This is a genomic window from Streptomyces sp. NPDC001714, assembly GCF_042892755.1.
In the GTDB taxonomy this organism is placed as follows: domain Bacteria; phylum Actinomycetota; class Actinomycetes; order Streptomycetales; family Streptomycetaceae; genus Streptomyces.
This window is the reverse complement of sequence record NZ_JBIAUL010000019.1, coordinates 149,766-205,526: the sequence shown is the minus strand read 5'-3', so window position 1 is coordinate 205,526 and position 55,761 is coordinate 149,766. Positions and strand designations below refer to the sequence as shown.

Annotated in this window: 52 protein-coding genes and 5 tRNA genes (1 of these 57 cut by a window edge); 28 read left to right on the top strand and 29 right to left on the bottom strand. The window is 70.9% G+C overall.

Going from position 1 to position 55,761, the window contains the following annotated elements:
- Positions 1–62 carry the final stretch of a tetratricopeptide repeat protein gene (locus ACFY0P_RS39710; protein WP_388924944.1) on the top strand. Its footprint begins 2,848 nt before the window's first position, so the window shows 62 of its 2,910 coding nt (coding positions 2,849–2,910); its start codon lies off the left edge, out of view; the stop codon is at positions 60–62.
- Positions 63–86: 24 nt separating this feature from the next.
- Here ACFY0P_RS39710 and ACFY0P_RS39705 read toward each other — a convergent pair whose 3' ends face one another.
- The gene (locus ACFY0P_RS39705; protein WP_388924914.1) at positions 87–1,763 is read right to left on the bottom strand and encodes a DAK2 domain-containing protein; all 1,677 of its coding nucleotides are present in this window, start codon (positions 1,761–1,763) and stop codon (positions 87–89) included.
- 258 nt (positions 1,764–2,021) lie between these two features.
- Between ACFY0P_RS39705 and rpmB the strand changes: the two genes are divergently transcribed.
- The 3 genes from rpmB (at position 2,022) to ACFY0P_RS39690 (ending at position 6,652) form a co-directional block, all read left to right on the top strand.
- On the top strand, positions 2,022–2,207 hold the full coding sequence (gene rpmB / locus ACFY0P_RS39700) for a 50S ribosomal protein L28 (protein ID WP_003993230.1): 186 nt from the start codon (positions 2,022–2,024) through the stop codon (positions 2,205–2,207).
- A 160-nt stretch (positions 2,208–2,367) separates the two neighbouring features.
- On the top strand, positions 2,368–5,358 hold the full coding sequence (locus ACFY0P_RS39695; protein ID WP_388924911.1) for an ATP-binding protein: 2,991 nt from the start codon (positions 2,368–2,370) through the stop codon (positions 5,356–5,358).
- 34 nt (positions 5,359–5,392) lie between these two features.
- Positions 5,393–6,652 carry an FAD-dependent monooxygenase gene (locus tag ACFY0P_RS39690; protein ID WP_388924908.1) on the top strand — a complete coding sequence of 420 codons (1,260 nt, stop codon included), beginning with the start codon at positions 5,393–5,395 and terminating at the stop codon, positions 6,650–6,652.
- On the opposite strand, the gene thiD is transcribed toward ACFY0P_RS39690, so the two are convergent.
- Together thiD and ACFY0P_RS39680 are read right to left on the bottom strand one after the other, a co-directional pair.
- Positions 6,615–7,430, bottom strand: a complete 816-nt coding sequence (gene thiD / locus ACFY0P_RS39685) for a bifunctional hydroxymethylpyrimidine kinase/phosphomethylpyrimidine kinase (protein WP_388924905.1) — start codon at positions 7,428–7,430, stop codon at positions 6,615–6,617. The genes ACFY0P_RS39690 and thiD overlap by 38 nt on opposite strands.
- A complete protein-coding gene (locus tag ACFY0P_RS39680) occupies positions 7,427–8,392 on the bottom strand; it encodes a thiamine-phosphate kinase (protein WP_093498874.1) in 966 nt (321 codons plus the stop codon). Before ACFY0P_RS39680 ends, thiD begins: the two co-directional genes overlap by 4 nt.
- Positions 8,393–8,598: 206 nt before the next feature.
- Between ACFY0P_RS39680 and ACFY0P_RS39675 the strand changes: the two genes are divergently transcribed.
- Positions 8,599–8,832, top strand: coding sequence for an Lrp/AsnC family transcriptional regulator (locus ACFY0P_RS39675; RefSeq protein ID WP_388924902.1), 234 nt, complete (start codon positions 8,599–8,601; stop codon positions 8,830–8,832).
- A 20-nt stretch (positions 8,833–8,852) separates the two neighbouring features.
- Complete coding sequence (locus tag ACFY0P_RS39670; RefSeq protein ID WP_388924899.1) at positions 8,853–9,341, top strand: DUF3515 domain-containing protein; 489 nt, start codon at positions 8,853–8,855, stop codon at positions 9,339–9,341.
- 230 nt (positions 9,342–9,571) lie between these two features.
- Here ACFY0P_RS39670 and ACFY0P_RS39665 read toward each other — a convergent pair whose 3' ends face one another.
- From ACFY0P_RS39665 to ACFY0P_RS39655, 3 genes are read right to left on the bottom strand one after another with little or no spacing between them, the layout of a single operon-like run.
- Positions 9,572–10,729, bottom strand: coding sequence for a D-alanine--D-alanine ligase family protein (locus ACFY0P_RS39665; protein ID WP_388924896.1), 1,158 nt, complete (start codon positions 10,727–10,729; stop codon positions 9,572–9,574).
- A 59-nt stretch (positions 10,730–10,788) separates the two neighbouring features.
- Positions 10,789–11,799: an NAD(P)H-dependent glycerol-3-phosphate dehydrogenase gene (locus ACFY0P_RS39660; RefSeq protein ID WP_388924893.1), complete on the bottom strand. Its 1,011-nt coding sequence runs from the start codon at positions 11,797–11,799 to the stop codon at positions 10,789–10,791.
- On the bottom strand, positions 11,796–12,560 hold the full coding sequence (locus ACFY0P_RS39655; RefSeq protein WP_388924890.1) for a lysophospholipid acyltransferase family protein: 765 nt from the start codon (positions 12,558–12,560) through the stop codon (positions 11,796–11,798). The genes ACFY0P_RS39660 and ACFY0P_RS39655 overlap by 4 nt, the downstream gene beginning before the upstream one ends.
- A 155-nt stretch (positions 12,561–12,715) precedes the next feature.
- On the opposite strand from ACFY0P_RS39655, the gene cofC reads away from it, so the two are divergent.
- The gene (gene cofC / locus ACFY0P_RS39650; protein ID WP_388924887.1) at positions 12,716–13,354 is read left to right on the top strand and encodes a 2-phospho-L-lactate guanylyltransferase; all 639 of its coding nucleotides are present in this window, start codon (positions 12,716–12,718) and stop codon (positions 13,352–13,354) included.
- Between the two features lie 9 nt (positions 13,355–13,363).
- Positions 13,364–13,567: a hypothetical protein gene (locus ACFY0P_RS39645; RefSeq protein ID WP_388924884.1), complete on the top strand. Its 204-nt coding sequence runs from the start codon at positions 13,364–13,366 to the stop codon at positions 13,565–13,567.
- Between the two features lie 198 nt (positions 13,568–13,765).
- Here ACFY0P_RS39645 and ACFY0P_RS39640 read toward each other — a convergent pair whose 3' ends face one another.
- The 4 genes from ACFY0P_RS39640 to leuC all read right to left on the bottom strand — a co-directional run bounded on the left by ACFY0P_RS39640 (position 13,766) and on the right by leuC (position 17,074).
- On the bottom strand, positions 13,766–14,392 hold the full coding sequence (locus ACFY0P_RS39640; protein WP_388924881.1) for an HU family DNA-binding protein: 627 nt from the start codon (positions 14,390–14,392) through the stop codon (positions 13,766–13,768).
- 140 nt (positions 14,393–14,532) lie between these two features.
- Complete coding sequence (locus tag ACFY0P_RS39635; RefSeq protein ID WP_351707116.1) at positions 14,533–14,763, bottom strand: hypothetical protein; 231 nt, start codon at positions 14,761–14,763, stop codon at positions 14,533–14,535.
- Positions 14,764–15,049: 286 nt separating this feature from the next.
- On the bottom strand, positions 15,050–15,643 hold the full coding sequence (leuD, locus tag ACFY0P_RS39630; RefSeq protein WP_388924878.1) for a 3-isopropylmalate dehydratase small subunit: 594 nt from the start codon (positions 15,641–15,643) through the stop codon (positions 15,050–15,052).
- Between the two features lie 6 nt (positions 15,644–15,649).
- On the bottom strand, positions 15,650–17,074 hold the full coding sequence (gene leuC / locus ACFY0P_RS39625) for a 3-isopropylmalate dehydratase large subunit (protein WP_388924875.1): 1,425 nt from the start codon (positions 17,072–17,074) through the stop codon (positions 15,650–15,652).
- A 205-nt stretch (positions 17,075–17,279) separates the two neighbouring features.
- On the opposite strand from leuC, the gene ndgR reads away from it, so the two are divergent.
- Positions 17,280–17,996 (top strand): IclR family transcriptional regulator NdgR, encoded by a 717-nt coding sequence (ndgR, locus tag ACFY0P_RS39620; RefSeq protein ID WP_003993203.1) that lies wholly within the window; start codon positions 17,280–17,282, stop codon positions 17,994–17,996.
- Between the two features lie 131 nt (positions 17,997–18,127).
- Here the strand turns inward: ndgR and ACFY0P_RS39615 are convergent, their stop codons facing one another.
- Positions 18,128–18,640: a DUF4188 domain-containing protein gene (locus ACFY0P_RS39615; protein ID WP_388924872.1), complete on the bottom strand. Its 513-nt coding sequence runs from the start codon at positions 18,638–18,640 to the stop codon at positions 18,128–18,130.
- A gap of 92 nt (positions 18,641–18,732) precedes the next feature.
- Here ACFY0P_RS39615 and ACFY0P_RS39610 point away from each other — a divergent pair, with 92 nt between their 5' ends.
- Positions 18,733–19,377 (top strand): MerR family transcriptional regulator, encoded by a 645-nt coding sequence (locus tag ACFY0P_RS39610; RefSeq protein WP_388924869.1) that lies wholly within the window; start codon positions 18,733–18,735, stop codon positions 19,375–19,377.
- A gap of 56 nt (positions 19,378–19,433) precedes the next feature.
- Here ACFY0P_RS39610 and ACFY0P_RS39605 read toward each other — a convergent pair.
- The 6 genes from ACFY0P_RS39605 to ACFY0P_RS39580 form a co-directional block, all read right to left on the bottom strand.
- Positions 19,434–19,506, bottom strand: a tRNA-Glu gene (locus tag ACFY0P_RS39605).
- Positions 19,507–19,549: 43 nt separating this feature from the next.
- Positions 19,550–19,621, bottom strand: a tRNA-Gln gene (locus ACFY0P_RS39600).
- 21 nt (positions 19,622–19,642) lie between these two features.
- A tRNA-Glu gene (locus tag ACFY0P_RS39595) sits at positions 19,643–19,715 on the bottom strand.
- Between the two features lie 28 nt (positions 19,716–19,743).
- Positions 19,744–19,816: transfer RNA gene (locus ACFY0P_RS39590), tRNA-Glu, on the bottom strand.
- Positions 19,817–19,837: 21 nt separating this feature from the next.
- Positions 19,838–19,909 (bottom strand) — tRNA-Gln (locus ACFY0P_RS39585).
- Between the two features lie 91 nt (positions 19,910–20,000).
- Positions 20,001–20,741 carry an HAD family hydrolase gene (locus ACFY0P_RS39580; RefSeq protein ID WP_388924866.1) on the bottom strand — a complete coding sequence of 247 codons (741 nt, stop codon included), beginning with the start codon at positions 20,739–20,741 and terminating at the stop codon, positions 20,001–20,003.
- Between the two features lie 25 nt (positions 20,742–20,766).
- Between ACFY0P_RS39580 and ACFY0P_RS39575 the strand changes: the two genes are divergently transcribed.
- A complete protein-coding gene (locus ACFY0P_RS39575; RefSeq protein WP_093498888.1) occupies positions 20,767–21,051 on the top strand; it encodes a type II toxin-antitoxin system RelE/ParE family toxin in 285 nt (94 codons plus the stop codon).
- Between the two features lie 63 nt (positions 21,052–21,114).
- Here the strand turns inward: ACFY0P_RS39575 and gltX are convergent, their stop codons facing one another.
- The 3 genes from gltX to ACFY0P_RS39560 all read right to left on the bottom strand — a co-directional run bounded on the left by gltX (position 21,115) and on the right by ACFY0P_RS39560 (position 23,720).
- Positions 21,115–22,629, bottom strand: a complete 1,515-nt coding sequence (gltX, locus tag ACFY0P_RS39570) for a glutamate--tRNA ligase (protein ID WP_388924864.1) — start codon at positions 22,627–22,629, stop codon at positions 21,115–21,117.
- Positions 22,622–23,407 (bottom strand): fumarylacetoacetate hydrolase family protein, encoded by a 786-nt coding sequence (locus tag ACFY0P_RS39565; RefSeq protein WP_388924861.1) that lies wholly within the window; start codon positions 23,405–23,407, stop codon positions 22,622–22,624. The genes gltX and ACFY0P_RS39565 overlap by 8 nt, the downstream gene beginning before the upstream one ends.
- A 124-nt stretch (positions 23,408–23,531) precedes the next feature.
- Entirely contained in the window at positions 23,532–23,720 is a 189-nt protein-coding gene (locus ACFY0P_RS39560; RefSeq protein WP_351959709.1) for a hypothetical protein, read from the bottom strand.
- A 567-nt stretch (positions 23,721–24,287) separates the two neighbouring features.
- On the opposite strand from ACFY0P_RS39560, the gene ACFY0P_RS39555 reads away from it, so the two are divergent.
- The 8 genes from ACFY0P_RS39555 to ACFY0P_RS39520 all read left to right on the top strand — a co-directional run bounded on the left by ACFY0P_RS39555 (position 24,288) and on the right by ACFY0P_RS39520 (position 34,974).
- Positions 24,288–28,172: a nitrate- and nitrite sensing domain-containing protein gene (locus ACFY0P_RS39555; protein WP_388924858.1), complete on the top strand. Its 3,885-nt coding sequence runs from the start codon at positions 24,288–24,290 to the stop codon at positions 28,170–28,172.
- A 9-nt stretch (positions 28,173–28,181) separates the two neighbouring features.
- Positions 28,182–28,595, top strand: a complete 414-nt coding sequence (locus ACFY0P_RS39550; protein WP_030382516.1) for a roadblock/LC7 domain-containing protein — start codon at positions 28,182–28,184, stop codon at positions 28,593–28,595.
- Between the two features lie 110 nt (positions 28,596–28,705).
- Complete coding sequence (locus ACFY0P_RS39545) at positions 28,706–29,104, top strand: DUF742 domain-containing protein (RefSeq protein ID WP_019058642.1); 399 nt, start codon at positions 28,706–28,708, stop codon at positions 29,102–29,104.
- The gene (locus tag ACFY0P_RS39540) at positions 29,085–29,660 is read left to right on the top strand and encodes an ATP/GTP-binding protein (RefSeq protein ID WP_046729249.1); all 576 of its coding nucleotides are present in this window, start codon (positions 29,085–29,087) and stop codon (positions 29,658–29,660) included. Before ACFY0P_RS39545 ends, ACFY0P_RS39540 begins: the two co-directional genes overlap by 20 nt.
- A gap of 392 nt (positions 29,661–30,052) precedes the next feature.
- A complete protein-coding gene (locus ACFY0P_RS39535) occupies positions 30,053–33,322 on the top strand; it encodes a nitrate- and nitrite sensing domain-containing protein (protein ID WP_388924855.1) in 3,270 nt (1,089 codons plus the stop codon).
- Positions 33,323–33,332: 10 nt separating this feature from the next.
- On the top strand, positions 33,333–33,746 hold the full coding sequence (locus ACFY0P_RS39530; RefSeq protein WP_004983065.1) for a roadblock/LC7 domain-containing protein: 414 nt from the start codon (positions 33,333–33,335) through the stop codon (positions 33,744–33,746).
- 96 nt (positions 33,747–33,842) lie between these two features.
- Positions 33,843–34,412 carry a DUF742 domain-containing protein gene (locus tag ACFY0P_RS39525; RefSeq protein WP_388924852.1) on the top strand — a complete coding sequence of 190 codons (570 nt, stop codon included), beginning with the start codon at positions 33,843–33,845 and terminating at the stop codon, positions 34,410–34,412.
- A complete protein-coding gene (locus tag ACFY0P_RS39520) occupies positions 34,393–34,974 on the top strand; it encodes an ATP/GTP-binding protein (RefSeq protein WP_046729246.1) in 582 nt (193 codons plus the stop codon). Before ACFY0P_RS39525 ends, ACFY0P_RS39520 begins: the two co-directional genes overlap by 20 nt.
- 127 nt (positions 34,975–35,101) lie before the next feature.
- Here the strand turns inward: ACFY0P_RS39520 and ACFY0P_RS39515 are convergent, their stop codons facing one another.
- On the bottom strand, positions 35,102–37,249 hold the full coding sequence (locus ACFY0P_RS39515; protein ID WP_388924849.1) for a serine/threonine-protein kinase: 2,148 nt from the start codon (positions 37,247–37,249) through the stop codon (positions 35,102–35,104).
- Between the two features lie 92 nt (positions 37,250–37,341).
- A complete protein-coding gene (locus tag ACFY0P_RS39510) occupies positions 37,342–38,664 on the bottom strand; it encodes a hypothetical protein (protein WP_388924846.1) in 1,323 nt (440 codons plus the stop codon).
- A 214-nt stretch (positions 38,665–38,878) separates the two neighbouring features.
- Between ACFY0P_RS39510 and ACFY0P_RS39505 the strand changes: the two genes are divergently transcribed.
- Entirely contained in the window at positions 38,879–39,964 is a 1,086-nt protein-coding gene (locus ACFY0P_RS39505; RefSeq protein WP_388924843.1) for an NlpC/P60 family protein, read from the top strand.
- Positions 39,965–39,981: 17 nt separating this feature from the next.
- A complete protein-coding gene (locus ACFY0P_RS39500; RefSeq protein ID WP_388924841.1) occupies positions 39,982–40,722 on the top strand; it encodes a hypothetical protein in 741 nt (246 codons plus the stop codon).
- Between the two features lie 96 nt (positions 40,723–40,818).
- Here ACFY0P_RS39500 and ACFY0P_RS39495 read toward each other — a convergent pair whose 3' ends face one another.
- Both ACFY0P_RS39495 and ACFY0P_RS39490 read right to left on the bottom strand, forming a co-directional pair.
- Positions 40,819–41,016, bottom strand: coding sequence for an acyl-CoA carboxylase subunit epsilon (locus ACFY0P_RS39495; protein ID WP_388924838.1), 198 nt, complete (start codon positions 41,014–41,016; stop codon positions 40,819–40,821).
- 35 nt (positions 41,017–41,051) lie between these two features.
- Positions 41,052–42,647, bottom strand: coding sequence for an acyl-CoA carboxylase subunit beta (locus tag ACFY0P_RS39490; RefSeq protein ID WP_351497722.1), 1,596 nt, complete (start codon positions 42,645–42,647; stop codon positions 41,052–41,054).
- Positions 42,648–43,100: 453 nt separating this feature from the next.
- Between ACFY0P_RS39490 and ACFY0P_RS39485 the strand changes: the two genes are divergently transcribed.
- On the top strand, positions 43,101–43,697 hold the full coding sequence (locus ACFY0P_RS39485) for a YceI family protein (protein WP_388924835.1): 597 nt from the start codon (positions 43,101–43,103) through the stop codon (positions 43,695–43,697).
- A 158-nt stretch (positions 43,698–43,855) separates the two neighbouring features.
- Positions 43,856–44,548, top strand: a complete 693-nt coding sequence (locus ACFY0P_RS39480; RefSeq protein ID WP_388924832.1) for a VOC family protein — start codon at positions 43,856–43,858, stop codon at positions 44,546–44,548.
- Positions 44,549–44,631: 83 nt separating this feature from the next.
- Here the strand turns inward: ACFY0P_RS39480 and ACFY0P_RS39475 are convergent, their stop codons facing one another.
- Both ACFY0P_RS39475 and ACFY0P_RS39470 read right to left on the bottom strand, forming a co-directional pair.
- Entirely contained in the window at positions 44,632–45,093 is a 462-nt protein-coding gene (locus ACFY0P_RS39475; protein ID WP_388924829.1) for a DUF899 family protein, read from the bottom strand.
- Between the two features lie 93 nt (positions 45,094–45,186).
- A complete protein-coding gene (locus ACFY0P_RS39470; RefSeq protein ID WP_388924826.1) occupies positions 45,187–45,594 on the bottom strand; it encodes an ATP-binding protein in 408 nt (135 codons plus the stop codon).
- 112 nt (positions 45,595–45,706) lie between these two features.
- On the opposite strand from ACFY0P_RS39470, the gene ACFY0P_RS39465 reads away from it, so the two are divergent.
- From ACFY0P_RS39465 to ACFY0P_RS39455, 3 genes are all read left to right on the top strand, one after another.
- On the top strand, positions 45,707–46,528 hold the full coding sequence (locus tag ACFY0P_RS39465) for a helix-turn-helix domain-containing protein (RefSeq protein WP_388924823.1): 822 nt from the start codon (positions 45,707–45,709) through the stop codon (positions 46,526–46,528).
- Positions 46,525–46,770 (top strand): DUF397 domain-containing protein, encoded by a 246-nt coding sequence (locus ACFY0P_RS39460; RefSeq protein ID WP_388924820.1) that lies wholly within the window; start codon positions 46,525–46,527, stop codon positions 46,768–46,770. Before ACFY0P_RS39465 ends, ACFY0P_RS39460 begins: the two co-directional genes overlap by 4 nt.
- Before the next feature lie 418 nt (positions 46,771–47,188).
- Entirely contained in the window at positions 47,189–47,647 is a 459-nt protein-coding gene (locus tag ACFY0P_RS39455; protein ID WP_388924817.1) for a MarR family winged helix-turn-helix transcriptional regulator, read from the top strand.
- Here ACFY0P_RS39455 and ACFY0P_RS39450 read toward each other — a convergent pair.
- Positions 47,644–48,699, bottom strand: a complete 1,056-nt coding sequence (locus tag ACFY0P_RS39450; protein ID WP_388924814.1) for an FUSC family protein — start codon at positions 48,697–48,699, stop codon at positions 47,644–47,646. The two genes, ACFY0P_RS39455 and ACFY0P_RS39450, sit on opposite strands and share 4 nt — an antisense overlap.
- Positions 48,700–48,761: 62 nt before the next feature.
- Here ACFY0P_RS39450 and ACFY0P_RS39445 point away from each other — a divergent pair, with 62 nt between their 5' ends.
- Positions 48,762–49,184 carry a MarR family winged helix-turn-helix transcriptional regulator gene (locus tag ACFY0P_RS39445; protein WP_388924811.1) on the top strand — a complete coding sequence of 141 codons (423 nt, stop codon included), beginning with the start codon at positions 48,762–48,764 and terminating at the stop codon, positions 49,182–49,184.
- Between the two features lies 1 nt (position 49,185).
- On the opposite strand, the gene ACFY0P_RS39440 is transcribed toward ACFY0P_RS39445, so the two are convergent.
- Together ACFY0P_RS39440 and ACFY0P_RS39435 are read right to left on the bottom strand one after the other, a co-directional pair.
- Positions 49,186–50,559 (bottom strand): hypothetical protein, encoded by a 1,374-nt coding sequence (locus ACFY0P_RS39440; RefSeq protein ID WP_388924808.1) that lies wholly within the window; start codon positions 50,557–50,559, stop codon positions 49,186–49,188.
- Positions 50,560–50,601: 42 nt separating this feature from the next.
- Positions 50,602–53,613, bottom strand: coding sequence for a glycoside hydrolase family 3 N-terminal domain-containing protein (locus ACFY0P_RS39435; RefSeq protein WP_388924805.1), 3,012 nt, complete (start codon positions 53,611–53,613; stop codon positions 50,602–50,604).
- Positions 53,614–53,740: 127 nt separating this feature from the next.
- On the opposite strand from ACFY0P_RS39435, the gene ACFY0P_RS39430 reads away from it, so the two are divergent.
- Entirely contained in the window at positions 53,741–55,606 is a 1,866-nt protein-coding gene (locus ACFY0P_RS39430) for a lectin (protein WP_388924802.1), read from the top strand.
- Positions 55,607–55,761 lie beyond the last annotated feature (155 nt).

The following is a 55,761-nucleotide window of genomic DNA, read 5'->3' as shown; positions in this document are numbered from 1 at the left end:
ACGAGACGGTCCGGGCCCGGCGGGCGGAGGCCCGGCAGCTGCTGGAGCCCACGGAGGAGTGAGACAGGGGTGGCGAAGGGGGCCGCTCACTCGACGCCGATGAGGAGCGGAGCCCCCTGCCGGCCGCCCCGGTAGACCACCGTGTCGACGGCGAGGTACGCCTCGCGCACGCGTGCCTCCAGGCGGTCGGCGACGCCGTCGGGCGCCTCGTCGCCGAGGACGAGGGTGACCAGTTCGCCGCCGGCCTGGAGCATGCGGTCCAGGACGGTCTCGGCGGTGGCCGTCACGTCCGAGCCGATCACCGCCACGTCGCCGTCTATCAGGCCCAGCACGTCCCCGGCCTGGCAGATGCCGGCCATGGTCCAGGACTGCCGCTCCGCGACCACGACCTCGGCGTAGCGGGTGGCGCCGGCCGCCGAGGTCATCTGGACGACGTCCTCGTCGAAGCGGCGGTCCGGCTGGTGCACCGCGAGCGCGGAGATGCCCTGGACCGCCGAGCGGGTCGGGATGAGGGCGACCCGGATGCCCTCCGCGCGGACCTGCTCGGCCGCCGCGGCCGCCGTGTGCCGCAGGTCGGCGTCGTTGGGCAGCAGCACCACCTCGCGCGCGTGGGCGCGCCGTACGGCGTCCACCAGCTCCCCGCTGGCGGGCGGCTCTCCGGGGCGCGCGAGCACGGTGGTCGCGCCGGCCTCGGTGTACAGCCCGGCCAGCCCCTCCCCCGGCACGACGGCCACCACGGCCCGCTGCACCCGCTCGCGCGGCGGCCGCGCCCCGCCGGTGTGCACGTCACCGGCGCCGAAGTGCGTGATCCGGATCCGGTAAGGGCGGCCGGCCTCCACACCCGCCTCGACCGCGGCGCCGGCGTCGTCGACGTGCACATGGACGTTCCACAGGCCGTCGCCGCCGACCACCACCAGGGAGTCGCCGAGGGCGTCGAGCCGGGCCCGCAGCCGGTCCACGGCGGCGTCCTCGGCCTCCAGGAGGTAGATGACCTCGAAGGCGGGCCCGCCGGCCGGTTCGGCGCAGCTCGCGGCCCGGGCGTCGGAGACGGCGTCCACGCGCGCGTGCCCGGCAGGGTCCTCTCCGCGCGCGGGCAGGTCGAGAGCGGTGGGCGTCTCCCCCGTGAACGCCTCGACCAGCGCCCCGAGCACCGCGACCAGACCCCGTCCGCCGGCGTCCACCACCCCGGCCCGCTCCAGCGCGGCCAGTTGTCCGGGAGTCGCCGCGAGCGCCTTGCACGCGCCCTCGTAGGCGGCCCGCGCGACCGCCCCGCAGTCGCCCTCGGCCGCGTCGGCGGCGTCCGCCGCGGCCGCCGCGACCGACAGCACCGTGCCCTCCACGGGGTGGGCGACGGCCCGGCGGGCGGCGTCGGCGGCGTGCCGCAGGGCGAGCCGCAGCCCGTCCGCGTCGATGTGAGCCGCCTCACCCTCGGTGAGGACGTGGGCCATGCCGCGCAGCAACTGCGCCAGGATCGTGCCGGAGTTGCCGCGCGCGCCTATGAGGGCGCCGTGCGCCATCGCGCGGACGGCGTCGGCCAGGGTCGGCACCTCCTCGCCCAGCTCATAGCCCGCGAAGACGGCTTCCACGGCCCCAGCGGCCGACTCCACCGTCATGTACAGGTTCGTGCCGGTGTCGCCGTCGGCCACCGGGTAGACGTTGATCGCGTCGATCTCCTCGCGCGCCCGCCCGAGCGCGCCGAGCGACAGTCCGCACCAGGTGCGTACCGCGAGAGCATCGAAGAATGTCTGCGGCACCTGCGCCACCTGCGCCTCCTTGAGCTGCTGGACGTGGACGCAGCGTAGACCCCGGAAGGGTGTCCGCCGGAAGAGGGCCGGGGGCGGGCCCCCGAGCCGCCATGCTAGTTTCGTCTAACGGACGCAGCCGTTGTATGCTGCTCCGGTTGCCCGATCTGATCGGGCCATTCCCCTGGCAATGCCACTCAAGATCTCAGATCCGTAGGATCTCGATCCCGGCGTGCCGGGATTCAACCGTAAGTGCATCTGAAGTCTTTGGAGTGACCCGTGGCTGCCAACTGCGACGTCTGCGGCAAGGGGCCGGGCTTCGGCAACAACATCTCGCACTCGCACCGCCGTACGTCCCGCCGCTGGAACCCGAACATCCAGCGTGTGCGTACCGTGGTCGGCGGGACGCCGAAGCGCGTGAACGCCTGCACCTCGTGCATCAAGGCCGGCAAGGTCTCGCGCTGACGCACTGTCGCTGAGCGCGCGGCCACCGCTGGTTCGCTGCACTGAGCCGGTCCACCTCCGGGTGGGCCGGCTTTTTGCCGTGCCCGCTCCGAGGCGGACCGGCCGGCGCCGTGCCGGAAATCCCGAACCCCGGCGGACCGTGCCCTGACAAGCTGATCCCATGCGCTTCGGCATCCTGGGCCCCCTGGACGTTCGCACCGACGACGGCACCCCCGTGGACCCCGGCGGCCCGCGCCCCCGCGCCCTGCTCACCCTGCTGCTCCTGGACGCCGGCCGGTCGGTCTCCACCCGGCGCCTCACCGACGGCCTGTACGGCGCCGAGCCGCCCGTCGGGGCCGCGAACGCGCTCCAGTCGCAGATCTCCCGGCTGCGCAGGCGGCTGGCTCCGCACGCGGAGATCGAGGCCACCGCCACCGGGTACCGTGCCGCCGTCGCTCCCGACACCGTGGACTCACACCGCTTCGAGACCTGGTCGGCGGCCGGACGCGCCGCCCTCGTCGCGGGCGACCACGGGATTGCCGCGGCCCGGCTCCGCGAGGCCCTCGCCCTGTGGCGTGGCCCGGCGCTGCCCGACCTCCCGGACGCCGAGGCCGAGGCCGCACGGCTGGAAGAGCTGCGGCTGGCCGCCGTACAGGACCGCATCGAGGCGGACCTGGCGCTCGGCGGCGGCGCGGAGCTGGTGCCGGAGCTGCGGGCGCTGCTCGCCGACCGCCCGCTGAGCGAGCGCCTGTACGGCCAGCTGATGCGGGCCCTGCACGCGGCCGGGCGGCCCGCCGAGGCCCTCACGGTGTACGAGGAGGTCCGCCGCACGCTCGCCGACCGGCTGGGCGCCGATCCCTCCCCGGAGCTGTCCGCGCTCCATCTGGAGCTGCTGCGGGGCGAGGCGCCCGAGCGGCCCCGCCTCCCGGTCCAGCTCACCCGCTTCGTGGGCCGCGAGCCCGAACTCGCCCGGATCGCCGCCGGCCTCGCCGACTCCAGGCTGCTCACGCTGACCGGCCCGGGCGGGGCCGGCAAGACCCGGCTCGCGATCGAGGCGGCCCAGCACCGCCCCGACGCCTGCTTCGTGGAACTCGCGCCGCTCACCGACGGCTCCCGGATCCCGTACGCCGTCCTGGCCGCACTCGGCGTCCGCGAGGGCCTGCGCAGCCCCGCCGCCGACACCACGGACCGGCTGCTGGCCGCCCTGGAGGAGCGCGAGCTGCTGCTGGTCCTGGACAACTGCGAGCACCTGGTCGAGGAGGCCGCCAGGGTCACCGCCCTGCTCCTCGCCGCCTGCCCGGGGGTGCGCGTGCTCGCCACCAGCCGGGAGTCGCTCGGCATCACCGGCGAGGTCCTGATCCCGGTGCCCCCGCTGCCGCCGGAACCCGCGGTGCGGCTCTTCCTGGACCGGGCCCGCGCGGTACGCCCCGGATTCGACGGGCACACGCGCGTGGCCGACATCTGCGCCGCCCTGGACGGGCTGCCCCTGGCCATCGAGCTGGCCGCGGCCCGGCTGCGCACCCTCACCCCCGACGAACTCGCCGACCGCCTCCACGACCGCTTCCGGCTCCTGTCCCGCGGCGACCGCTCCAAGGCACCCCGGCACCGCACCCTGCGCGCGGTCGTGGAGTGGAGCTGGGGTCTGCTGGACGAGGAGGAGCGGGAGCTGGCACGGCGGCTGACGGTGTTCTCCGGGGGCGCGACCCTGGCGGCGGTCGAGGCGGTGTGCGGGCTGCCGTATCCGGAGGACGTGCTGGCCTCGCTGGTCGAGAAGTCGTTCCTGGAGGTGTCCGAGGGCCGCTACCGGATGCTGGAGACGATCCGGGCCTTCGCCGCCGAGAGCCTGGCCGGACCGGAGGATCTGGCGGACGCCCACGCCGGATACTTCCTGCGGCTCGCCGAGGAGGCCGAGCCGCACCTGCGCGGCGGCGGGCAGCTGCCCTGGCTGGACCTGCTGGCCGCCGAACAGGCCGACCTGGACGCGGCCCTCCGCCACCTCGTGCGCCGCGACACCGGCGGAGCGCTGCGCCTCATGGGCCCCCTCTCCTGGTTCTGGCGGCTGCGCGGGGTGCACGGCGAACGGGTGGCGACGGCACGCGCCCTGCTGGCCGCCGTCGGGGACGCGCCGCCGCCCGGGCTGGAGGAGGAGTACGTGCTGTGCGCGATCAACGCGCTCTCCGGCGGGGGCGACGAACCGGAGCTCGTCGCGCGCGTGGACGCCGTCCTGGACGCGTACCGGGGGCCGCTGCGGCTGCCGTACATCCTCGTGCTGTGGGCGGTGGCGGCCGGACCGCGGCCCGCCACCGACGCGCACGCGCTGACCCTGGCCGGCGGCTCCCCCTGGGCGCGCGCCCTGCTCGACGTGGGCCTCGGCTTCCGGGCGCAGTTCGCGGGACGGCCGCGGGAGTCCGAGGAGTACTTCGCCCGGGCGCTGGCCGGATACCGGGCCACCGGGGACCGCTGGGGCATGGCCAACTGCCTCGACCCGCTCGGCATGATCGCCCACGCCCGAGGTGACTCCGAGCGCGCTCTGGAGCTGCTGGACGAGGGGCTGGCCCATGTGCGCGCGCTGGCCGCCCCCGAGGAGACCGCCGATCTGCTGCGCACCCGGGCCACCGTGCTGCTGCACCGGGGCGACACGGCCGCCGCCGAGACCCACTTCGAGCAGGCGCTGGCGCTCGCGCGGGGCGCCGGGCTCCCGGACAAGGTGGCGGCCGCCCGGCGCGGCCTCGGTGACGCGGCCCGGCTGTCCGGGAACCCGGCACGCGCGCGCGTGCACTACGAGACCGCCCTCCAGGAGTGCGCGGCCAACTGGTTCAGCGTCGGCGAGACCGTCCGCAGCCTCATCGGGCTCGGCCGGGCGGCCGCCGCAGAGGGGCACACCGAGGAGGCCCGCGACTGGTTCCGGCAGGCCGCCGAGCTGGCCGTGGAGGGGCCGGGCGACCTGGAACTCGCCGACGCGGCCGAGGCGCTGGCCTCCGCCGCCGGCTCCGCCGAGCGGGCCGCGGTGCTGCTGGGCGCGGCGACGGGCCTGCGGGGCGGCCGGACGGCGGGCGACCCGGACGTCGTACGCGTCGAGCGGCAGGCACGGGCGAAACTCTCCGCCGAGGCGTACGACCAGGCCTTCGAGCAGGGCCGACGGCAACGGTCAGCGGCGGTCAGCGAACGGTAGGGGGACGGTCAGCGCCCCCGCCGAAGCTCATCGCATGACGAAGAACACGACAGCGAAGAACACGGCAGAGAACACCACGCAGAACACGGCGCAGAACCTGGCCCACCTCAGCGTCCTGATCTCCGGCGCCAGCGTCGCCGGACCCGCCCTCGCCCTCAACCTCGCCCGGCTCGGCGCCCGCGTCACCGTCGTCGAGAAGGCGGCCGAACTGCGCGGCGGCGGCTTCGCCGTCGACTTCCGCGGCCATGTCCACCGCACGGTCCTGACCGCCATGGGCATCTGGGACGAGATCCACGCCCGCCAGACCCGCATGGGCCGCCAGACGGTCGTCGACGCCGACGGCAGCCCGCGTGTGGACCTGCCCGCCGAGCTGATGAGCGGCGACGTGGAGATCTTCCGCGGCGACCTCGCCCAGATCATGTACGAGCGCACCAGGAACGACGTCGAGTACGTCTTCGGCGACTCGATCACGTCCCTCGCGGAGGACCCGCAGGGCGTCGACGTCACCTTCGAGAACGGCGCGCCGCGCCGCTTCGACCTGGTCGTCGGTGCCGACGGGCTGCACTCCAACACCCGTCGTCTCGTCTTCGGCGACGAGTCCCGCTACCTGCGCTTCTTCGACCACTACGTGGCCGGCTTCGACGTCCCCAACCACCTGGGCCTGGACCGCACCGGCCGGGTCTACAGCGAGCCCGGCCGCGCGTTCGTCATCGGCAACTACGACGGCGACCCGGACCGCGCCGGCGCGCTGCTGGTCTTCCGGTCCGAGGAGCTGTCGTACGACCGTCGGGACGTCACGGCGGTCAAGCGGATCGTCATGGACCGCTTCGCCGGGATGGGCTGGGAGGGCCCGGCCCTCCTCAAAGCCCTGGAGGAGGCCGACGACGTGTACTTCGACGCGATCGCCCAGATCCATGTCGACCGGCTCGTCAAGGGGCGGGTGGCGCTGCTCGGGGACGCCGGGTACGGGGCGACGATGGGCGGGATGGGGACGGGCGTCGCGATCGTCGGCGCGTATGTCCTCGCCGGTGAACTGGCCCTCGCGGGCGGTGACTTCCGTACCGCCTTCGCCGAGTACGAGTCCCGGATCCGGGACTTCGCCAAGGGCTGCCAGAAGATCTCCGGGAACGCGGGCCCGTTCTTCGCCCCGCCGACCGAGCGGCGCATCCGCAGCCGGGACCGGATGTACCGGGTGCTCGCCTCCCGTCCGCTGGCCCGGTTCTTCAAGAGGATGACCGAGAAGGCGGCCACAGACATCAGGCTGCGGGAGTACCCGGCCCTGTCCCGGGCCTGAGGGCCCAGCCGTGGTCCACGGGCCCGATCCCGGCGCCGAGCGCGAACCCGGCCGCGATCGCCCCGGTGACGTACTCCTTGGCCGCCACCACCGCCTCCGGCACGGACTGCCCCTTCGCGAGCTGCGACGCGATCGCGGACGCGAGGGTGCAGCCCGTGCCGTGGGTGTGCCGGTTGTCGAGCCGGGGAGCGCGCAGCAGGTGTTCGTCCGTGCCGTCCGTCAGCAGGTCGACGGCCTCGCCGGGCAGGTGTCCGCCCTTGATCAGCACCCAGGTCGGGCCGTACGACAGCACGGCCGCCGCGGCCCGGCGCAGATCGGTCTCCGACTCGACGTGTACGCCGGTGAGTTGGGCCACCTCGTCGAGATTGGGGGTGGCGACGGTGGCCAGCGGGAGGAGCCCGGTGCGGACCGAGTCCAGGGCGGAGGCGGCGAGGAGCGGGTCGCCGTGCTTGGAGACGCCGACCGGGTCGACCACCACGGGCGCGTCGGTGCCGGCGATCAACTCCGTGACCGTCTGCACGAGTTCGGCCGAGGCGAGCATCCCCGTCTTCACCGCGTCGACCCCGATGTCGTCGACCACGCTCCGGTACTGGGCGCGGACGGCCGCCACCGGCAGCTCCCAAGCGCCCTGCACGCCCACGGAGTTCTGCGCGGTCACCGCCGTGAGCACGCTCATGCCGTGCACGCCCAGCGCGAGCATCGTCTTCAGGTCGGCCTGGATCCCGGCCCCGCCGCCGGAGTCGGAGCCCGCGACCGTCAGCACGCGCGGCAGGCTCATGACTCGATGTCCCCGAAGTGGTCCCAGCCGCCCTTGCTGGTCCAGGGTGCCCCGTCGACGGTCACCTGGGGCAGCGCGGACGGGTTCAGCACCTCGCCGATGACCTTCCAGCGGGCGGGCAGCTTCACGTCCGGCGGGAAGGTGGCCACGATCGCGTGGTCCTCGCCGCCGGTCAGCACCCACTGGATGGGGTCGACGCCGACGGCCTGGCCGATGTCGTTCATCTGGGTCGGGATGTCGATCGCGCCGGAGCGGATGTCGATCCGCACCTTGCTGGCCTCGGCGATGTGCCCGAGGTCGGCGATCAGCCCGTCGCTCACGTCGCACATCGCGGTCGCGCCGAGGGCGGCGGCGGCCGGGCCCGCGTGGTACGGCGGCTCGGGGCGGCGGTGCGCCTCCACGAACGCCCGCGGCGAGCGGAAGCCCCGGGAGAGCACCGCGTAGCCGGCCGCGGACCAGCCCAGCCAGCCCGTGACGGCGATCAGGTCGCCGGGCTGGGCGCCGGCCCGGGTGACCGGCTCCTGGTTGCGCAGGTCGCCGAGCGCGGTGATGGACACCATGATCGTGTCGCCGCGGACCACGTCGCCGCCGACCACCGAGGCGCCGGCCACCTGGCACTCGTCCCGGATGCCGTCCATCAGCTCGCTGGGCCAGGTCACCGGCAGTTCGGCGGGCACGACCAGGCCGAGCAGCAGGGCGGTCGGCACGGCGCCCATGGCGGCGATGTCCGCGAGGTTCTGCGCGGCCGCCTTGCGGCCCACGTCGTAGGCCGTGGACCAGTCGCGGCGGAAGTGCCGGCCCTCCAGCAGGATGTCGGTGCTCGCCACCACCCGGCGGTCGGGCGCGGCGACCACCGCGGCGTCGTCGCCGGGGCCGACCCGGACCGCCGGAGTGGTGGTGAGACGGGAGGTGAGCTCCCTGATGAGCCCGAACTCCCCGAGCTCACCAACAGTGCCCTTCATTGCCCTTACGCCCCTTCTCTGCCTTGCCGTGCCCGCTCGCGCGTCATCGTCGTCCTGGATACGGTCGAGGTGACCGTCAACTTCTGTCGTGCCTGCACCCCGGCGCGCAAGCCCCTGTCCGCGCAGGTCTCCCCGCGGTGAGCGGTCACGCGATACCGTGGCGTTCCTTTTCCCCACATGATCCTCGTGGCCGCCCTGGAGGTTCCGTGGTACAGGCGTACATCCTGATCCAGACGGAGGTCGGCAAAGCGTCGACCGTCGCAGAGGTCATCAGCAAGATCCCTGGAGTCATCCAGGCCGAGGATGTGACAGGACCGTACGACGTCATCGTGCGCGCGCAAGCGGAGACCGTCGACGAACTCGGTCGGCTGGTGGTCGCGAAGGTCCAGCAAGTGGACGGCATCACGCGTACCCTGACCTGCCCGGTCGTCCATCTGTAGCCCCCGTCTACCCTTGGCCGGTGAACATCTTCCGTCACCGGCCATTCGGTCTGCCCGCGTTCGCCGCGCTGATGATCGCGGCAGCGGGCTGCTCATCAGCAGACGACGCCCCGTCGGCGGCGGTTCCCAGTCCGGGCGGGGCGGTTGCGACGCTCTGCGATCGCCTGGACCGGGTACTGCCGGCGAAGGTCGACAAGCTGGGCCGACGGGATCCGGAACCGGCCTCGCCGCTGACCGCCGGGTGGGGCGGCGACCCGGCGATCATACTGCGCTGTGGTGTCGAGCGGCCTGCGAAGATGGCTGACGCCGAGGCCGACGGGGTCGAGGTGAACGGGGTCGGGTGGCTGCTGGAACAGGAGTCCGACAAATCGTTTCGGTTCACCACGACGTTGCGGAAGGCGTATGTCGAGGTGACGATCCCCGCGGGACGGACCGCCGATGGCATGGCGCCGTTGGTGAGCTTGGCGCCAGCCATCAAGAAGGCGATTCCTGAGGGAATCGCCGACTAGCCGGCGCCCCGTAGGGGCGCTGGGGGTAGGAACTGCTCAAGCAACCACAGACGACCCGCGGCCGACAGGCGACCTTGAACGTCACGGTGACCGAACGCTCCGCTGGAGGTGCCGCGATACGTCGTCAGTCGACTGCGGCGCCGTCGCGGCTGGTCGCGCAGTTCCTCCCCCAGCCTTCGGCCGGGGGTACCCCCAGCGCCCCTTTCGGGGCGCTTCAGCGCGGGGGGTTTCTAGCGCAGGCCCGTTGAACGGTTGAGCGCTGCCTGGATCAGGCGGTCGATCAGCTCGGGGTAGGCGACACCGGTGGCCTGCCACATCTGGGGGTACATCGAGATCGGGGTGAAGCCCGGCATCGTGTTGATCTCGTTGATGACGAAGTCGCCGTCCTCCGTGAGGAAGAAGTCGGCGCGGACCAGGCCCTCGCAGGAGGCGGCCTCGAAGGCGTCCACCGCGAGCTTCTGGACCTCGCTGGTCTCCTCGGGCGTCAGCGGGGCCGGGACGATGCCGGGGGTGGAGTCGATGTACTTGGCCTCGAAGTCGTAGTACGCGTGCTCCGAGGGCGGCGGGATCTCGGCCGGGACCGAGGCGCGCGGGCCGTCCTCGAACTCCAGGACGCCGACCTCGATCTCGCGGCCGCGGACGGCCGCCTCGACGAGGATCTTCGGGTCGTGGGACTGGGCCTCGGCGATCGCCTCGTCCAGGCCGGAGAGGTCGTCGACCTTCGTGATGCCGATCGACGAGCCCGCGCGCGCCGGCTTCACGAACAGCGGCCAGCCGTGCTCGCCGGCGAAGTCGACGATCCGCTTGCGGGCGGCGGACTCCTCCTGCTGCCACTCGCGGGGGCGGATCACCAGGTACGGGCCGACGCCGAGCCCGAAGGAGGCGAACACCCGCTTCATGTACTCCTTGTCCTGGCCGACGGCCGAGGCGAGCACGCCGGAGCCGACGTACGGGACGCCGGACAGCTCCAGGAGGCCCTGCAGGGTGCCGTCCTCGCCGTACGGGCCGTGCAGCATCGGGAAGACCACGTCGACCTCGCCGAGCGCCTTGGGCACAGAGCCGGGCTCGCTGTAGACGACCTCGCGGTTGGCCGGGTCGACGGGGAGCACCACGCCGCCCTCGGCGGACTCGGCGAGGTCGGCGACCTCGGGCGTACGGCGTTCGGTGATCGCCATGCGTTCGGGTTCGTCGGCCGTGAGCACCCAGCGGCCTTCCCGGGTGATGCCGATCGGCAGGACGTCGTACTTGGTCCGGTCGATGGCGCTCAGGACGGCTCCGGCGGTGACCATGGAGATCCCGTGCTCGGAGCTGCGGCCGCCGAACACGACGGCCACGCGCGGCTTGCGAGCGGGCTGCTCAGGGCTCTGGGGGAGGTTCTCGGTGCTCATATCGCGTCGAGAGTACCCGGTGGTAGGGCCCCGAGACAGCGTCCGCGACGTGGGGTCGCTCAGCGTCGCTCGGGCTTCGCGCTGCGCGACATCAGCTCCTTGAGGGCGACCACCGGGGGCTTGCCCTCGTGCACGATGTCGACGACCGTCTCGGTGATCGGCATCTCCACACCGTGCCGCCGGGCCAGATCGGCCACGGACTCGCAGGACTTGACGCCCTCGGCGGTCTGCTTGGTGACCGCGATGGTCTCCTCCAGGGTCATGCCCTTGCCGAGGTTGGTGCCGAAGGTGTGGTTGCGGGAGAGCGGGGAGGAGCAGGTGGCCACCAGGTCACCGAGCCCGGCGAGCCCCGAGAAGGTCAGCGGGTCGGCGCCGAGGGCGGAGCCGAGCCGCGCGGTCTCCGCGAGACCGCGCGTGATGAGCGAGCCCTTGGCGTTGTCGCCGAGCCCCATGCCGTCGGCGATGCCCACGGCGAGGCCGATGACGTTCTTCACCGCACCGCCCAGCTCGCACCCGACCACGTCGGTCTCGGTGTACGGCCGGAAGTACGGCGTGTGGCAGGCCGCCTGGAGCCGCTGGGCGACCGACTCGTCGGTGCAGGCGACCACGGCGGCGGCCGGCATGCGGGCCGCGATCTCCCGGGCGAGGTTGGGGCCGGTGACGACGGCGACGCGGTTCGGGTCGACCTTGGCGACGTCCGCGATGACCTCGCTCATCCGCATGGTGGTGCCGAGTTCGATGCCCTTCATGAGGGACACCAGGATCGTGCGGGGCGCGAGCAGCGGCGCCCAGTCGGCGAGGTTGGCCCGCATGGTCTGGGACGGCACCGACAGGATGGTGAAGTCGGCGTCGGCGGCCGCCTCGGCTGGGTCGGTGGTGGCCCGCAGGTTCTCGGGGAGTTCCACGCCCGGCAGGTAGTCGGGGTTGGTACGGCCGGAGTTGACGGCCTCCGCCACCTCCGGGCGCCGCGCCCACAGGGTGACCTCGCACCCTGCGTCGGCGAGCACCATCCCGAAGGCCGTACCCCACGAACCCGCGCTGAAGACCGCCGCCTTGGCAGGCTTGCTCACTTGCCGCTCTCCTCTTCCAGACCGCTCTGCGCCCGCGTGCGGCGCCGCTGCTCGATCCGCACCTGGCGTGGATCGTAGGGGGTCTCGGGAGCCTTCTCGCCGCGGATCTCCTCCAGCTGGCGGGTGATGGCCGCCATGATGACCTCGGTCGCCTCCTTGAGGACGTCCTGGGTCATCTCCTTGCCGTAGAAACGCGTGAGGTCGACCGGCGGGCCCGCGAGGACGTGGTGCGTCTTGCGCGGCAGCAGACGGGGCTTCTTCGCGTACGGCGGGAGGAGTTCGTTGGCGCCCCACTGGGCGACGGGGATCACCGGGCACTTGGTCTGCAGCGCGACCCTGGCGGCACCGGTCTTGGCGGTCATGGGCCACTGGTCCGGATCGCGGGTGATCGTTCCCTCGGGGTAGAACGCGACGCACTCGCCACGCTCCACGGCGTCGATCGCGGCCCGGAAGGCGCTGAGCGCGTCGGTGGACTCGCGGTAGACGGGGATCTGGCCGGTGCCCCGCATGGCGGCGCCGACGAACCCCTTCTTGAAAAGCCCGCTCTTCGCGAGGAATCGCGGAACACGGCCGGTGTTGTACTGATAGTGGGCGTAGGCGAAGGGGTCGATGTGGGAATTGTGGTTCACCGCGGTGATAAAACCGCCCTCGGCCGGAATGTGCTCCATTCCACGCCAGTCCCGCTTGATCAGAACCACCAGCGGAGGTTTGCAGAGCACCGCAGCGAAGCGGTACCAGAAGCCGATTCTCCGGCGGGGCACGCGGACACCTTCCTCTAGGACTTCTTCCCGGTCTGGGATCGGGAAGAAGTGTGGCCCCGGCCCGCCGGCCTGTCGAGAACACCGTACGCCTCGGTGTCGCGACCTCCCCGTGAGCCCGGGTGACAATGAGGCAACAAGGGAGGGACGGTACGACTGTGCAGTGGACCTTGGTCATCCCGCTCAAGCCTCTGGCGCGGGCCAAGAGCAGGCTCGCGGACACCGCGGCGGACGGTGTGCGTCCGTCACTGGCCCTCGCCTTCGCCCAGGACACGGTCGCGGCGGCCCTGGCCTGCCAGTCGGTGAAGGATGTGGCGGTCGTCACGGACGACGCGGTGGCCGGGCGCGAGCTTTCGGCACTGGGCGCGCGCATCGTCCCGGACACGCCGGGAAGCGGCCTGAACGCGGCGCTGCGGCACGGCGCGGCCGCCGTCCGGGCATCGCGTCCGGAAACCCCCGTGGCGGCCCTGAACGCCGATCTCCCGGCCGTCCGCCCACTGGAATTGGCCCGGGTGCTCGATGCGGCCGCGGAATTCCCGCGCGCTTTTCTCCCGGACGCGGCGGCAATCGGCACCACCCTGCTGGCGGCGGCCGCCGGCCATGAATTGGCGCCCGCATTCGGCACGGATTCCCGCGCCCGGCACGCCGCCTCGGGTGCCGCGGAACTGCGTCTGGTGGACGTGGATTCGGTACGCCAGGACGTGGACACCGGCGCCGACCTGCGAGCGGCCCTGGCCCTGGGCGTGGGCCCCCGCACGGCCGCGGTGGCGGCCCGCCTGCTGATCCCGGACCAGTAGGCTGCGCTCATGCAGGCGACCGCATACACGTACGACCCCGAGACCCGCAGCGGTCAGGTACTCCTCGACGACGGAACGCCGGTGGCGTTCGACGGTGAGGCCTTCGACGCGGGCGGCCTGCGACTGCTCAGGCCGGGGCAGCGGGTGCGGATCGAGACGGAGGGGACGGGCGAAGGTCTTCGCGTAACCCTGGTGACCCTGCAAACGTTCTGAAGCGCAGGCGCCCCGTAAGGGGCGCTGGGGGTACCCCCGGCCGAAGGCTGGGGGAGGAACTGCGCGACCAGCCCCCACCGGGTTCGCACCCGAAAAACAACGCAACTCTGCCTCTCGAACACACCGCGGGCCGGACTCCCCAGGGGAATCCGGCCCGTCGCGTGAGTATCCCAACCCCGCTGTCGAGCGGGCCCCGCCTCAGCGTGCGGCGGTCGTCTTCTTCGCCGTGGCCTTGCGGGCCGTCGACTTCTTGGCCGGCGCCTTCTTGGCGGTGACCTTCTTGGCCGGCGCCTTCTTCGCGGCGGCCTTCTTCGCCGTGGCGGTGGTCTTCTTCGCGGTCGTCTTCTTCGCCGCGGCCGTCGTCTTCTTCGCGGCCGCCGTCGTCTTCTTCGCCGCGGCCGTCGTCTTCTTCGCGGTGACCTTCTTCGCGGTCACCTTCTTGGCGGTGGTCTTCTTCGCCGCCGCCTTCTTGACCGTCGCCGAAGCGCCGCCGGTCAGGCTGCCCTTGGGCGCCTTCTTGACCGCGACCTCGCCGCCGCGCGGCAGCTTCTTGGAGCCGCTCACCAGGTCCTTGAAGCCCTGACCGGCACGGAAGCGCGGCACGGAGGTCTTCTTGACCCGAACCCGCTCGCCCGTCTGGGGATTGCGGGCGTAACGGGCGGGACGGTCCACCTTCTCGAAGGACCCGAAGCCGGTGACCGAGACCCGCTCACCCGCGACGACCGCGCGGACGATGGCGTCCAGGACATGGTCGACAGCCTCGGCGGCCTGCTGGCGGCCGCCCATCTTGTCGGCAATCGCTTCTACGAGCTGCGCCTTGTTCACGTCTTCCCCTTCGGAGACATCGCCAGAACGAATGTGTTCAAGCTTTTTCGCACGTTAGGCAGATATATACCGCAAATCAAACACGAAACGGGCTTATCACCCTTGTGCCGCAACGGACTCGGCCTGCTCGTACGGTCCGGTCAGCGGTCCTCTTCGGGGATTCGACCCGCGTCGAGGTCCGCGTTGAACCGTTCGAGCCGCCTTGCCGCGTCGGCGAGATCGTGCTTGGCCGCGGCCGTAATGACCAGCAGCTTCCGGGTCAGCGCCATCCGTACGCCCTCCGGGACTTGCAGTGCGCGCACTTTTGTGTGCGCTTCCTTGAGTTGGTCCGCGACCGCCGCATAGAGCTGGAGTTGGCCGTCGTGTTCCATGCACAGATTGTGCCATCTGGGGCGAGTTGTCGCCTGCGCAGGGTGCAACTGGCGCCTCAAATGGCCTTCCGGGCACTTGCGGAAGCCGCGGACACAGCACTCACGTACCCCGACAACATCCGCCCTAACGTGGGAAGTTGGCAAGACCTGCGACAACGCGAGCGCCCGTTCGGGTGCAGACATGCCTGTACCCCCAATCGTGGCGATCGGGGGTACAGGCGGAGTGTTGCGATGGCTGAAACCAGCCGTATTCAGATGTGACGATCCCGCCGAAGCGGGCTCCGGCTCAGACCTGGAGCGTCCGCGGCTTGTACGACGGCCGCTTGGCCTCGTAGGCGGCGATGTCCGCCTCGTTCCGGAGGGTGATGGAGATGTCGTCCAGGCCGTTCAGCAGCCGCCAGCGGGAGTTCTCGTCCAGCTCGAATGAGGCGGTGATGCCCTCGGCGCGCACCTCCCGGTTCTCCAGGTCGACGGTGATCTCGGCCTGCGGGTCGTTCTCGGAGAGCTCCTGCAGCGCCTCCACGATCTTCTGGTCCAGGACCACCGTGAGCAGGCCGTTCTTCAGCGAGTTGCCCCGGAAGATGTCGGCGAAGCGGGAGGAGATCACGGTCTTGAAGCCGTAGTTCTGCAGCGCCCAGACGGCGTGCTCACGGGAGGAGCCGGTGCCGAAGTCGGGGCCCGCGACCAGGACCGTGGCCCCCTGCCGCTCGGGGCGGTTCAGGATGAAGTTCTCGTCCTTGCGCCAGGCCTCGAACAGACCGTCCTCGAAACCGTCCCTGGTGACCTTCTTGAGCCAGTGAGCAGGGATGATCTGGTCGGTGTCGACGTTGGAGCGGCGCAGCGGGACGGCCCGGCCGGTGTGCGTGGTGAATGCTTCCATGGCTGATCAGACTCCAGCGGGCGTACGAGCGTCGGACAGGTCGGCCGGGGAGGCCAGGTGGCCCAGGACGGCGGTTGCGGCCGCGACCTGCGGCGACACCAGGTGGGTACGCCCGCCCTTGCCCTGCCGGCCCTCGAAGTTGCGGTTGGAGGTGGACGCGGAGCGCTCACCGGGGGCCAGCTGGTCGGGGTTCATGCCGAGGCACATCGAGCAGCCGGCGTGCCGCCATTCGGCGCCGGCGTCCTTGAAGACCACGTCCAGGCCCTCGGAGACGGCCTGCAGACCGACCCGTGCGGAGCCGGGGACGACCAGCATCCGTACGCCGTCGGCGACTTTGCGGTCCTTGAGGATCTCGGCGGCGGCGCGCAGGTCCTCGATGCGGCCGTTGGTGCAGGAGCCTACGAAGACGGTGTCCACGTTGATCGAGCGCAGCGGCTGGCCGGCCTCCAACCCCATGTACTCCAGGGCCTTTTCGGCGGCGAGGCGCTCCGAAGCGTCTTCGTACGAAGCCGGGTCGGGGACCTCCGCCGAAAGCGGCGCGCCCTGCCCCGGGTTGGTGCCCCAGGTGACGAACGGCGAGAGGGCGGCGGCGTCGATGTGCACCTCGGCGTCGAATTCCGCGTCCGCGTCCGTCTTCAGGGTCTTCCAGTACGCGACCGCCGCGTCCCACTCCTCGCCCTCGGGGGCGTGCGCACGGCCCTTGAGGTAGGCGAAGGTGGTCTCGTCGGGGGCGATCATGCCCGCGCGGGCGCCGGCCTCGATCGACATGTTGCAGATGGTCATGCGGGCCTCCATCGAGAGCTTCTCGATGGCGGAGCCGCGGTACTCCAGGATGTAGCCCTGGCCCCCGCCGGTACCGATCTTGGCGATGATCGCCAGGATCAGGTCCTTGGCGGTGACGCCCTCGGGCAGCTCGCCGTCGACCGTGATGGCCATGGTCTTGGGGCGGGCCAGCGGCAGCGTCTGCGTCGCCAGCACGTGCTCCACCTGGGAGGTGCCGATGCCGAACGCCAGCGCGCCGAAGGCGCCGTGCGTGGAGGTGTGGGAGTCGCCGCAGACGACGGTCGTGCCGGGCTGGGTCAGGCCCAGCTGGGGGCCGACGACGTGCACGACGCCCTGCTCGACGTCGCCCAGCGGGTGCAGGCGCACCCCGAACTCGGCGCAGTTCTTGCGCAGCGTCTCCAGCTGGGCGCGGGAGACGGGGTCCGCGATGGGCTTGTCGATGTCGAGGGTCGGGGTGTTGTGGTCCTCGGTCGCGATGGTGAGGTCGAGGCGGCGCACCTGGCGGCCGTTCTGGCGCAGCCCGTCGAAGGCCTGCGGGCTGGTCACCTCGTGCAGCAGGTGCAGATCGATGAAGAGGAGGTCGGGCTCGCCCTCGGCGCGCCGGACGACGTGGTCGTCCCAGACCTTCTCCGCGAGTGTCCTACCCATCGCTTTCCCTCCGGCCGGCAGACGTGCACCGGCCCAACTAGAGATCTTGAGGAAGCGGCTGCCCGTGTTCCGGGCCCCTGAAGTCGTGGTTCCGGGCGTCCGCCGCCGGGCCCGTTGGTCTGCGGGCCGCTGTGTGATTCCAGGGTGGCGCGTTCCACGGAAAATTGAACTTGCGTTTCACAGAGTGAGACGTGAGTATCGTTGCATGGACAACAGTAGCGGCGTCGGCGTTCTGGACAAGGCGGCCCTTGTCCTGAGCGCCCTGGAGTCCGGTCCGGCCACCCTCGCGGGTCTGGTCGGGGCCACCGGACTGGCACGACCCACGGCCCACCGGCTGGCCGTGGCCCTGGAACACCACCGCATGGTGGCACGCGACATGCAGGGCCGTTTCATTCTCGGCCCGCGACTCGCGGAACTGGCCGCGGCGGCCGGCGAGGACCGCCTGCTCGCGACGGCCGGCCCGGTGCTGACGCACCTCCGTGACATCACCGGAGAGAGCGCTCAGCTCTATCGCCGCCAGGGCGACATGCGCATCTGCGTCGCCGCGGCGGAACGCCTGTCCGGGCTTCGGGACACGGTCCCGGTCGGCTCCACGCTGACGATGAAGGCCGGTTCCTCGGCGCAGATCCTCATGGCCTGGGAGGAGCCGGAGCGGCTGCACCGTGGCCTCCAGGGGGCCCGCTTCACGGCGACGGCGCTGTCGGGCGTCCGCCGCCGCGGCTGGGCCCAGTCCATCGGCGAGCGCGAGCCGGGTGTGGCGTCGGTGTCGGCGCCGGTGCGGGGCCCTTCCAACCGCGTGGTGGCGGCCGTCTCCGTCTCCGGCCCCATCGAGCGCCTGACCCGCCACCCCGGACGCATGCACGCCCAGGCCGTGATCGACGCGGCCGGCCGCCTCTCCGAGGCACTTCGCCGCACGGGCTGAGGCCGACAGGGATGTTCCTGTCGGAGAGGGCCGGCCTCAACGCCGCGGCAGGCCCTTTCCACGGAGAGCAGAACCTCTCGGGTACGGGGACATGTCCCGCCCAGGGGCGCCGGGGGTACCCCCAGCGCGCCTTACGGGGCGCTGTTGCCGGCGCTTCTATGAGCGAGCCGGTCCTTCCCGTAGCGCCCCCGGCGTTCCAGCGGCAGCACCCCGCTCGCCGCGCCCAGGCCGAACTCCGGCATGTCGAAGTAGATCGACTCGTACCCGCCCTCGGGCGCCACGTACGTCTCGTGCCACAGGCCCACGTGGCCGCGGACCTTCCCCGCGCGCTCCTTGCGGTTCACGATGCTCCACATCCCGTGGTGGAGCATCTCCGGCGAACTCGCGTACGCGTACAGCTTCTCCTTCGACTCCCAGTACTGGACGACGTAGTACGTCCGCGGCGACGCCGTCAGCAGGATGCGGCCGAGCAGCCCCCGGCCGGGGTCCCGGGCGAGCTCCTTCAGCATGCGGAACATCGACAGCATGACCGGGAGCCACTGGTGGACCGCCCAGAAGTGGTTGATGCGCATGCCGATGAGCAGGACCACCGCGTCGCCCTCGCGGGCAGCGGTCGTACGGCCCGGAATCGGTTTGGTGAACATGAGTAACGGCACCCCCGGAGACCTGTCGGATAGCGGCACTATCCTTCTGCCGATGCTTGGATAGTGGCACTTACCAAGGAGGCACGCAAGACATGCGGCTTGCCCGGTTGAGCGAGCGCAGCGGGGTGTCCGCCGCGACGATCAAGTACTACCTGCGCGAGGGGCTGTTGCCGCCCGGCCGCCAGGTCAACGCCACCACCGCGGAGTACGACGAGGAGCACCTGCGGCGGCTGCGGCTGGTGCGGGCGATGATCCAGGTAGGGCGGATCCCCGTGGCGACGGTCCGCGAGGTGCTCGGGCACGTCGACGACGACTCGCTGGGCCGCACGATCCGGGTGGGCGCCGCCCTGTGGGCGCTGCCGCAGGTGCCGGAGCCGGACGAGGACGACGAGTACGTACGGGCCGCGCACCGGGAGGCCGACGCCCTGCTGGACACGCTCGGCTGGGAGAACGCCAGGCAGCTGACGACCATCTCCCCCGCGTACCGCCGGCTGGTGGTCGCACTGGCCGCCTTCCGCCGGCTCGGCTACGACTGGGACGCCGAACTCCTCGTACCGCGCGCGAAGTTGATGTACCAGGCGGCCGTCGCCGACCTGGACTTCCTGGAGACGCATCCGTCGGAGGAGGAGAAGGCGGAGGCCGCGGTGGCCAGCGCCGTGCTGGTGGAGCCGATGCTGCAGGCCCTGCACCGGCTGGCCCAGGAGGAGGAGTCGGCCCGGCGCTACGGCTTCGAGTAGGGCGCCGCACGCACAGGCAGAAGGCCCCCCGCCGAAGCGGAGGGCCTTCTTTCACGTACCCCCGACCGGATTCGAACCGGCGCTACCGCCTTGAGAGGGCGGCGTGCTAGGCCGCTACACAACGGGGGCGTGGATCTTACAAGCGTTTAATGTACAACGCCGCAGATCCCAGCTGGTCTACCTGGACTCGAACCAAGACTAACTGAACCAGAATCAGTCGTGCTGCCAATTACACCATAGACCAATGATGGTTTAGACCAGTTCGTACCCCCGACCGGATTCGAACCGGCGCTACCGCCTTGAGAGGGCGGCGTGCTAGGCCGCTACACAACGGGGGCCCTAGCGATCATCCGTGGAAGATCTCCGTACCCCCGACCGGATTCGAACCGGCGCTACTGCCTTGAGAGGGCAGCGTGCTAGGCCGCTACACAACGGGGGCTTTGCAGATGAGCTCTGCGAGCTGGCCTACCTGGACTCGAACCAAGACTAACTGAACCAGAATCAGTCGTGCTGCCAATTACACCATAGGCCACTGGAACGCAAGCCCCTGAGGGGATCTTGTTCTAGTTTCGCGCCTCCGGTTCCGGCCTTTCGGCCCGCTCCCCGGCGGCGCAGGAAGAACATTACCTGAAGGTGGACGGGGCTCCAAAACGGGTATCGGCGCGGAGGAGCGCGGGCAGTTCGGCGAGGGAGGCGATCCGGTGCGGGCCGAGGGGTGCGTCGGTCCTGGTGGCCGGGCCCGCGGAGAGTCCGTAGCGGTCGATCCACACCGACAGCAGTCCGGCGTCGGCGGCGCCGCGCCCGTCGATCTCCGGGTGGTCTCCGACGTACGCGACCTCGTGCGGCGCGAGTTCCAGCGCCTCGCAGGCCGCCAGGAAGGCGCCGGCCGCCGGCTTGGAGACGCCCAGTTCGGCGGCGCAGAGGACGGCCTCGAACCGGTGGTGGACGCCGAGCGTGCGCAGCTTGCGGTCCTGGACGTGCAGGCTGGAGTTGGAGAGCACGGCGTGCCGGTAGCCGGCCGCGAGGGCGTCCAGGGCGGGCAGGACGTCCGGGAAGAGGGCCCAGACGGCCTCGTAGTGCGTCAGGTACCGGCGGAACCAGTCGTCGGCCTCGGCGTCGGTCAGCTCCGTCTCCAGGAACACCCGCACCCGGTCGCGGCGCTGGTCCTCGAAGGAGAGCTCGCCCGCCGAGAACCGCGCCCACTGCTGGTCGGTGATCTCCCGCCACCGCACCAGCGCCGCCTCCGCGCTCGCCCAGCCGGCCAGCAGCCCCTCCGCCGCAAGATGCGCCCGCATGCCCTCGCGGTCGGCACTCGTGTAGTCGAAGAGGGTGTCGTCGACGTCCCACACCACGGCTCTGATCACCCTCACAGACTGGCACACTGGGGACATGAGCGAGTACCGAGTCCAGTTCACCGTCGAGGCCCGTGCGGCCTACGACGGTCTGCCCGGCGAGCGTCGAGCCCAGCTGGACAAGGCCGTGCGGATACTGGCGCGTGATCCCTTCCGCAAGGCTGCGACAGCGCAACTCGGCCCCGACGAACACCTCAGGAAGGCGTACGTGGCCCCCGGCGTGATGCTGGAATACATGGTCGCGGGCGCGATCATGGTCGTCGTCGTCCTGGAGATCTTCGACGAGTTCACCTACCTGGTCGACGAGGCCGACGCGGTCTGACGCGAACGGCTGAGGGGCGGTACCCGGAGTCACTGGGTGCCGCCCCTCACACGTGCCTGAGTGTTACGCCGCCAGCTTCGCAAGCGCCGCGTCGATCCGGGCCAGCGTCTTCTCCTTGCCCAGGATCTCCAGGGACTCGAAGAGCGGCAGGCCGACCGTGCGGCCGGTGACGGCCACCCGGACCGGGGCCTGGGCCTTGCCGAGCTTGAGACCGTGGGCCTCGCCGGCGGCCAGGACGGCCTCCTTCAGGGACTCGGGAGAGGTCCAGTCGGCCGACTCGAGCTTCTCGCGGGCCGTGGCCAGGAGGGCGTCGCTGCCCTCCTTCATCGCCTTGGTCCAGGACGCCTCGTCCTCGACCGGCTCGGGAAGGAACAGGAAGTCGACGTTCTCGGTGATCTCCGAGAGGACCTTCAGGCGGGTCTGGGCGTGCGGGGCGATCGCCTCCCACTTCGCCTCGTCGAAGTCCTCCGGGGCCCAGGGGGCGAAGGGAGCCTTCAGCCAGGGGGCGCAGCGCTCGGTGAAGTCCTTCACGTCCAGCAGCCGGATGTGGTCGGCGTTGATCGCCTCGCACTTCTTCAGGTCGAAGCGGGCCGGGTTGGGGTTCACGTCGGAGATGTCGAAGGCCGCGACCATCTCGTCGATCGAGAAGATGTCCTGGTCCGCGGAGAGCGACCAGCCCAGCAGGGAGAGGTAGTTGAGCAGGCCCTCGGGCAGGAAGCCGCGCTCCCGGTAGAGGTTCAGGGAGGACTGCGGGTCGCGCTTGGAGAGCTTCTTGTTGCCCTCGCCCATGACGTACGGGAGGTGGCCGAAGGCCGGGGTCTGCTTGGCGATGCCCAGCTCGGTCAGCGCCTTGTAGAGGGCGATCTGGCGCGGGGTGGAGGAGAGCAGGTCCTCGCCGCGCAGGACGTGGGTGATCTCCATGAGGGCGTCGTCGACCGGGTTGACCAGCGTGTACAGCGGGGCGCCGTTGGCGCGGACGATGCCGTAGTCCGGGACGTTCTCCGGGGTGAAGGTCAGCTCGCCGCGGACCAGGTCCGTGAAGGTGATCGTCTCGTCGGGCATCCGGAAGCGGACGATCGGGGTGCGGCCCTGGGCGCGGTACTCCTCGACCTGCTCGGCGGTGAGGTCGCGGCAGTGGCCGTCGTAGCCGGACGGCTTGCCGGCGGCGCGGGCGGCCTCGCGGCGGCTGTCCAGCTCCTCCTGGGAGCAGTAGCAGTGGTAGGCGTGGCCGGCCTCGAGGAGCTTCCGCGCGACGTCGGCGTAGATGTCCATGCGCTGCGACTGGCGGTAGGGCGCGTGCGGGCCGCCGATCTCGGGGCCCTCGTCCCAGTCGAAGCCCAGCCAGCGCATCGCGTCGAGCAGCTGCTGGTACGACTCCTCGGAGTCGCGGGCCGCGTCGGTGTCCTCGATGCGGAAGACCAGGGTGCCCTTGTGGTGCCGGGCGAACGCCCAGTTGAACAGGGCGGTGCGGACCAGGCCCACATGGGGGTTACCGGTGGGCGAGGGGCAGAAACGTACGCGTGGGGGTACCCCCAGCGCGAGCGAAGTCGAGGGCCTGGGGGAGGGTGCGCTAGCCACGCTTGACAACCTTGTTGGTGAGAGTGCCGATGCCTTCGATGGTGACGGCGACCTCGTCGCCGACGCTGAGGGGGCCGACCCCTGCCGGGGTGCCGGTGAGGATGACGTCGCCGGGGAGCAGCGTCATGGCCTCGGTGATGTGGACGATCAGGTCCGCGATGGAGTGGATCATCTCGCTCGTACGGCCGAGCTGGCGCTGTTCGCCGTTGACCGTGAGCTGGATCGTCAGGTCGGACGCGGTGGCGAGGTCCAGGCCCGTCTCGACCCAGGGGCCGAGCGGGCAGGAGGTGTCGAAGCCCTTGGCTCGCGCCCACTGCTTCTCGCGCTTCTGGACGTCGCGGGCGGTGACGTCGTTGGCGCAGGTGTAGCCGAGGATGACGTCCGCGGCGCGCTCGCGCGGGACCTCGCGGCACATGCGGCCGATGACCACGGCCAGTTCGGCCTCGTGGTGGAGGTCCTGGGAGAAGGACGGGTACTGGATGTCGTCGCCGGAGCCGATCACCGAGGTGGACGGCTTGAAGAAGGCGAAGGGGGCGTCCGGGACCTCGTTGCCCAGCTCCTTCGCGTGCTCCGCGTAGTTGCGGCCGTAGGCGACGACCTTGTTGGGGAGCACCGGCGGGAGCAGGCGGACCTTGCTCAGCGGGACCTTCGTACCGGAGAGCTCGAAGTCCGCGAACGGAATGCCCTTGATGATGTCGAGGACGAGTTCGTCCTGCTTGTCGCCCTCGACGGCGCCGAAGGCGACGTTCCCGTCGATGGAGAACCTGGCGATGCGCACGGGATCCTGGCGCCCCTCACTGAGCCGGCTGGAGTCTGACGCTCCAGGCTAACGCGGTAAGGGGTGGCCGCCGCAGAATAACCCGGTCACCGAGTGGGTGAGTGATCGGCGGCCGGGTCCCGTACTACTCCGCGACCGAGATCCCGGCCGGGATCTCCATGAGGATCGTGCGCCGGGGGTTGGCGGTCTGGGAGGGGAGATCGAGGGAGTGCTCGGGCAGCTCGGGGGTCTGAAGTTCCTCGGCGTCCTTGAGGTGGGCGAGGGTGGTGCGCCGGGGGTTGGCTATGTTGCGGAACATCATCGTCGTCTTCACGGTTGCAGTGGACCCTGTCATGTGTGGGTTGGCAGAGACTTCCCTCTTGTAAAGCGCCAGGCTAAACATCGAATTCCCGGCCGAAGTCGCGAAGAAGCCCGGATCTACGTGTGAGTTTGCTCACGACCTCGAGGGCAAAGCGGTCATATCCGACTGACAACTCACCACAACGAAACGGACATTGGCGAACTGAACCTGTCATTCCGCTCCTGATCATGGCGACTGGGACACGGGCTGCGCACCGGCAACTGACAGGGATACGCCCTTTATGTACGCGATCGGCTTCCACATCTCGTAACGTGTCACTCACACGCTGTCACGGAGGTCACAGCTCGGTCCACGGCCCTTGTTGGAGATCCGGCACTGTGCTGGAATTCCACGGACCGCCGCAGGAACGAGCCGGCGCGCAGGGGGCGCAACGCAGCGCCGAGTGGCGGCGAGACAGGGGGAGCCAGCGCCGGTCACACTCCGACCAACAGGGTGCGTATTCAGGGCGCTCCCCGTTCAACGCCGACACCGTGTCCTTCCGTTCCCGGAAGGGCGCCTGGTCCAGAGGTTGCGACGCTAGTGCAGGGACGTTTCAAGAGGGATGGCAGCGCTTCGGCGGAGCCGGAGGCGCACGGCGGGACCGACCGCGGTTCCTCGCCCCAGCACGCCCAGAACCCGGGCCAGACCCCGGCCGGCGGTGACGGCGGTGAGCGCTCCGGGCGCCCCGCCGTGTCGGCGTCTTCGGGCTCGGGTCCCCAGCCGACCGCTACTCCGACTCCGACGGTCAAGCCCGCGAAGGGTCCGTCCAACCCCGGCTCGCGCATAGCCCTGCGCAACTGGCGCATCTCCACGCGTCTGGTGTCGCTGCTCGCGCTCCCCGTGGTGGCGGCGACGACGCTGGGCGCGGTGCGCATCAACCAGTCGCTCGACAGCATCCAGCAGCTCGACAACATGCAGCTGCTGACGGACATGACCACGCAGGCGACCGAGCTGGCCACCGCGCTCCAGGCCGAGCGCGACAAGACGGCCGGTCCGCTGGCGCACGGTGGCTCGCCCACGAGCTCCGCGGTCAAGGGCCTCGAGGACGACACCGACCGCGCCCGCGAGAACTTCCTCAACGCCTCCGAGGAAATCGACACCGCCAGCAAGAACGGTCAGCTCCAGGGCGTCCGCGACAGCCTCGTCGGTCTGGCCGGCCAGCTGGACGACCTGGCGAAGATCCGCAAGGACGCCTATCAGCAGAAGGAGAACTCGACCCAGACGGTCGAGGCCTACCACCGGCTGATCACCCAGCTGATCGACCTCTCCCAGGACATGGCGCAGGCCTCCAGCAACCCGGAGATGATCCAGCGCACCCGCGCCCTGGCGGCGTTCTCCACCGCCAAGGAGTACGCGTCCGTGCAGCGCGCCGTCATCGCCGCGGCCCTGCCCGCCAACGGCACCAGCGCCGGCGACCTCTCCGAGAACGACCGCCTGTACGGCGAGTCCGCCCAGGAGAGCGAGACCTCCGAGCTGACGATCTTCCGGAAGATCTACGCCGGCAACGCGGCCGACCTGCTCAGCCCGATCGACGGGAACAACCCGACGATCGAGGCCGCCGACACCTACGCCAAGCGTGCGCTCGGCGCCCAGAACGGTCTGAACGAGCTCAGCAAGCGCTCCTACCTCGACTGGGTCGACGACAGCTCGACCAAGATCGAGCAGATGCAGAAGATCGAGCACACGCTGCTCGAGGACATGGAGCAGAAGGCGCGCGAGCTGCGCAACTCCTCCGAGCAGTCGGCGATCATCTCCGGTGCACTGATCCTGCTCGTCCTCGGTGTCTCGCTGGTCGGCGCCTTCATCGTGGCCCGCTCCATGATCCGCTCGCTGCGCCGCCTCCAGGAGACCGCCACCAAGGTCGCCCAGGACCGCCTGCCCGAGCTGGTCAAGCAGCTCTCCGAGTCCGACCCGCAGGACGTCGACACGTCCGTGGAGTCGGTCGGTGTGCACTCCCGGGACGAGATCGGCCAGGTGGCCGCGGCCTTCGACGACGTGCACCGCGAGGCGGTCCGCCTCGCCGCCGAGCAGGCCCTCCTGCGGGGCAACGTCAACGCGATGTTCACCAACCTCTCGCGCCGCTCCCAGGGCCTCATCCAGCGTCAGCTCTCGCTCATCTCCGAACTGGAGTCCCGCGAGGCCGACCCGGACCAGCTGTCCTCCCTCTTCAAGCTCGACCACCTCGCGACGCGTATGCGCCGTAACGGTGAGAACCTCCTCGTCCTCGCCGGTGAAGAGCCCGGCCGCCGCTGGACCCGCCCGGTCCCGCTGGTCGACGTGCTCCGCGCCGCCGCGTCCGAGGTGGAGCAGTACGAGCGCATCGAGCTGGCCGCCGTGCCGACCACCGAAGTGGCCGGCCGCGTGGTCAACGACCTCGTGCACCTGCTCGCCGAGCTCCTCGAGAACGCCACCTCGTTCTCCTCCCCGCAGACCAAGGTCAAGGTCACCGGTCACGCGCTGCCCGACGGCCGGGTGCTGATCGAGATCCACGACACCGGTATCGGCCTCTCCCCCGAGGACCTCGCGGCGATCAACGAGCGGCTCGCCTCGCCGCCCACCGTGGACGTCTCGGTCTCCCGCCGCATGGGTCTGTTCGTGGTCGGTCGTCTGTCGCAGCGGCACGGCATCCGCATCCAGCTGCGCCCGTCCGACTCCGGTGGCACGACCGCGCTGGTCATGCTCCCGGTCGACGTCGCCCAGGGCGGCAAGAAGCCCGCTCCCGGCAAGCCCGGTGCCCCGGCTCAGTCCGGCGGTCCGGCCGCCGCGCAGGCCGCGGCCGGTGCGGCCGCCGCCCGTCGCGGCAACGGCCAGGGCGGTGCCGGCGGCTCGCTCGGCGCGGGTGCCCCCGCTCCGGCGCTCGGCGGCGGTGCCGCCGCGGCCGGTGGCCGCGGTGGTGCCCTCGGTTCCGGCGCTCCCTCCGGTGGCGGGCTGCTCGGTGCCGGTGCGGGTCCGCGCGGCCAGGTCGGCACCGGCCAGGGTCCCCGGGCCGCGCTGCCCGGCGCGGGTCCCAACGGCGGCCGTCCCGGTACGCAGGGTGGCGGACGCGGCTCGCAGGGCCGACCGAACACGGGTGCCGGCGGCTTCGGCAACCAGGACGCGTTCGGCACCCCGCAGGACTTCGGCGGCCAGGACGCCTTCGGCAACCGCGGCCCGGTCCCTCCGCAGCGCTCCGCGAACTCCTCCGACCAGGGCCGTCAGCCCCAGCTGCCGCCGCGCGGCGGGCCGCGGGCCGAACTCCCCGGTGCCAACCCGCCGGCGGGCCGGCCCAGCTGGAGCGACGACAACGCCCAGCCGCCGCTCTCCCGTGCCTCGCTGGACACCCCGCGCGGCCACGACGAGCAGGACCCGAGCCACACCGCGCCGATGCCCCGCATCGACGACCGGCAGGATCTCGGCGCCACCTCGCAGATGCCGGCGATCCCGCAGGCCCCGTCGACCGGCGAGTTCCCGCGCCCGGACTTCAACGCCCCGAACGGCTCGCAGAACACGGGCTCGTTCCCGCGGCCCGGCACCACCCGCCCGCAGGACACCGGTTCGTTCCCGCGGCCGAACGTGAACGGCCAGCACGACACCGGCTCGTTCCCGCGGCCGAACGTGAACGGCCAGCAGGACTCCGGCCAGTTCGTGCGCTCCGACGTCTTCGGCACGCCGACCGGGCCGCAGAACGGCAACGGCTCCCAGAACACCGGGCAGTTCGCCGCTCCGCAGGCCTACGACAACGGCTCCGCCGGCCAGTTCGCCACGCCGTCCTACGACGGCAGCTCCACCGGGCAGCACTCCCTTCCCGGCCGGCAGAACGGCTACGCGGGCAACGGCCAGAACGGCAACGGCCAGTACGGCACGGGCCAGTTCGAGCGTCCGGGGACCAACGGCCGCGGCCTCGACTACGGTGCGCCGCAGCGCCCGCCGGTCCGCCAGGAGCCGGAGGCGCTGCCGCCGGCCACCGGCCCCGGCGACGGTCGTACCCCGCTGTACGACACGCTGGAGACCAACTGGTTCCACGGCGGCCAGCAGGAGCAGCAGCGCCCCCAGAGCAACGGCAACGGCTCGGCACCGGTTCCGCCGGTCCCGCCGGTGCCCGCCCAGCCGCCGGCCCCCGTCGCCGCGGCCCCCCAGCGTCCCGCCCAGGCAGCCTGGCGCACCTCCCCGAACGACGACCTCGTCCGGCAGGCGGAGCGCGTACGGCAGCCGGCGGCGGGCGGTGTCACCACCTCCGGTCTGCCGCGCCGGGTCCCGCGGGCGAACCTCGTCCCGGGCACGGCACAGCAGCAACAGCACCAAGCGGGTCCGCAGGTCTCGCGTTCGCCTGATGACGTTCGCGGCCGGCTGACCAATCTCCGTCGGGGTATCGCACAGGGTCGACAGGCCGGCACCGGCCCGCAGACCGGCACTTTCCCGAGCCCCACTCACCAGCAGGAGCGTTAGTTGAGTCCGATGAGCCAGGCGGCACAGAACCTGAACTGGTTGATCACCAACTTCGTGGACAACACCCCAGGTGTGTCCCACACCGTCGTCGTGTCCGCCGACGGTCTCCTTCTGGCGATGTCCGAAGGCTTCCCACGCGACCGTGCCGACCAGCTGGCGGCCGTCGCGTCCGGGCTCACCTCGCTGACGGCCGGGGCCTCCCGGATCTTCGAGGGCGGCAACGTGGCGCAGACGGTCGTCGAGATGGAACGCGGCTTTCTCTTCCTGATGTCCATCTCCGACGGCTCGTCCCTCGCGGTCCTTGCCCACCCGGAGTGCGACATCGGTCTCGTCGGCTACGAGATGGCGCTCCTGGTCGACCGCGCGGGCGCCGTGCTCACGCCCGACCTGCGGGCCGAACTGCAAGGCAGTCTGCTCCACTGACAGCCCGGATCCAACCCGCCTCACCAAATCACCGTCCGGCCGCCACAATCCCCCCACCGGCCACGTCCGACGGCTAGCCCGACCGACTTGCTGTCCCGCCCGGAGGAACGATGACCCCGCCCACCGCCTCTCATGATCCGTACGCGGAGCCGTACGGGGACGAGGGCGACCAGCCGCTGGTACGTCCTTACGCGATGACCGGCGGCCGGACCCGGCCGCGCTACCAGCTCGCCATCGAGGCGCTGATCAGCACGACGGCCGACCCGGCAGCGCTCATGGGGCTGCTCCCGGAGCACCAGCGCATCTGCCACCTGTGCCGTGAGGTGAAGTCGGTGGCCGAGGTGTCGGCGCTGCTCGCCATGCCGCTCGGCGTGGCCCGGATCCTGGTGGCCGACCTCGCCGAGGCCGGCCTGGTCGCCATCCACCAGCCGGGCGGCGACGAGAACAACGGCGGCGCTCCTGACGTGACGCTGCTCGAAAGGGTGCTCAGTGGACTTCGCAAGCTCTGACGGAGGGCGGGCCACCACCTCCGCGAAGATCGTGGTGGCGGGCGGCTTCGGCGTCGGCAAGACCACGTTCGTGGGAGCGGTCTCCGAGATCAACCCGCTGCGCACGGAGGCCGTGATGACGTCCGCCTCGGCGGGCATCGACGACCTGACCCACACCGGGGACAAGACCACCACCACGGTGGCCATGGACTTCGGCCGCATCACGCTCGACCAGGACCTGATCCTGTACCTGTTCGGCACGCCCGGTCAGGACCGTTTCTGGTTCATGTGGGACGACCTGGTACGCGGTGCGATCGGCGCGGTGGTGCTCGTGGACACCCGGCGTCTGGCCGACTGCTTCCCGGCCGTGGACTACTTCGAGAACAGCGGTCTGCCGTTCGTCATAGCCCTCAACGGCTTCGACGGACACCAGCCCTACACACCCGAAGAGGTGCGCGAGGCACTGCAGATCGGACCGGACGCGCCGATCATCACGACCGACGCCCGGCACCGCGCCGATGCGAAGAGCGCGCTGATCACGCTGGTGGAGCACGCCCTCATGGCGCGCCTGCGGTAGCCACGGCGCCGTAGCCAAGTCCGTCGTCGTGTACGGCAGTTGTCGTAAGGAAACCGGAGCCGACTGTGGCCTTTGACACGGTCGGCTCCGGTGTTCATAACGTTTCGGCAGAGGAATCCAGTGGTATCGCCACGCGTCGCGGTCGCGCGGTGCCGCTGCGCTCACAATGGCCCCGCCTTTTGGCGGGGCTCGCTCTTTATGACCGTTTTATCTGGGGCTTACATCCGTGCGCTCTGCCCCAATGGACTGTTTGGAAGTGCACCGGCCCCCGTGCTGGAATGCCTGAACTGCCCATTAGTCAAAGACGTACTGAGTAGTGGTCTGAGACACACCGGGCTCTGAGAGACTGCGGCACGACGATAGGTGCCCGCCGCCGAGAGGTTGTTGGTCGAGTGAGGCGAAGCAAGAACGGTCCCGAGCCGTCGGCACGGGGCAACTTCACCCCGCCGCCGCGCGCTGCGGCGCCCACCCCTGTGCCAGCCGCGGAACCACCGGCCGCGCCCGCGAAGAGCGGCGGCCGTTTCTCCCCGCGGAACTGGCGAGTGCCGACCAGGCTGAACGCGATCCTGCTCATACCCGTGGTCGTCGGCCTGATCATGGGCGGCTTCCAGGTGAAGAGCTCCATCGACACCTGGCAGGAGGCCCAGGACGCGGAGAACACCGCGCGCCTGGTCCGGGCCGCCCTGACCTACGGCGACGCCCTCTACAACGAGCGTGACTCCACCGCGGCGCCCCTGCTCAAGGGCAAGTTGCAGAACGCGGACGACAAGAAGACCGTCACGGACGCGCGGGCGGCGACCGACAAGGCCGCCGACGCCTTCGACGCCGCCGCGCAGAACATGCCGCAGAAGCCGGGTCTGGAACGCCGTCTGAAGCTGTTCCGCGAGGCCGAGCCGCAGCTCACGAACCTGCGCGCGGCCGCGTACACCACCAAGCTCACCGGCGTGAAGACCGAAGAGGGTTACACCCAGATCGCCCACCCGCTGATGGAGTTCGCGAACGAGCTCGGTCTGGGCACCGGAAACATCACCTCTTACGGCCGTACCGTCTACGCCATCTCGCTCACCAAGGCGGCCCTTTCGCTGGAGCGGTCGATCGGCATGCACCTGCTGATCAAGCCCGGTCCGGACGCCGGCAACCTGGCCACCCAGCGGGTCGCCCTCTCCTCGTACGCCTACCTCGAGGGCATCGCCGTCGAGGAGTACGTCGGCGGTGGTACCGAGGCCGACGCGCAGAAGCTGACCGATCTCGAGAAGAAGATCAAGACCGACGGCGCGGCCCTGGTCCAGCAGGCCAAGGCCAAGGACCCGAACTACGTGGCCCCGCCGTCCGGCTCCACCACGATGGTCTCGGCGCTGGCGACGCTCAAGGACACCGACCCCGGCACCCGCCAGGCGCTGGCCACCCAGGGCATCACCGCCGAGAACTGGTGGACGGTCAACACCCTCAAGTACAACGCCTACCGCACGATCGAGTCGGACATGGCCGACAAGGCGGTGAGCGAGGCCTCCGACATCGCCGACAACGCGAAGACGGACGCGTTCATCACCGGTGCCGCGGTCATGGTCGCCCTGCTCGCCGCGTTCATCCTGGCCGGCATGGTGGCCCGCCAGATGTCCCGCTCGATGCGCCAGCTGCGCAACGCCGCCTTCGGCATCGCCGAGCAGCGCCTGCCGATGCTGGTCGACCAGCTCTCCCGCACCGACCCCGGCCGGGTCGACACCAGGGTGGCGCCGATCCCGATCACCTCGACCGACGAGATCGGCGAAGTCGCCCGCGCCTTCGACCAGGTCCACCGCGAGGCCGTGCGGCTCGCCGCCGAGCAGGCCCTGCTGCGGGGCAACATCAACGCGATCTTCACCAACCTGTCGCGCCGCAACCAGTCGCTGATCGAGGGCCAGCTGACCCTGATCACCGACCTGGAGAACAACGAGGCCGACCCGGACCAGCTGGAGAACCTCTTCAGGCTGGACCACCTCGCGACCCGTATGCGCCGCAACGGCGAGAACCTCCTGGTCCTCGCCGGCGAGGAGCCCGGCCGCCGCTGGGACCAGCCGGTCCCGCTGGTCGACGTGCTGCGCGCCGCCTCCTCCGAGGTGGAGCAGTACGAGCGCATCGAGCTCTCCGGCGTCCCGGAGGCCGAGATCCACGGCCGTGCGGTCACCGACCTCGTGCACCTGCTCGCCGAGCTCCTCGAGAACGCCACCACGTTCTCCTCGCCGCAGACCAAGGTCCGCGTCACCGCGACCCGTCTCCCCGACGGCCGCATCATGATCGAGATCCACGACAAGGGCATCGGCCTCACCGCCGAGGACTTCGCGGACATCAACCACAAGCTGGCCAACCCGCCGACCGTGGACGCCGCGATCTCCCAGCGCATGGGCCTCTTCGTGGTCGGCCGCCTCTCCGACCGGCACGGCATCCGGGTCCAGCTGCGCCCCTCCGGCGAGCAGGCCGGCACCACCTCGCTGGTCATGCTGCCGGACGCGATCACCCACGGCGGTGGCGGCGAACAGCAGCTGGACCGCGACGAGTTCACGGTCTCGCAGATCATCCCGGAGCAGCAGTTCCAGCCCGAGAACTTCGGCCAGCCGCAGCTCCAGCCGATGCGTACGGCGGCCGAACTCGGCTTCGACGACAGCCGCTACATCGAGGTCCCCGACGACATCCGCGACCTCGACCCCGTGGGCCGCTCCCTGATGCGCGAGGAGCGCCGTGCGGCCCTGGAGGCCCAGGCGCAGCCCCCGCAGGCCGCACAGGCCCCGCAGGAGACCACTGAGAACCCGGCGTACGTCGACGAGTTCGACAGCGGCCGGCAGGGCTACGACCCGAGCGGTACGGGCTTCCAGGAGCAGCCCACGGGCTACGACGGGCAGCCGGCGTACCAGGAGCAGCCGCAGGGCACGTACGACGAGCAGTACTACGCGCCCAACGGCGGCCTGCCGCAGAACGACACGTTCTCCCCCGACGCGTTCTCCGCCAACGGCGGCTACCCGGAACCCGCTTATCAGGAGCCGGTCCGGGAGGAGCCCGCCGCCGCGGAGGCGTTCGGGGCCTTCGGCGAGCAGCCCTACCAGGACGACTGGCCGCAGCAGGACGGTTACACGAACGGCTACCCGGCCCAGTACGCTCCCGAAGCGGAGTCGGCTCAGGCCGGTGACGTGGACGAGCGGAACCACGTAGGCTTCGACCGTCCGGGAACGGCCCCCTCCAACGGCCACCAGCTGACCGACGCCGGGCTGCCCCGCCGGGGCTCCGTAGGCGGCGGCTCCGGCGGCCCGAACGGCGCGGGTCCCGTGCAGCACGCTCCGGCCGCGGCACCGGCGGCTCCGGCACCGGCGGCCTCGGCTCCCGAGCCGGCCGGCGACACCTCCTGGCGTTCGCAGAACGACGAGCGCTGGCAGCAGGCCTCGGCGCTGCGCAAGCCCAAGGCGGGCGGGGTCACCTCCTCCGGCCTGCCGAGGCGGGTACCCAAGGCCAACCTGGTCGAGGGAGCCGCCGCGAGCACCCCCCAGGGAGGCCCACAGGTCTCCCGCGCCCCGGAGGACGTCCGGGGCAGGCTGAGCAACCTGCGTCGAGGCGTCCAGCGCGGACGCAGCGCAGGCAGTGAAACGAACGGCCAGGGCTTCGGTCCTGACAGCACCTACAACCAGGAGCGTTAGTGTGAGCCCGATGAGCCAGGCGGCACAGAACCTGAACTGGTTGATCACCAACTTCGTGGACAACACCCCGGGGGTGTCCCACACGGTGGTGGTCTCCGCCGACGGACTCCTTCTGGCGATGTCCGAAGGCTTCCCCCGCGACCGCGCCGACCAGCTCGCGGCCGTCGCCTCCGGTCTGACGTCTCTGACGGCAGGCGCCTCCCGGATTTTCGAGGGCGGCAGCGTGAATCAGACGGTTGTGGAGATGGAGCGGGGGTTCCTGTTCATCATGTCCATTTCCGATGGTTCCTCGCTCGCGGTCCTGGCGCACCCGGAGGCCGACATCGGCCTGATTGGGTACGAGATGGCCCTTTTGGTGGACCGCGCGGGCACGGTACTTACCCCGGATCTGCGTGCGGAACTCCAGGGAAGCCTTCTCAACTAATAGTCAGACGGTGCGTTTTCGCGTCCCGGGGCCGTAAGGTTTCGGGACGCGGCTCCACAAGGTTGGGTGCCCGGCACGGTCGGAGGAGGAGAGAAAGTGGCAACACCCCCAGGCGGTTCTCATAACGGCAACTGGTCGTACGGGCCTGCGCAGGGCCAGGGCGACGGTTCCGGGAACCGGTACAACTTCCCCTCCACGCCGAGCCACCGGCAGCCGTACGCTCCGCAGGGCCCCGGTCCCTCGCCGTACGACCAGCCGCCGGCGCCGCGCATCCAGCCGGTGCAGCCGCAGCGCCGCCCCGAGTCGGCGCCGGCCTCGGGGTCCAGCAACCCCCTGGTTCGTCCGTACGCCATGACCGGCGGCCGGACCCGCCCGCGGTACCAGCTCGCCATCGAGGCGCTGGTGCACACCACCGCGCAGCCGCACCAGATGCAGGGCCAGCTGCCCGAGCATCAGCGGATCTGCAACCTCTGCCGGGAGATCAAGTCGGTGGCCGAAGTCTCGGCCCTGCTGTCGATCCCTCTCGGCGTGGCCAGGATCCTCGTCGCCGACTTGGCGGAGGCGGGCCTGGTCGCCATCCATCAGCCCGGCGGCGACGAGAACGCCGGTGGCCAGCCAGACGTGACACTGCTCGAAAGGGTGCTCAGTGGACTTCGCAAGCTCTAGCGGCGGTCCTTCCCGCTCCACCACCTCCGCGAAGATCGTGGTGGCGGGCGGCTTCGGCGTGGGCAAGACCACGTTCGTCGGCGCCGTCTCGGAGATCAACCCGCTGCGCACAGAGGCCGTGATGACGTCCGCGTCTGCCGGCATCGACGACCTCACCCACACCGGGGACAAGACGACCACGACGGTCGCCATGGACTTCGGCCGCATCACCCTGGACCAGGACCTGATCCTGTACCTGTTCGGCACCCCCGGTCAGGACCGCTTCTGGTTCATGTGGGACGACCTGGTACGCGGCGCCATCGGCGCGATCGTCCTGGTCGACACCCGCCGTCTCGCCGACTGCTTCCCCGCGGTCGACTACTTCGAGAACTCGGGCCTGCCGTTCGTCATCGCCCTCAACGGCTTCGACGGCAACCAGCCCTACAACCCCGAAGAGGTCCGCGAGGCCCTGCAGATCGGGCCTGACACCCCGATCATCACGACCGACGCGCGGCATCGTGCCGATGCGAAGTCGGCGCTGATCACTCTCGTGGAGCACGCTCTGATGGCTCGGCTTCGGTAGGTCCGGCCACTGGGCTGCCGCGGCCGGTCGTATGCCGACTGCGGGTGGATCGTGGTTGATCGCGCAGTTCCCAGCGCCCCTTACGGGGCGCTTTCGGGGCCCCTTCTGGGAAGGGGCCCTTGGTTTTTCAGGAACAGCTCGCCGTCACCATGTCGGCGACCACTCCGCGGCCTCCTGTGGGGCCCGTGTTGGTCAGGGTCAGGTCGATGGTGCCGGTGTGGAAGGGGAAGGCGCGGGTGGTGTACCAGCCGCCCGCGTCGTAGGAGTGCTGGTCGACGGTGAAGGCGTACTTGTAGTCGGCCTGGCCCTCGACGGTGCTGTCCACGTCGTAGACCTTGTAGTGGGCCGCGGTGGCCCAGGTGCCCGTCGCCACGTGGATGCGGAAGCTGCACGCGTCGACCTTGGTGCCGGGGGTGAAGACCCAGTCGGCGTTGGCGTTCCAGCCGTCGTCGTGGTCGTCGTAGAGGTTGATGTACCGGGCGGCGCCGCAGCCGTCGAGATAGGCACCGCCCGTGGTCTCCTTCCATGTTCCGTCCTTGGCGTTGAAGCTGGTTCTCGCCGCGTCGGCGGAGGCGCAGTCGGTGCCCGCGTAGCCGGTCCAGGTGACCTTCGGGGTCTGGCCGGCGCCGCCGCCGGCGGCGCTCGGGGAGGGCGACTGTGTCCGGGTAGCGGCGGCGCCCTGCCCCGACGGGGCGGCCCCGGAGGGCGAGCGGCCGGGAGCGGCCGCGTGCCGGGAGCCGGATGACGGGGTGCCGGACGGGCTCACGGCGGTCGTCACCGAGGCCGAGGCCGAAGCGGTGGGAGCGCCGGTGTCCGGTGGGGTGAGGGTGAGTTTGGACGTCCCGGAGCGGCCGACGGTCAGGGCCACGGCGACGGCGATGCCCGTGGCCAGGACGAGCGGTACGGCGGTGAGCCGGACGCGGACCACGGTACGGCGGGTGGCGGCCCTGGCGAGGGTGTCGTCGACCTCCTTGCGCCGGGCGGCCAGCCGGGAGGCGGCGGCCGTGGGCAGCCAGGCCAGCTCGTCCGGACGGTCCGCCCCGCACAGCGCGACGATCTCCTCGGGCGTCGGGCGGCGTCCGGGATCCTTGTCCAGGCAGCGCCCGACGAGCTGCCGCAGCCGGTCGTCCCCGCAGTCGAGGGCGGCGGGGTCGGGATCGGCGTGCGCGATGCGGTACAGCACCTCACCGCTGGTGCCGTCGCCGAACGGCGGGACCCCGGTGGCCGCGTAGGCGAGCACACAGCCGAGGGCGAAGACGTCCGAGGCCGCGGTGACCTCCCGCCCGTCGGCCTGCTCGGGCGCCATGAACGGCACCGTGCCCACACGGACCCCGGTCCGGGTCAGCCGGGCGGCGTCCGCGGCACGGGCCACCCCGAAGTCGACGACCTTGGGGCCGTCGTCGTCCAGGACGACGTTGCCGGGTGTCAGGTCGCGGTGCAGTACGCCTGCGCCGTGGATGGCGGCCAGGGCCTCGGCGATGCCTGCGGCCAGGCCCAGCACGACCGCGGCGGGCAGGGGGCCCGCGGACTCCACGGCCTCCGCCACGGTCGGGCCGGGCAGGTACTCGGTGGCCAGCCAGGGCCGTTCGGCCGCGGTGTCGGCCTCCAGCACGGCAGCGGTGTACGGTCCCGACACCCGGCGGGCCGCCGCCACCTCCGCGGCGAACCGCTCCCGGAAGTGCGGGTCCTCGGCCAGGTCCGCCCGCACCACCTTCACGGCGACCGGCCGCCCGGCCCGGGACACCCCCAGGTACACCACCCCCGTCGAACCGGCCCCCAGCCGCCCCAGCAGCCGGTACGGACCGGCCGTCACGGGGTCGGAGGGGGAGAGGGGGACCATGGGCGGATCAGACACGGGGAGTGGTGCCGAGTCCTCCGGTCGGGCTTCCTCGGGGTCCGCCGTGCCGGTGTCCCTCGTCCCGGCGTCCGTCGCTGCAGTGTCCCTCGTCCCGGCGTCCGTCGCTGCGGTGTCCGTAGCTGCGGTGTCCGTCAGGAGCGCCGGGTCGTGGCGGCGCAGCCGCACATCAAGTTCCCGCCAGCGCTCCTGCCAGCGCCGCACGTCACCGCCGCAGGCGGTCACGAACGCCGCGGTGACCTCCCACGAGGGCAGCCTGCGACCGGACGCGGCGTCCGACAGGGCGGAGGACGAGTAACGGGCGCGGGCGGCGAGTTCCCGGTAGGTGGGCGAGCCGGGCGCCTGCGACCGCAGCTCCCGCAGTCCCTCGGCGAAGTCCTTCAGGGGACCGTCCGGAACCGGAGCTTCCCGTCTGCCCATCGCTTCGCCCCTCAGCCCCACGGGTACCACCGCCCGGTCATATTAGTGCTCGACCGGTGTCGTAGCCGTCGTGATCCGGCCATGACGAGCGGTCAGCCGCCGGTACCGGCGGTCGCGGCGACCTGGTGCAGGACGGCGCGGTTGGCGTCGGTGATGTCGCTGGTGAACACGAGGATGAGGACGGGGTGTTCGGCCACGGCGGCCCGCAGGTCGTCGGCCAGGTTGTCGCCGGTGTCGCCGGTGGCGCCGCGCATCTCGGCGATGACGGGGGTCCGGCCCCACGGCGCGGACAGGGTGCGGCCCGGGACGACGCCGTTGTCCTGGAGCCAGATGCCCTTGGCCACCGCGTAGTCGACGATCCTGCTCTCGTCGTATCCGTCGGTGCCCCCGATGAACGTCTTGTCCGGCATCAGCGCCAGCGGGGTGCGGTGGAAGACGCTCGTGTAGGTGGTGATGGTGTGCTGGGCGTAGGCCCACCACAGTTCGTCGGTGTAGCCGATGGACTGCCACAGCGGGAGCAGGTCCGGGTTCTTCTCGCTGTCCGCCTTGCTCTCCCCGCCGACGCCGATGGAGATGTCCACGGCGGAGACGGTGGCGTTGCCGTCGTAGCGGGCGGCGAATGCGGCCAGAAACGTGTCCAGGTCGCTCTCGAAGGTCTGGTTCCAGTACTCCGGCATGACCGCGCCGTCCTGCTCGGTCACCGACTTCACGCCCTGGGCGTAGACCCAGGCCGGCGTGCCGTGCGCGGAGTCCGCGGCGGTGTCCCACTTCGCCCAGCCGGCCGCGGAGACCCGCAGGACGACCTTCTTGCCGGCGGCCACCCAGGGCTTCATGTCCTGGTCGATGAGGTTCCAGCAGTACTGACCCTGCTGCGGCTCCAGTTGGGCCCAGTAGTAGACCAACGACCGCCCGGCCACGTCCGGGTCGGTGGCGAGGTCGGAGGTGTTGCCGCCGCTGAAGGCGTAGATGCCGCGGAAGGAGGGGGCGGCCGAGGGCGTGGCGGACGGCGGGACTGAGGGGGTCGCGGAGGCGGGGGCAGGGGCGGGGGGCGTGGTGGAGGCGGCGTCGGAGGGTGTGGCCGGGTCGATGTCCGGGCTGGTCGGAGGGTTGGTCAGAGGGCTGGCCGAGGGCGTTCCCGCCGTCGGCGCCGATGATGCGCCGCAGGCCGCCGAAACCGTGCCGGAGCCTGAGCCGGGGGCGGAACCGGCGGACGGGCTCGCCGGACCGGTGGACGGGCTCGGCAAGCCGGCGGACGGGATCGCCGAGGCGGCCGTGTCGGCGATCCGGGCCGCGTGCGGGGCGCCTGCGGGTTCCGGCAGCGCGTAGAGCGCCGCTCCGGTCAGTACCGCCGCAAGGGCTCCGGCGCCGTACCTGACGGCCCTGCGGAACGCGGGCGGCAGATGCGAGCTCTGCATGGGGACCTCTCTTCGTTGCGGTGTCCGGCCTCCAGTCCACGCATGAGCTCGCCGCTCAACCAGCTCTGTTTGATGACCGGTTGACTCCGAACACGGGCAGCCGAGCCGGGCCCCGTTCGCCGCCAATCGGTCAACAAAAACTGCTGGTGCGTCAATTCGGCGGGCCGTCAAGTGGAGTCGTCGCCCCGTTCCCCCGCCCTCCGGGAGCCCCGCCATGACCACCGCCCGTCCGACCCGTGTCCCCGTCCTCGCCGTCCTGCTGGCCCTCGTCCTCGCCCTGACCGGCGCCTCCACCACCGCGTACGGCACCGCCGCGCGAAGCGCACGCGTCACGCACGCGCCGACCGCCGCCCATGTCGCCGCCCAACCTGCACCGCGTCCTCCCGCGCAACGGCACTCCCCCACCCGACGCACCGCCCGCACCGTCCTGTTGCGCCCCGGAGACACTCTCTGGGGCATGGCCCACCGGTACGGCACCACGGTCGCCGCCCTGCAGCGGGCCAACCATCTGGGCACCTCCACCCTGATCCGGGCCGGCGACCGCCTGACGATCCCCGCGGCGGGGGCCGACAGCAGCCACCGCCCGAAGCCGCACACCAACCCGGCCCCGGCAGGCAGCCTCGCAGTGGCGTTCGCCCGCGGCCGGCTCGGCGTCCCGTACCGCTGGGGCGGTACCGGGAACGGCGGTTACGACTGCTCGGGGCTGGTCCAGGCCGCCTGGGCGGAGGCCGGTGTCCGGCTGCCGCGCACGGCCGCCGCCCAGGCCCGCACCGGCTCCCGCACGAGTCGCACCCGGCTCCGGCCCGGTGACCTGGTCTTCACCTCGTCCTTCGGCCATGTCCAGCTGTACGCGGGCGACGGCCGGGTCATCGAGGCCGCGCACACCGGCACCCGGGTCCGGTACGCGCCCCTGCCGGCCGCGGCCGCCGTCGACGCGTACGTCCGCGTCCACGCCCCCGCCGGCACGCCGGGCGCCCGCACCACCGCGAGACCGGCCTCCGCCGCGGCGCCCACGGGCGGCTCCGCCCGCCGCGCCGCGGCCGCCGTCTTCGGCGGCCAGTACGGCTGCGCCGCCGAGATCATCACCCGCGAGTCCGGCTGGCGTACCACCGCCGCCAATCCCACGTCCGGCGCCTACGGCCTCGCACAGGCCGTGCCCGGTTCGAAGATGGCCCGCTACGGCGGTGACTGGCGCACGGATCCCACCACCCAGCTCCGCTGGATGCGCTCCTACGTCACCGCCCGCTACGGCAGCGCCTGCGCCGCCTGGGCCTTCTGGCAGACGCACCACTGGTACTGACACCCCAAGGAGAAACCGTGTTCGACTTCCTGTCCCGGCGCCCGTCCTTCCTGTCCAGGCGCCCCTCCCTGCGCGTCACCGCCGCCCTCCTCACCGCCACGGCGATCGTCGGCACCGGCTTCGGCCTCAGGGCTTCCGGCGCCCTGCCCGAGCTCGCCGGCCACCGCGCCGCCCACGCGGAGATCAGCTCCGTCGCCGACGCCGTCGTCTGCCAGCCGGGCACCGGCACCGGCACCGTCGTGGACCCGGGCACCGGCACCGTCGGTCTCGGCGGCACGGGTTCGGTCAACTGCCCCGGGGGGTCCGGGACTTCCGGGGGTGCGCAGATCGGCGGCTACACAGCGGAACAGTGCTGGCTGGCGACCACGAGCGAGGAGGCGTTCAAGGAGTTCATGAAGAACTGGATCAGCAACAACGCCCAGCGGTGGGCGACGGAGCTGCAGAATCAGGGCGTGAGCCCCGCGCCCGCCCCCACCGACCAGCGCGTGGACGACGCCTTCAGCAAGATGGAGCAGTCGTTCTACGACTCGACGAGCGCGTTCGCCCAGGCGCTCAGCAGCGCTGCCCAGAGCGACAACGAACGGGTCTCGGACTGCAGCGCCAGTGACGACGGGCTGGAGCCCAACTGGATGGACGAGGCGTTCGGCCAGGCGGTGGACCTGCAGAACGAGACACCGTGGTGGCTGGAGCAGGCGGAGCAGGCCCTGGTGCAGGCGGTCGCCCAGATTGCCTGCGACAACGGCGGCGGCAACTGCTGACGCCCGGGGCCTGACGGCCGCGCATGCCGTCGGCCCCGCCGCCCAGAAGGGTGGCGGGGCCGACGGTCGTCGTGCTCGGGTTCCGTGCTGCGGGGCTCAGTGCCAGCTGTGCGGGGCGCGGAAGCCGTTCTCGCGTTCCAGGCGGCGCCAGCCCGCCTTGGCGCGGCCGCGGTGGGTCTGCTCGGTGTCGTCGGTCGGCCGGGCGGCCGCGCGGGCCAGGAGGACCGCCGTTATGGCGGCGACTTCCTCCGGGTCGGCGTTGCCCTTCTCGACGCGGATGTCAGGCACGTTCATGGGTGTCAGTCTCCGTGAGAGAGGTTTCCGCAGGATTACTGCGGGGGGTTGCCGTGCTTACGGGACGGCAGGTCGGCGTGCTTGGTGTGCAGCATCGCCAGCGACTTGGCGAGCACCTCGCGGGTCTCGGCCGGGTCGATGACGTCGTCGACCAGGCCGCGCTCGGCCGCGTAGTAGGGGTGCATGAGCTCGGCCTTGTACTCCTTGACCATCTTCTGCCGCATGGCCTCGGGGTCCTCGGCGGAGGCGATCTGCCGGCGGAAGATCACGTTGGCCGCACCCTCGGCGCCCATGACCGCGATCTCGTTCGTCGGCCAGGCGTAGGTCAGGTCGGCACCGATCGACTGGGAGTCCATGACGATGTAGGCACCTCCGTACGCCTTGCGCAGGATCAGGGAGATCCGGGGCACGGTCGCGTTGCAGTAGGCGTAGAGGAGCTTCGCGCCGTGGCGGATGATCCCGCCGTGCTCCTGGTCGACACCGGGGAGGAAGCCCGGTACGTCCAGGAAGGTGACGATCGGAACATTGAAAGCGTCACACATCTGGACAAAGCGCGCAGCTTTTTCACTCGCCTCGATGTCCAGGACGCCCGCGAGGACCTGCGGCTGGTTGGCGATGATGCCGACCACCTGGCCGTCGATCCGGGCCAGCGCGCAGATGATGTTCCGCGCCCAGCGCTCGTGGACCTCCAGGTACTCGCCGTCGTCGACGATCTCCTCGATGACCTTGGTCATGTCGTACGGCCGGTTGCCGTCGGCCGGGACCAGGTCGAGGAGGGCGTCGCTGCGGCGGTCGACGGGGTCCGTGGACTCGACGCGCGGCGGGTTCTCGCGGTTGTTCTGCGGGAGGAGCGAGAGGAGGTAGCGGACCTCCGCGATGCAGGTCTCCTCGTCGTCGTACGCGAAGTGGCAGACGCCGGAGGTCTCCGCGTGGACGTCGGCGCCGCCGAGGCCGTTCTGGGTGATCTCCTCGCCGGTGACCGCCTTGACGACGTCCGGCCCCGTGATGAACATCTGCGAGGTCTCGCGGACCATGAAGACGAAGTCGGTGAGGGCGGGCGAGTAGGCCGCGCCACCGGCGCACGGGCCGAGCATCACGCTGATCTGCGGGATGACACCGCTCGCCCTGGTGTTGCGCTGGAAGATGCCGCCGTAGCCGGCGAGGGCGGAGACACCCTCCTGGATACGGGCGCCGGCGCCGTCGTTGAGCGAGACCAGCGGGGCGCCGGCCGCGATGGCCATGTCCATGATCTTGTGGATCTTGGTGGCATGGGCCTCGCCCAGGGCGCCGCCGAAGATCCGGAAGTCATGCGCGTAGACGAAGACGGTACGGCCCTCGACCGTGCCCCAGCCGGTGATGACACCGTCGGTGTACGGCTTCTTGGCCTCCAGGCCGAAGCCGACCGCGCGGTGCCGGCGCAGCTGCTCGACCTCCTGGAAGGAACCCGGGTCCAGGAGCAGCTCGATGCGCTCCCGGGCCGTCAGCTTGCCCTTGGCGCGCTGCGCCTCGGTCGCCTTCTCGCTGGGGCCCGCCACGGCCGCCGCACGGATCTCGTGCAGCTCGGCGACCCGCCCGCGCGCGTCCGTCGGTTCACCGGTGGGCTCGCCCGTGGTCTCTTCCAAAACGGTCATGTAGTGACCTTACGAAGGACACCAAGGAATGCGAGACGTCGACTCCGTACAGTCTCCGACGCGTTTTCCTGGAACCACCGAACAGAACCAGAACCGCATGCAGCCGTTCCGACTGCTCAGAGGGCTTCGCCGTTGTAGGGGTGCCACAATGGCAGGGCTGAGACGCGCCTCACATTCACCGGCGGTCCATACCACCCGCGGAGTAACAGACGCCTCCGGACGGCGGTTCACCCACACAGAGCCTAGCCGCTCCCCCCAGCGGGTCCCGCCGCCCTGTCGGGCGACACACCACTACGTTGAGTAACGACACGACACGCGGGCGGATGATGTTGAAGGTTGAACGGAATAGGTCTACGGTGTCTCTCGTTGAGTTCGTTGAACGTTAAACATCAAGACCGCGTCTTCCGCACATCCCGCTTCGGAGTCGCGACCCGTCCCCTCAAGGAGCACCTCATGGGTATCTTCGGCCGTAAGAACGACCAGACCACCGCAGCCGGCGCCACCGCCGACACGGCCGCGCTGACCGGCGACTACACGATCGACCCGGCGCACTCCACGCTCGGCTTCGTGGCTCGCCACGCGATGGTCACCAACGTCAAGGGCAGCTTCCAGGAGTTCGAGGGCACCCTGCACCTGGACGGCGCGGACCCGTCCAAGTCCACGGCCTCGCTCGACATCAAGATGGACAGCATCACCACCGGCAGCCCCGACCGCGACGGTCACCTGAAGTCGGCCGACTTCTTCAAGATCGACGAGTTCCCGACGATGACCTTCCGCTCCACCGAGGCGGAGGCCCTCGGCGGCGAGGACTACCGCATCACCGGCGACCTCACGATCCTCGGTGTCACCCGGCCGGTCACCATCGACCTGGAGTTCAACGGCGCCGCCAAGGACCCGTTCGGCAACGAGCGCGTCGGCTTCGAGGGCAAGGCCGAGATCAAGCGCTCCGACTGGGGCGTCACCTGGAACGCGGCGCTGGAGACCGGCGGCGTCCTCGTGTCCGACAAGATCAAGCTGAACTTCGACATCTCGGCGATCAAGAACGCGTGAGCCCGCGGCGCCGGACCGCCGGCCCCGATCACGCCCGCTGAGCGCCGCCCTCCACTCCCCGAGGGCGGCGCTCGGCCATGTCCGGGGGTGCCGGGCCCCCGAGCCTTTCTCAGAAGTGCCGCAGGCGGGACCGGCAGTGGGATTGCAAGGATGCGGCCATGGAGCAGAAATTGAATCGGCAGGAAGCGTCCGAGGCGGTCCAGGACTACGGGTGGCGCTTCTTGCTGGGTACTTTTCGAACGTCGGTCCCTGTCGCGTCGCTGGCTCAGGCGGTCGGCCTGGCGGCGGACGCTGTCGCGGTCTGTGGTGACGACGCCGACCGGCACCTTCGGGTCGATGTCCGCCCCGATCGGGTCGTCCTCACCTTGCAGACGTCGGACCGCGCAACGGTCACCACCAGGGATGTCGAACTCGCGCGTCGGATCTCTGCCGCCGCTGAGAGGTCCGGGCTGCTGACGCAGCCCGACATCGGAACGGGGGCACCCCGGTCCGTCCAGCTTGTGGAGATCGCGATCGATGCACTGAACATCGCCGGGATCCGGCCGTTCTGGAAGGCAGTGCTGGGCTATACGGGCGAGGCGGGTGCCGAGGGACCGGAGGATCCGCTCGTCGACCCGGTCGGGCAGGGCCCGGCCATCTGGTTCCAGCGGATGGACCGGGCACGCCCACAGCGCAACCGCATCCACTTCGACATCTGTGTTCCGCATGACGAGGCGTCCCGGCGGCTCGAGACCGCGCTGGCGGCCGGCGGCCGGCTCGTGTCCGCGACCCGTGCCCCGGCCTTCTGGGTGCTGGCCGACCTGGAGGGGAACGAAGCCTGCATCACCACTTGGCAGGGCCGAGACGGCTGAAACGTCCTACGGACACCGCGCTTGCCCAAACAGGCGCGGGCCGGGTTCGCGGGCTGCCCGGCCCGGGCCCGGGCATCCGGGGCCTACTGGTAGTCGATGGCCGGGTACCAGTCCCCCCGCCCCTGTGGGGTCGGATCGAGCAGGTGCCAGACGGGTGTCAGCAGGTCGATGCCGCGCTCCTGGATGTCGTCGGCCATGCGCGGATGGGCGGAGTAGGTGAGCCGGACCGTGCCGTCGCCGTCGCGGGTGAAGACGGAGACCGTGGAGTCCTGCGCGCCGTCCTCGTCCTCGCTCTCCAGGTCGTACTTGAACGTGCTGTCACCACAGCTGAGCAGCCGCAGCCGGTGCCAGCCGCGGTCGCGGCCGTACTGCCGGAGGGTGGGCGGGTCGGCGGCCGCGGCGATCACGAAGTCGGCGTTCCGGGCGACGTGGTGGGCGGTGCACCAGCCCCTGAAGGACGGCCATACAGAGGCAACGGCATGGCTCGACCTCGGGTCCGCGCTTCTGGCTCTGGTCCGCCACGAGGAGGCCGTGAACGCCTTCAAGCGGGCGCTCGAACTCTTCGAAGCGCCCGGAGACCGGTTTTATGTCGCCGGCACCTTAGGCTGCGGCAGCCCGTCGAGTCGCCGAGTTGCAGATCACCCCAGCACTCCGAATTCACACCACACCACCTTCCCCGGCTCCCGCTCCCCCACCCCCCACTTGTCCGCGAGCAGGCTGACCAGCAGCAGACCCCGGCCGTGTTCCGACTCCGGTGACATGTCTCCGTAGCGGAGTTCACCCGGGCCGCTGTCGTGGACCTCGGTGCGGAGGAATCCGTCGGGGTGCAGGGCCAGCCGGAGGCGGAAGCCGCGGCCCGGGGGTACGCCGTGGAGCACCGCGTTGGTGGTCAGTTCGCTCACGCAGAGCAGTACGTCGTCGGCGCGCGGGCCGACCTGCCAGTAGGTCAGGGCCGTGCGCGTGAAGTCGCGTGCCACGCCGACGGATCTGCGGTCCCGGCGGTAGAACGCCTCGCGGGTGTGGGGGGTTTGGGGTTCCGGGTTCATGAGGCGAGTGTCACTGTGAGTGACTACCATGAATCAGTGAGTGAGGTCGTAGTTCTGACTTCTACGAGTCCACTACGAGCGGTTCGGGCGCGCGCGGGGGAAAGGGACACGCATGCAGGTGGCGAGGAAGCCGAAGAAGGTCGGTTCGTGGCAGGCGGTCGGAGCACTCGTCGCCCATTACCGGAAACAGGCGCGTCTGACGCAGGAGCAGTTCGCCGAACTCGCCAACCTGCACGTCGACACGGTGGGCTCTGTCGAGCAGGGGCGGCTCGCCCTTCAGCCGGACCGGGCGGAGCAGTTCGACGAACTGCTGGGGACCGGCGGGGCGTTGGCCGTGCTGGTGGCGAAGATGCCGGTACGGGAGCGGATCGTGCAGTTCGCGCAGGGGCTGGTCGACCACGAGCAGGAGGCGGTCAGTGTTCTCTCGTACCAGAGTCAAGTGGTTCCCGGGCTTCTTCAGACCAGGGACTACTGCCGCGCGGTGTTCGGCTATCGGTATCCGGCGATCGGCAGTGAAACCGCCGAGCAGTGGGTGAACGCCCGTATGGAGCGCCAGTTGATCTGGCAGCGGGACCGGCCGCCCGTGGGCCATTTCGTGCTGGAGGAGAGTGTGCTACGGCGAGAGGTCGGCGGCCCGGAGGTGATGCGGGAGCAGATCCGAAAGATCCTGGAGTACACCGAGCCGGTCCACATGAGCTTTCAGATCATGCCTGAGGAGCGGACACCGCATGCCTGCCTCGATGGCCCCATGGTGCTATTGGAGACGCCGGAGTTCGAGCGTCTGGTCTATCTGGAGGTGCAGCGCGCCAGCTTCCTGGTAGCCGACGCCGACGAGGTCAGCGATTACCACCTCCAGTATGGAATGCTGCGGTCACAGGCCCTCTCTCCCGACGAGAGCGTGCGTCTCTTGAATGGACTGCTTGGAGAGTCATGAAGACCGCAGCACTGACATGGTTCAAGTCCAGCTATAGCGGCAGCCAGGGCGGAGACTGCGTCGAAGTTGCGCACGACTGGCGCAAGTCCAGCTACAGCAGCAGCGAAGGCGGCAACTGCGTGGAGGTCGCCGCCATGTCCGCGAAGGTCCACGTCCGTGACTCGAAGACGCCCGACGGCCCCATACTCACCGTCTCCCCCTCCATCTGGAGTGAGTTCCTTGACCGCGTCGCCCGCGACTGAGCAGACCGACTGGGTCCGCATCACCTCGTACGAGAACGTGCCGGGGCGTCCGCGTCCCTTCGCCGCCCTCTGCGGTTGACTGCGTGAACGCGGCATCGACTGGATGCCGTTCGCTGATGAGGAGCTCCGGTGGGACCTCGGGTGCCGGCGGGAGGGCGACGGGCACTGGCGTGGGTGGATCAGTCTGTCGGTGGACGCCCGTGCCCTGTGGCGGCTCGGTCTGCACCCGGATCAACCGTCGTCCGTCGTCAACGGGCCTTCCCCGCCCGCCTGGTGGCATGCCGCCGGGCTGCGTTATGCCACCTCGCGTCCGGATCGGGAGACAGCGGGGTCCCGCTGAAGGTCCTTGACCTCAAGCGAGGTTGAGTCTCTACGGTCGGTCACCTCGAAACAGACAGGTCAAGAGGGAGGGACCGGCATGGAGTACTCGCACACCGACGCCGAACTGATCCAGCAGCCCATCGGCTACTGGAGCTGGGCCGCCTACAAGTCCGTCGTCGACCGCATCCGCGCCTCCCTCTCCGGGATCGGCACCACCCAGCCGCAGTGGTGGGTCCTCGCTCAGGTCGCAAGTGCCGACCGGGTCAAGACCCGCGACGAGGTGTCCCGTCTCCTGCGGAACTACCTGGGCTCCGGACCGGAGATCATGGAGTCCGAGATCGATACGACCATCTCCCGGGGATGGATCACCGAGGACGCCGAGGGCCGCCTGAGCCTCACGGCCGACGGCAGGGCGTTCTACGAGAGGGCCGCGGCCGTCCAGGACGAGCTGCGGGATGAACGGCACGCGGGCATCCCTGACGAGGAGTACCTCATCACCCTCAAGGTGCTGCAGCGCTTCATCCACAACACGGGCGGCCAGGCCTGGCACCACTAGGTCAACGCCGGCCGTGTCGCGGCGGGCTCGCGGCGTTTCGGTACCGGCAGCAGCCACCACGCCGACACCACCGACAGGACCGCGCCCACCGCGATGCCCGCCAGGCGGGTCGGCAGCAGGGACGCGGCGTCCTGGCCGAAGTAGCCGAGGAGGAGGGAGAGGGCGCAGGTCATACCGGCCGCCCAGTAGGCGTAGCTGAGGGGGCGCAGCCAGAGAGCGACGGCGAGGGTCGCGAACATGAGGGCCACCGCGGTGTGGCCGGTGGCGCCGACGGCCGCCACGCCCGCCGCCAGGAGCGTGCCCGCGCAGGCGCCGGCCAGCCGCTCGATTCCCTTGCGCAGTACGTCGGTCCGGCCACGGTTGCCGCTCGCGGCGACGTAGGCCGTCAGCACGACCCAGGGCCAGTGGTCGTCGAAGAGCAGGTGGCCGAGGGCGAAGGCGGTGGCGATCCCGGCCGCCATCTGGAGTGCCATGCGGGTGCTGGGGCGCGGGTTGAGGCGGGAACGGCGTGCGGGCGGGTCGGGGGTCGGGTCCGGGCGCCAGGGGCCGAAACGGTCGCCCAGGGACTGCACCAGCCAGACCGAGCCGCACGCCGTCGCCCCGATCAGCGCCGACCAGCCCCAGGTCACCAGCCCGCTCTGTGCCTCGGGCGGCAGCGCGGGGCCGGGGACCACCAGCAGGGCGACCAGCGGGAGGGCGATCAGCGTGCCGGCCTTGGTGGCGGCCGGGCCGTAGCGGCGGATCCAGATGGCCAGCGCCATCCCGGCCGTGTAGACGGCCGCGCCCGCCGCGTAGTGGGAGGCGAGCAGGCGGCCCACGAAGATCGAGACGGCGGCCGTCGCGGGCAGCAGCACCAGGGAGAACAGCCGTCGGCGGGTGTCGGCGGTGCGCTGGGTCGAGGCGAGGGTCAGGGTGAGGGCGACCGCGAGGACCAGCACGTCGGTGTGCAGCCCCGCCGTCCCCTCCAGTACCAGCGCGGCTCCCCAGGAGAGCAGCACGGCCGTCATCGTCAGCCCGGCTTCGTACGCGTTGCGTATGAGTTTGACGGTCACGAGCCGAGAGTACCGGGCCAGACCGACAGTCAGTAGTAAGTATTCGCGTACGATCCTCTGTCATGGACCAGCTCACCGAAGCCGCCCGTATCCGTCGTGCCGTCCTGCGGTTCAACCGTCGGCTGCGGCAGGAGCGGGGGGACGGGAGCCTCAGTCCCAATCAGCTGTCGGTGCTCGGCCATCTGTACCGGCACGGGCCGTCCACGCCCGGCGAGGTCGCGGCCGCCGAGCGGCAGCGGCCGCAGTCGCTGACCCGGGTCTTCGCGGAGTTGCAGGCGGAGGGGCTGGTCGGGCGGGCGCCGGACCCGTCGGACCGGCGGCAGTCCGTGCTGAGCATCACCGAGGACGGGCGGCGGGCGCTGGAGGACGACATGGCGCAGCGGGACGCCTGGCTGGCGGAGGCCCTCGGGACGTTGAGCGAGACCGAGCGCGGGGTGCTGTTGCTCGCCGCCGCCGTGATGGAGCGGCTGGGGCAGGCGGACTAGGTCAGAAGCCGCCGCCGAAGTCGCCGCTGTCCCCGCCCCCGCCGCCGAAGTCGCCGCCTCCCCCGCCGAAGTCACCGAAGTCCCCGGGGTCGAAGTCCGCCCCCGAGACGTCGCCGCCCTGGTAGCCGGCGGTGTCGAAGCCGCCGAAGTCGCCGTATCCGGTGCCGTAGTCGGCCGCGTAGGCAGGGGCGGACATCCAGCCGCCCAGGGCGGTGCCGAGGAGGAGGCCGGGGAGGATGCCGCCGCCGAAGTAGCCGCCCGCCCAGGGGCCGTAGGCCGGGCCCGCGTCCCAGTAGGGGCGGCGGCCGTGGTCGGTGTCGACCTCGCGGACCGCGGGATCGCGGCCGTCGGCCAGGCGGGCGGCGTCGGCCGCGCAGACCGGGACCTCGCGGGGCGCGCCGCCGGCCGGCGTCCAGGTCGCGTCGGTGACCGAGGGGCCGTGCCGGGGGTCGAAGAAGCAGGGCGGGCGGCGCTCCGGGAGCGGGCGGCCCTCGCGGCGCGCGGCCAGCTGGGCGAGCGAGAAACGGCCGTCCTCCAGCGCCTGGGTGACCGCGCGGACGTCCTCGGGTCTGCGGGCGTCGGCCATCGCGGACTTCGCCTGGTCGTAGGCGTTCAGCGCGCGCTCGTAGTCCGCGCGCATCGCGTCGTCGGCGCGCGGCTCGGCCGGGTGGAAGTCGAGGCGGTCCAGTTCCTCGCCGAACGCGGTGATGTCCTCGTCCACGACCACCCGGAGCCGGTCCAGGGCGGCCCGCTGCTCCTCCTCGTGCCGTCGCCGGTTGCGGCGGACCAGGGCGTACGCGCCCGCCCCGCCGGCCACCACCACGGCGCCGAGCGCGATCAGCGCCGTACTGGAGACTCCCGAGCCGCTCGTGCCGCCGCCCCAGGACGAGGGGGCCTTGCCGCCCATGTTGGTCAGGGCGCGGTCGGTGAAGTCGGTCAGCTGGGTCCTGGCGCTCTCGCCCTGGACGCTGGTGACCAGGTTCTGCACGGCCGTCCGCGGCAGGACCGAGGAGTCGGCGCGGGCGTCGAAGCGGTCGCCGAGGCGGATCGCGTAGAGGCCGGTGATGCCGGTGGCGGTGCGCAGGTTCGTGAAGAGGTTCCCGGTGGGGTAACCGGCGGGCAGGACCGCGATGAACAGGGGTTTGTCCGCGTCCTTGATCTGCCGGGTCAGCGCGTCGGCGTCGGCCGTGGAGAGCTGGGCGGCGGCCGCGGGGTCGACGTACACCGGGTTCTTGCGCAGGGCGTCGGCGATCGCCGAGACGCCGGTCGCCGCGCCGGCCCGCGGGGCGGAGGCGGTCAGGGCGACCAGCGCCAGCGCGAGCGCCAGGAACAGCAGCCCCGGGAGGCTTCGGGTGGTCCGTCGCACCGCGTTCATGCTTCGAACCTACCCCGAAGCCTCCCCAGGGGCGCTGTGCTTCTACGCCGCCCGGTAGGCCTCCGTCAGCTTCTCCACCGCCGCCGCGTACCTGCCGGTCAGCAGCAGGTGGTCCGCGTCGGCGAAGGGCTTCGAGACGGCCGCGGTGACGGACTGCCCGATCTTCGCCTGGACCAGCAGACGGGCCTTGCCGACCAGCTTCCGGCCTGCCGAGTCGGAGCCGGCCCGTTCGGCGGCCCTCGCCGCCGCGCCGAGCGCCTTCAGGGTGGCCTCGCCGCCCTTGGGGGCCTTGGTCAGCGTGGTCAGACCCCAGCCGTAGGGGTACTGCGGGTCGTACGACGCGTCGCCCACGTTGATCGGCAGCTGCGCCTCGGACTTCGGCCAGGTGACCGGGAGCTGACCGGTGAAGGCCTTCTTGCCGTAGAGCACGTCGGCCACGCCGTCGCCCTCCGTGCCCGGCAGCCAGGACGCCACCAGGGCGTCGATCTCGCCGAGCCGGTCGCCGATCAGCTGCGGGCGCCCGGAGACGACCAGCACCGCGCACTTCATCGCCGCGCACACCTTGTCCACGGCGGCCTGGTCGGCGGCGGACAACACGAGATCGTTGCCGTTGCCGACGTCACCGACGCCCTCGGCGTAGGGGGTCTCGCCGACGACGACCACGCCCACGTCGTAACCGCTCGTCGGCGCCGAGGCGTCCTGGGAGTAGGTGACGTCTCCGCCGGCGTTCTTCATGCCCTGGAGGATGGTGGTGCCGGTGGTGTGGGTGCCGGACTGGCCCTGCCAGGTGATGGTCCAGCCGCCGGTCTGGTTGCCGAGGTCGTCGGCGTTGGACCCGGCGACGTAGACCTTCTCCGACTGCTTCAGGGGCAGGACGCCGTCGGAGTTCTTCAGCAGCACCTGCGACTCGGCGGCCGCCTGCCGGGCGACGGCCCGGTGTCCGGTGGAGCCGATCTTCGAGGCGCCGGACGTGTCGGCGTAGGGGTGCTCGAAGAGGCCCAGCTTGAACTTCTGGGTGAGGATGCGGGAGACCGCGTCGTCGATACGCTGCTCGGTGACGGTGCCCGCCTTCACCTGGGCGATCAGTGTCGACGTGAAGTCCTTGTAGCCGTACGGCACCATCATCATGTCGACGCCCGCGTTGACGGCCGTGCTGACGTGGGACGCATAGTCGCCGGGAAGCTGGTCGATGGCGTTCCAGTCGCTGATCACGAAGCCCTGGAAGCCCATCCGGCCCTTGAGCACCCCGTTGATCATATCGGCGCGGGCGTGCATCTTCACCGGGCCCTGGCCGTCGCCGATGATGTCCAGCGAGGAGTACGACGGCATGACCGTGCCGACGCCCCGGTCGACGGCGGTCTGGTACGGCGCCAGGTGGATGGCCTCCAGCTGCTGCCGGGTGACGGTGGTGACGCCCTGGTCGATGGTGTACGTGCCGGTCGTGGACGAGCCGTAGGCGGTGCCGCCGTCGCCGACGAAGTGCTTGGCGGTGGCCAGTACCTTGTCGTCGTCCTTCAGGTCCCGTCCGTCGGCGCGCCCTTGCAGACCCTGGATGACGGTCTCCATGGACTTCACCAGCGCCGGGTCCTCGCCGAAGGACTCGTAGGAGCGGCCCCAGCGTTCGTCACGGGTGACGCACAGGCAGGGGGCGAAGTCCCAGGAGACGCCGGTGGCACGGACCTCGGAGGCGGCCACCGCACCGGCCTTCTCGGCGAGACCGGGATCGCGGGTCGCGCCGATGCCGATGTTGTGCGGGAAGATCGTGGCGCCGGCCAGGTTGTTGTGGCCGTGGACGGCGTCGGCGCCGTAGATCAGCGGGATCTGGAACCGGGTCGCCTGCGCCCGGAGCTGGAAGGCGTCGATCATCTGCGCCCAGGCCGCGGCCGTGTTGGGCGTGGGGGTCGAGCCGCCGCCGGAGAGCAGCGAGCCGAGGTCGTACGCGGCGACGTCACCACCGGTCCCCACCGCACCGCGCTCGGCCTGGGTCATCTGGCCGGCCTTCTCCTCCAGGGACATCCGGGAGAGCAGATCGGCGACCCGCTTCTTCACGGGCAACTTGCTGTCCAGGTAGGGCAGTCCGTGCGCGTCGATGACGACCTGCGGGGTCTCCGCGGGGGCCTTGGCGCCGGTGACCGTGAGCTTCAGCGGGACGGTCTCGGCCGACTCGGCCGAACGGTCCTTCAGCGTCGGCACCTTGATGGTCTGCGTGGCCCCGGAGGCCGTGCCCGCCGGGAAGGTGAGGGTGCCGGAGACCGCCTGGTAGTCCTTGCCGGCCTCGGCGGTCCCGCCCGTCGTCTCGTACACGACGGTGACCGGGTCGTCGATCGGGGCGGAGCCGGTGGTGGCGACGGTGACCTTCACGGTCGCCGTGGAGCCCTCCTTCACCGGGTAGACGGCCGCGTCGGTGGTGACCGACGCGCGCAGTGCCTGGTCGGCCTTGCCGTACAGCTCCACGTCGTCCATGGCGAACTGACCCTTGACCCCGACGGGGAGGGTGACCGCGTAGCCCCACATCTGGGTCAGGCCGAGGACGTGGTCGATGCCGCCGACCGGCTGGTAGTCGGTCCGGTAGACGAAGTCGGTGAACGGGATCTCGATCTGCTTCCAGCCGGTGAAGTCGTCGGTGAAGGACGTCGTCCACAGCTCGGAGGCCTCGCCGTTGGCGCCGCCGTCCTTGATCTCGAAGGCGATCTTCTTGCCGTTGTCCTGGCCGTCCCACCAGAAACGGATGCCCTTGTGCGCGGACCAGTCGTGGGCGGGCTCGGTGGCGGCGAAGTCGTGGGTGAAGCCGCCGTAGCCGCTGATGTCGTAGGTCCCGGCGAGGACCTTGGCGCCCTCGGGGGCGTCGGCGCGGTCGGCGAACCGGAGGGCGGGCGGGTCGTCGCTGTCGCCTCCCCAGGTGAAGATGCCCTCGGCGGGCTGGGAGGCGAAGGGGACCTCGCCCTCGAAACGGTCGACGGGGGTGGGGGCCGGGTCGTCGGCGGCGCTGGCGGCGGACAGGGGGATCAGGGCTGCGAGCAGTGCGGTGGAGACGAGCAGGGCGGCTCTTGGCATGGACCTTCCCTCGACTCTCTGGTTCACTCGGGGCTCTCACAGTTCACTCATGGCTTAGATCACGTCGTGAGTTAACTAACGGCTCGCACCCCCGTCAAGACGTCCCGTCAGGAAGGGCGATGTGCCCATGAGAAGAACCCCCCACACTCTGCGCCTGTTGCTGGCCGGGCTGCTCACCGCGGCCGGCTTCAGCGCCGTCGTGCCGCCGGCGCACGCGGCCGGTGAGCAGGTCACCGCGTACCTCACCACCACGGACGACTCCGCCGGACGCCACGTCACCCGCGGACTCCAGGCACAGACGCCGTTCGCCTTCTCCTCGGGGACCGGGGGCGGCGGCACGAACATCACCGTCGACGAGAACACCCGCTACCAGACCTTCACCGGCGGCGGCGCGTCCTTCACGGACACCGCGGCCTGGCTGATGAACAGCAGCGGGGCGCTGTCCCAGGCCACCCGGGACGCCACCATGAAGAAGCTGTTCTCCCCCACGGACGGCATCGGACTTTCGTTCCTGCGCAATCCGATGGGCGCCTCGGACCTGGCACGGTACGGGTACACGTACGACGACGTACCCGCCGGGCAGACCGACCCGAACCTCAACAGCTTCTCCCTCTCGCACGACCTCGCGGACGTCGTCCCGCTCACCAAGCAGGCGCTCCAGCTGAACCCCTCTCTGACTGTCATGGCCTCGCCATGGACGGCGCCGGCCTGGATGAAGGACAGCGGTTCGCTCAACGGGGGCTGGCTCAAGTCGGAGGACTACGCCGCCTACGCGGCGTACTTCGTGAAGTACATACAGGCGTACCAGGCACAGGGCGTCAAGGTCTCCTACGTGACCCCGCAGAACGAGCCCACCTGCTGTTCCGGCTACCCGTCGATGAGCTGGAACGCCTCCGGGCTGCAGTACTTCCTCAAGAACGACCTGCTGCCGCAGCTCCAGTCGGCCGGCCTGTCCACCAAGGTCCTCGCGCACGACTGGAACTGGGACGTCTACGACTCCTACGCGGCCGCCCTCGTCAACGACGCGACGATCCGCAACCACCCCAACTTCGGCGGGATCGCCTGGCACGGCTACGGCGGTGACGTCTCCGAGCAGACCACCGTGCACAACCAGTACCCGACGCTGGACGCCTTCGGCACCGAGCACTCCGGTGGCACCTGGGTCGCCAACCAGCAGAAGGAGGACATGTCCAACATCATCGACTACACCCGCAACTGGGCGAAGTCGGTGACGAAGTGGTCGCTGGCCGTGGACCAGAACATGGGCCCGCACAACGGCGGCTGCGGCACCTGCACCGGCCTGGTCACCGTGCACAACGGGGACGGCGCGAGCGGGACGGTCGACTACACCGTCGAGTACTACGACATGGGCCACCTGACCAAGTTCGTCCGGCCCGGCGCGCAGCGGATCGCCTCCACCTCGTCCACCGCCGTGCCGAACGTGGCCTGGCGCAACCCGGACGGCTCGAAGGCGCTGATCGCCTACAACGACTCGTCGAGCGCGCAGACCGTGACCATCAACTGGGGTTCGCAGCACGCCACCTACTCGCTCCCCGGCAAGACCTCGGCGACCTTCACCTGGTCCGGCACCCAGTCGGGCGGCGGCAGCCAGACCGGGGCCTTCGTGGGGCTCGCGAACAAGTGCCTGGACGTGGCGGGCGGTTCGACCGCCAACGGCACGGCCGTCCAGCTCTACGACTGCAACGGCACCACCGCGCAGCAGTGGACCGTGCAGTCCGACGGGTCGATCCGGGCGCTCGGCAAGTGCCTCGACGTGACGTCGGCGTCGACGGCGGACGGCGCGAAGGTGCAGTTGTACGACTGCAACGGAACCGGGGCGCAGCAGTGGTCGTACAACTCGTCCACGGGCGACGTGGTGAACACGGCGGCGAACAAGTGCCTGGACGTCACGGACAACTCGTCGGCGAACGGGGCGCGGGCGCAGATCTGGTCCTGCACCGGGGCCTCCAACCAGAAGTGGCACCTCCAGTAAGACCCTTGCCCATCCACCACCCGACTCGGTCGGGAGAGAGGTGAGGGGTGAAGGGTGAGGCCCACCCGGCGTCGGGCGGGGGGGGGGGGGGGGGGGGGGGGGGCGCGCGGCGCGGGGGGGGGGGGGGGGCGGGGGGCGCCCCCCCCCGCCCCCGG

Coding starts and splice junctions, on each gene's coding strand:
- ACFY0P_RS39510 (WP_388924846.1), bottom strand. CDS start 38,664: ATGCAGAGCTCGCATCTGCCGCCCGCGTTCCGCAGGGCCGTCAGGTAC.
- ACFY0P_RS39610 (WP_388924869.1), top strand. CDS start 18,733: ATGCGGCTTGCCCGGTTGAGCGAGCGCAGCGGGGTGTCCGCCGCGACG.
- ACFY0P_RS39460 (WP_388924820.1), top strand. CDS start 46,525: ATGAAGACCGCAGCACTGACATGGTTCAAGTCCAGCTATAGCGGCAGC.
- ACFY0P_RS39515 (WP_388924849.1), bottom strand. CDS start 37,249: ATGGGCAGACGGGAAGCTCCGGTTCCGGACGGTCCCCTGAAGGACTTC.
- ACFY0P_RS39485 (WP_388924835.1), top strand. CDS start 43,101: ATGGGTATCTTCGGCCGTAAGAACGACCAGACCACCGCAGCCGGCGCC.
- ACFY0P_RS39575 (WP_093498888.1), top strand. CDS start 20,767: ATGAGCGAGTACCGAGTCCAGTTCACCGTCGAGGCCCGTGCGGCCTAC.
- ACFY0P_RS39615 (WP_388924872.1), bottom strand. CDS start 18,640: ATGTTCACCAAACCGATTCCGGGCCGTACGACCGCTGCCCGCGAGGGC.
- ACFY0P_RS39695 (WP_388924911.1), top strand. CDS start 2,368: ATGCGCTTCGGCATCCTGGGCCCCCTGGACGTTCGCACCGACGACGGC.
- ACFY0P_RS39635 (WP_351707116.1), bottom strand. CDS start 14,763: ATGGAACACGACGGCCAACTCCAGCTCTATGCGGCGGTCGCGGACCAA.
- ACFY0P_RS39645 (WP_388924884.1), top strand. CDS start 13,364: ATGCAGGCGACCGCATACACGTACGACCCCGAGACCCGCAGCGGTCAG.
- thiD (WP_388924905.1), bottom strand. CDS start 7,430: ATGAGCCTGCCGCGCGTGCTGACGGTCGCGGGCTCCGACTCCGGCGGC.
- ACFY0P_RS39690 (WP_388924908.1), top strand. CDS start 5,393: ATGACGAAGAACACGACAGCGAAGAACACGGCAGAGAACACCACGCAG.
- ACFY0P_RS39490 (WP_351497722.1), bottom strand. CDS start 42,647: ATGACCGTTTTGGAAGAGACCACGGGCGAGCCCACCGGTGAACCGACG.
- leuD (WP_388924878.1), bottom strand. CDS start 15,643: ATGGAAGCATTCACCACGCACACCGGCCGGGCCGTCCCGCTGCGCCGC.
- ACFY0P_RS39430 (WP_388924802.1), top strand. CDS start 53,741: ATGAGAAGAACCCCCCACACTCTGCGCCTGTTGCTGGCCGGGCTGCTC.
- ACFY0P_RS39550 (WP_030382516.1), top strand. CDS start 28,182: ATGAGCCAGGCGGCACAGAACCTGAACTGGTTGATCACCAACTTCGTG.
- ACFY0P_RS39505 (WP_388924843.1), top strand. CDS start 38,879: ATGACCACCGCCCGTCCGACCCGTGTCCCCGTCCTCGCCGTCCTGCTG.
- leuC (WP_388924875.1), bottom strand. CDS start 17,074: ATGGGTAGGACACTCGCGGAGAAGGTCTGGGACGACCACGTCGTCCGG.
- ACFY0P_RS39480 (WP_388924832.1), top strand. CDS start 43,856: ATGGAGCAGAAATTGAATCGGCAGGAAGCGTCCGAGGCGGTCCAGGAC.
- ACFY0P_RS39530 (WP_004983065.1), top strand. CDS start 33,333: ATGAGCCAGGCGGCACAGAACCTGAACTGGTTGATCACCAACTTCGTG.
- ndgR (WP_003993203.1), top strand. CDS start 17,280: ATGGACAACAGTAGCGGCGTCGGCGTTCTGGACAAGGCGGCCCTTGTC.
- ACFY0P_RS39435 (WP_388924805.1), bottom strand. CDS start 53,613: ATGCCAAGAGCCGCCCTGCTCGTCTCCACCGCACTGCTCGCAGCCCTG.
- ACFY0P_RS39665 (WP_388924896.1), bottom strand. CDS start 10,729: ATGAGCACCGAGAACCTCCCCCAGAGCCCTGAGCAGCCCGCTCGCAAG.
- ACFY0P_RS39440 (WP_388924808.1), bottom strand. CDS start 50,559: ATGAACGCGGTGCGACGGACCACCCGAAGCCTCCCGGGGCTGCTGTTC.
- ACFY0P_RS39545 (WP_019058642.1), top strand. CDS start 28,706: ATGACCCCGCCCACCGCCTCTCATGATCCGTACGCGGAGCCGTACGGG.
- ACFY0P_RS39455 (WP_388924817.1), top strand. CDS start 47,189: ATGGAGTACTCGCACACCGACGCCGAACTGATCCAGCAGCCCATCGGC.
- ACFY0P_RS39495 (WP_388924838.1), bottom strand. CDS start 41,016: ATGAACGTGCCTGACATCCGCGTCGAGAAGGGCAACGCCGACCCGGAG.
- ACFY0P_RS39680 (WP_093498874.1), bottom strand. CDS start 8,392: ATGAAGGGCACTGTTGGTGAGCTCGGGGAGTTCGGGCTCATCAGGGAG.
- ACFY0P_RS39470 (WP_388924826.1), bottom strand. CDS start 45,594: ATGAACCCGGAACCCCAAACCCCCCACACCCGCGAGGCGTTCTACCGC.
- ACFY0P_RS39445 (WP_388924811.1), top strand. CDS start 48,762: ATGGACCAGCTCACCGAAGCCGCCCGTATCCGTCGTGCCGTCCTGCGG.
- ACFY0P_RS39465 (WP_388924823.1), top strand. CDS start 45,707: ATGCAGGTGGCGAGGAAGCCGAAGAAGGTCGGTTCGTGGCAGGCGGTC.